The sequence below is a fragment of the Arthrobacter rhamnosi genome, from assembly GCF_054510975.1.
The window spans coordinates 1-57,198 of sequence record NZ_JBTNDN010000004.1; the positions used below are offsets into that span (position 1 = coordinate 1).

Annotated in this window: 54 protein-coding genes (1 of these 54 only partly in view); 13 read left to right on the plus strand and 41 right to left on the minus strand. The window is 69.9% G+C overall.

The annotated features are described in order from the left end of the window. Positions 1-109: 109 nt before the first annotated feature. The 7 genes from ACX80J_RS10575 to truB all read right to left on the minus strand — a co-directional run bounded on the left by ACX80J_RS10575 (position 110) and on the right by truB (position 6,725). Entirely contained in the window at positions 110-2,374 is a 2,265-nt protein-coding gene (locus ACX80J_RS10575; RefSeq protein WP_459347742.1) for a polyribonucleotide nucleotidyltransferase, read from the minus strand. A 353-nt stretch (positions 2,375-2,727) separates the two neighbouring features. Continuing rightward, positions 2,728-2,997, minus strand: a complete 270-nt coding sequence (gene rpsO, locus ACX80J_RS10580; protein WP_301230023.1) for a 30S ribosomal protein S15 — start codon at positions 2,995-2,997, stop codon at positions 2,728-2,730. A gap of 103 nt (positions 2,998-3,100) precedes the next feature. Then, positions 3,101-4,096, minus strand: coding sequence for a bifunctional riboflavin kinase/FAD synthetase (locus tag ACX80J_RS10585; protein WP_459347743.1), 996 nt, complete (start codon positions 4,094-4,096; stop codon positions 3,101-3,103). Between the two features lie 146 nt (positions 4,097-4,242). Then, positions 4,243-4,905: a DUF4345 domain-containing protein gene (locus ACX80J_RS10590; RefSeq protein ID WP_459347744.1), complete on the minus strand. Its 663-nt coding sequence runs from the start codon at positions 4,903-4,905 to the stop codon at positions 4,243-4,245. 70 nt (positions 4,906-4,975) lie between these two features. Continuing rightward, a complete protein-coding gene (locus tag ACX80J_RS10595) occupies positions 4,976-5,455 on the minus strand; it encodes a hypothetical protein (RefSeq protein WP_459345821.1) in 480 nt (159 codons plus the stop codon). Then, on the minus strand, positions 5,452-5,820 hold the full coding sequence (locus ACX80J_RS10600) for a hypothetical protein (protein ID WP_459345820.1): 369 nt from the start codon (positions 5,818-5,820) through the stop codon (positions 5,452-5,454). The genes ACX80J_RS10595 and ACX80J_RS10600 overlap by 4 nt, the downstream gene beginning before the upstream one ends. Before the next feature lie 2 nt (positions 5,821-5,822). Then, complete coding sequence (truB, locus tag ACX80J_RS10605; protein ID WP_459347745.1) at positions 5,823-6,725, minus strand: tRNA pseudouridine(55) synthase TruB; 903 nt, start codon at positions 6,723-6,725, stop codon at positions 5,823-5,825. Positions 6,726-6,793: 68 nt separating this feature from the next. Here truB and ACX80J_RS10610 point away from each other — a divergent pair, with 68 nt between their 5' ends. Then, positions 6,794-7,969 carry a pyridoxal phosphate-dependent aminotransferase gene (locus ACX80J_RS10610; protein WP_459347746.1) on the plus strand — a complete coding sequence of 392 codons (1,176 nt, stop codon included), beginning with the start codon at positions 6,794-6,796 and terminating at the stop codon, positions 7,967-7,969. A gap of 85 nt (positions 7,970-8,054) precedes the next feature. Here ACX80J_RS10610 and rbfA read toward each other — a convergent pair whose 3' ends face one another. The 5 genes from rbfA to ACX80J_RS10635 form a co-directional block, all read right to left on the minus strand. Then, positions 8,055-8,492, minus strand: a complete 438-nt coding sequence (gene rbfA / locus ACX80J_RS10615) for a 30S ribosome-binding factor RbfA (RefSeq protein ID WP_087072133.1) — start codon at positions 8,490-8,492, stop codon at positions 8,055-8,057. Between the two features lie 111 nt (positions 8,493-8,603). Beyond that, positions 8,604-11,570, minus strand: a complete 2,967-nt coding sequence (gene infB, locus ACX80J_RS10620) for a translation initiation factor IF-2 (RefSeq protein ID WP_459347747.1) — start codon at positions 11,568-11,570, stop codon at positions 8,604-8,606. 124 nt (positions 11,571-11,694) lie between these two features. Then, complete coding sequence (locus ACX80J_RS10625; RefSeq protein ID WP_459345816.1) at positions 11,695-12,132, minus strand: YlxR family protein; 438 nt, start codon at positions 12,130-12,132, stop codon at positions 11,695-11,697. Positions 12,133-12,168: 36 nt separating this feature from the next. Continuing rightward, the gene (gene nusA / locus ACX80J_RS10630; RefSeq protein ID WP_459345815.1) at positions 12,169-13,158 is read right to left on the minus strand and encodes a transcription termination factor NusA; all 990 of its coding nucleotides are present in this window, start codon (positions 13,156-13,158) and stop codon (positions 12,169-12,171) included. A 10-nt stretch (positions 13,159-13,168) separates the two neighbouring features. After that, a complete protein-coding gene (locus ACX80J_RS10635; protein WP_459345814.1) occupies positions 13,169-13,798 on the minus strand; it encodes a ribosome maturation factor RimP in 630 nt (209 codons plus the stop codon). 87 nt (positions 13,799-13,885) lie between these two features. Between ACX80J_RS10635 and ACX80J_RS10640 the strand changes: the two genes are divergently transcribed. Both ACX80J_RS10640 and ACX80J_RS10645 read left to right on the plus strand, forming a co-directional pair. Beyond that, positions 13,886-15,307, plus strand: a complete 1,422-nt coding sequence (locus tag ACX80J_RS10640; RefSeq protein WP_459345813.1) for a DUF4439 domain-containing protein — start codon at positions 13,886-13,888, stop codon at positions 15,305-15,307. Beyond that, positions 15,300-16,322, plus strand: coding sequence for an aminoglycoside phosphotransferase family protein (locus ACX80J_RS10645; RefSeq protein WP_459345812.1), 1,023 nt, complete (start codon positions 15,300-15,302; stop codon positions 16,320-16,322). Before ACX80J_RS10640 ends, ACX80J_RS10645 begins: the two co-directional genes overlap by 8 nt. 18 nt (positions 16,323-16,340) lie before the next feature. Here the strand turns inward: ACX80J_RS10645 and ACX80J_RS10650 are convergent, their stop codons facing one another. The 9 genes from ACX80J_RS10650 to dxr form a co-directional block, all read right to left on the minus strand. Beyond that, positions 16,341-17,156, minus strand: coding sequence for a sulfite exporter TauE/SafE family protein (locus ACX80J_RS10650; protein WP_459347748.1), 816 nt, complete (start codon positions 17,154-17,156; stop codon positions 16,341-16,343). Positions 17,157-17,162: 6 nt separating this feature from the next. Beyond that, positions 17,163-18,962, minus strand: coding sequence for a proline--tRNA ligase (locus tag ACX80J_RS10655; RefSeq protein WP_459347749.1), 1,800 nt, complete (start codon positions 18,960-18,962; stop codon positions 17,163-17,165). 125 nt (positions 18,963-19,087) lie between these two features. Next, the gene (locus ACX80J_RS10660) at positions 19,088-19,990 is read right to left on the minus strand and encodes a GNAT family N-acetyltransferase (RefSeq protein ID WP_459345809.1); all 903 of its coding nucleotides are present in this window, start codon (positions 19,988-19,990) and stop codon (positions 19,088-19,090) included. Further along, positions 19,944-21,110, minus strand: a complete 1,167-nt coding sequence (gene ispG, locus ACX80J_RS10665) for a flavodoxin-dependent (E)-4-hydroxy-3-methylbut-2-enyl-diphosphate synthase (protein ID WP_087072205.1) — start codon at positions 21,108-21,110, stop codon at positions 19,944-19,946. Before ispG ends, ACX80J_RS10660 begins: the two co-directional genes overlap by 47 nt. 99 nt (positions 21,111-21,209) lie before the next feature. After that, complete coding sequence (locus ACX80J_RS10670) at positions 21,210-21,500, minus strand: YciI family protein (protein ID WP_459345808.1); 291 nt, start codon at positions 21,498-21,500, stop codon at positions 21,210-21,212. A gap of 9 nt (positions 21,501-21,509) precedes the next feature. Next, entirely contained in the window at positions 21,510-21,959 is a 450-nt protein-coding gene (locus ACX80J_RS10675; protein WP_459345807.1) for a hypothetical protein, read from the minus strand. 345 nt (positions 21,960-22,304) lie between these two features. Beyond that, positions 22,305-22,925: a MarR family transcriptional regulator gene (locus ACX80J_RS10680; protein WP_459345806.1), complete on the minus strand. Its 621-nt coding sequence runs from the start codon at positions 22,923-22,925 to the stop codon at positions 22,305-22,307. Positions 22,926-22,964: 39 nt separating this feature from the next. Then, a complete protein-coding gene (locus ACX80J_RS10685; RefSeq protein WP_459347750.1) occupies positions 22,965-24,308 on the minus strand; it encodes a M50 family metallopeptidase in 1,344 nt (447 codons plus the stop codon). Beyond that, a complete protein-coding gene (gene dxr, locus ACX80J_RS10690; protein ID WP_459347751.1) occupies positions 24,305-25,591 on the minus strand; it encodes a 1-deoxy-D-xylulose-5-phosphate reductoisomerase in 1,287 nt (428 codons plus the stop codon). The genes ACX80J_RS10685 and dxr overlap by 4 nt, the downstream gene beginning before the upstream one ends. 160 nt (positions 25,592-25,751) lie before the next feature. Here dxr and ACX80J_RS10695 point away from each other — a divergent pair, with 160 nt between their 5' ends. Beyond that, a complete protein-coding gene (locus ACX80J_RS10695; protein ID WP_459347752.1) occupies positions 25,752-27,353 on the plus strand; it encodes an HNH endonuclease signature motif containing protein in 1,602 nt (533 codons plus the stop codon). 218 nt (positions 27,354-27,571) lie between these two features. Here the strand turns inward: ACX80J_RS10695 and ACX80J_RS10700 are convergent, their stop codons facing one another. The 7 genes from ACX80J_RS10700 to ACX80J_RS10730 are packed head-to-tail and all read right to left on the minus strand — an operon-like array spanning position 27,572 to position 35,269. Further along, positions 27,572-28,396 (minus strand): HpcH/HpaI aldolase/citrate lyase family protein, encoded by an 825-nt coding sequence (locus ACX80J_RS10700; RefSeq protein ID WP_459347753.1) that lies wholly within the window; start codon positions 28,394-28,396, stop codon positions 27,572-27,574. Beyond that, on the minus strand, positions 28,393-28,902 hold the full coding sequence (locus ACX80J_RS10705; RefSeq protein ID WP_459347754.1) for a MaoC family dehydratase: 510 nt from the start codon (positions 28,900-28,902) through the stop codon (positions 28,393-28,395). Before ACX80J_RS10705 ends, ACX80J_RS10700 begins: the two co-directional genes overlap by 4 nt. Then, positions 28,899-29,558, minus strand: coding sequence for a CoA transferase subunit B (locus ACX80J_RS10710; protein ID WP_459347910.1), 660 nt, complete (start codon positions 29,556-29,558; stop codon positions 28,899-28,901). The genes ACX80J_RS10705 and ACX80J_RS10710 overlap by 4 nt, the downstream gene beginning before the upstream one ends. A gap of 2 nt (positions 29,559-29,560) precedes the next feature. Further along, positions 29,561-30,334, minus strand: a complete 774-nt coding sequence (locus ACX80J_RS10715; RefSeq protein WP_459345800.1) for a CoA transferase subunit A — start codon at positions 30,332-30,334, stop codon at positions 29,561-29,563. A gap of 27 nt (positions 30,335-30,361) precedes the next feature. Next, on the minus strand, positions 30,362-31,558 hold the full coding sequence (locus ACX80J_RS10720; protein ID WP_459347755.1) for an acyl-CoA dehydrogenase family protein: 1,197 nt from the start codon (positions 31,556-31,558) through the stop codon (positions 30,362-30,364). Then, positions 31,555-33,642 (minus strand): acetyl/propionyl/methylcrotonyl-CoA carboxylase subunit alpha, encoded by a 2,088-nt coding sequence (locus tag ACX80J_RS10725; RefSeq protein ID WP_459347756.1) that lies wholly within the window; start codon positions 33,640-33,642, stop codon positions 31,555-31,557. The genes ACX80J_RS10720 and ACX80J_RS10725 overlap by 4 nt, the downstream gene beginning before the upstream one ends. Before the next feature lie 4 nt (positions 33,643-33,646). Further along, the gene (locus ACX80J_RS10730) at positions 33,647-35,269 is read right to left on the minus strand and encodes a carboxyl transferase domain-containing protein (protein ID WP_459347757.1); all 1,623 of its coding nucleotides are present in this window, start codon (positions 35,267-35,269) and stop codon (positions 33,647-33,649) included. Between the two features lie 120 nt (positions 35,270-35,389). On the opposite strand from ACX80J_RS10730, the gene ACX80J_RS10735 reads away from it, so the two are divergent. After that, positions 35,390-36,001: a TetR/AcrR family transcriptional regulator gene (locus ACX80J_RS10735; protein WP_459347758.1), complete on the plus strand. Its 612-nt coding sequence runs from the start codon at positions 35,390-35,392 to the stop codon at positions 35,999-36,001. Between the two features lie 124 nt (positions 36,002-36,125). Continuing rightward, positions 36,126-36,593, plus strand: a complete 468-nt coding sequence (locus tag ACX80J_RS10740; RefSeq protein WP_459345795.1) for a GNAT family N-acetyltransferase — start codon at positions 36,126-36,128, stop codon at positions 36,591-36,593. 100 nt (positions 36,594-36,693) lie between these two features. Here ACX80J_RS10740 and ACX80J_RS10745 read toward each other — a convergent pair whose 3' ends face one another. From ACX80J_RS10745 to pdhA, 3 genes are read right to left on the minus strand one after another with little or no spacing between them, the layout of a single operon-like run. Further along, complete coding sequence (locus ACX80J_RS10745; RefSeq protein WP_459347759.1) at positions 36,694-38,553, minus strand: dihydrolipoamide acetyltransferase family protein; 1,860 nt, start codon at positions 38,551-38,553, stop codon at positions 36,694-36,696. Next, positions 38,550-39,572 (minus strand): alpha-ketoacid dehydrogenase subunit beta, encoded by a 1,023-nt coding sequence (locus tag ACX80J_RS10750; protein ID WP_459347760.1) that lies wholly within the window; start codon positions 39,570-39,572, stop codon positions 38,550-38,552. Before ACX80J_RS10750 ends, ACX80J_RS10745 begins: the two co-directional genes overlap by 4 nt. Then, entirely contained in the window at positions 39,572-40,762 is a 1,191-nt protein-coding gene (gene pdhA / locus ACX80J_RS10755) for a pyruvate dehydrogenase (acetyl-transferring) E1 component subunit alpha (RefSeq protein ID WP_459347761.1), read from the minus strand. Before pdhA ends, ACX80J_RS10750 begins: the two co-directional genes overlap by 1 nt. 182 nt (positions 40,763-40,944) lie before the next feature. On the opposite strand from pdhA, the gene ACX80J_RS10760 reads away from it, so the two are divergent. Then, positions 40,945-41,421, plus strand: coding sequence for an Lrp/AsnC family transcriptional regulator (locus ACX80J_RS10760; protein ID WP_459345791.1), 477 nt, complete (start codon positions 40,945-40,947; stop codon positions 41,419-41,421). A 25-nt stretch (positions 41,422-41,446) separates the two neighbouring features. Here ACX80J_RS10760 and ACX80J_RS10765 read toward each other — a convergent pair whose 3' ends face one another. Continuing rightward, positions 41,447-43,477, minus strand: a complete 2,031-nt coding sequence (locus ACX80J_RS10765; protein ID WP_459347762.1) for a glycoside hydrolase family 3 protein — start codon at positions 43,475-43,477, stop codon at positions 41,447-41,449. A 111-nt stretch (positions 43,478-43,588) separates the two neighbouring features. Here ACX80J_RS10765 and ACX80J_RS10770 point away from each other — a divergent pair, with 111 nt between their 5' ends. Further along, complete coding sequence (locus ACX80J_RS10770) at positions 43,589-44,164, plus strand: TetR family transcriptional regulator (protein ID WP_459347763.1); 576 nt, start codon at positions 43,589-43,591, stop codon at positions 44,162-44,164. Between the two features lie 75 nt (positions 44,165-44,239). Here the strand turns inward: ACX80J_RS10770 and ACX80J_RS10775 are convergent, their stop codons facing one another. Next, positions 44,240-45,868: a solute symporter family protein gene (locus tag ACX80J_RS10775; protein WP_459347911.1), complete on the minus strand. Its 1,629-nt coding sequence runs from the start codon at positions 45,866-45,868 to the stop codon at positions 44,240-44,242. Positions 45,869-45,873: 5 nt separating this feature from the next. Continuing rightward, positions 45,874-46,257 carry a DUF485 domain-containing protein gene (locus ACX80J_RS10780; protein ID WP_459345787.1) on the minus strand — a complete coding sequence of 128 codons (384 nt, stop codon included), beginning with the start codon at positions 46,255-46,257 and terminating at the stop codon, positions 45,874-45,876. A gap of 309 nt (positions 46,258-46,566) precedes the next feature. On the opposite strand from ACX80J_RS10780, the gene ACX80J_RS10785 reads away from it, so the two are divergent. The 4 genes from ACX80J_RS10785 to ACX80J_RS10800 are packed head-to-tail and all read left to right on the plus strand — an operon-like array spanning position 46,567 to position 50,421. Continuing rightward, positions 46,567-47,754: a sensor histidine kinase gene (locus ACX80J_RS10785; protein WP_459347764.1), complete on the plus strand. Its 1,188-nt coding sequence runs from the start codon at positions 46,567-46,569 to the stop codon at positions 47,752-47,754. Between the two features lie 19 nt (positions 47,755-47,773). Continuing rightward, complete coding sequence (locus tag ACX80J_RS10790) at positions 47,774-48,493, plus strand: LytR/AlgR family response regulator transcription factor (protein ID WP_459347765.1); 720 nt, start codon at positions 47,774-47,776, stop codon at positions 48,491-48,493. 52 nt (positions 48,494-48,545) lie between these two features. Then, entirely contained in the window at positions 48,546-48,929 is a 384-nt protein-coding gene (locus ACX80J_RS10795) for a DUF485 domain-containing protein (protein ID WP_459345784.1), read from the plus strand. A gap of 25 nt (positions 48,930-48,954) precedes the next feature. Next, complete coding sequence (locus ACX80J_RS10800; RefSeq protein ID WP_459347912.1) at positions 48,955-50,421, plus strand: sodium/solute symporter; 1,467 nt, start codon at positions 48,955-48,957, stop codon at positions 50,419-50,421. A 40-nt stretch (positions 50,422-50,461) separates the two neighbouring features. Here ACX80J_RS10800 and ACX80J_RS10805 read toward each other — a convergent pair whose 3' ends face one another. From ACX80J_RS10805 to rpsB, 6 genes are all read right to left on the minus strand, one after another. Continuing rightward, positions 50,462-51,037: a DivIVA domain-containing protein gene (locus ACX80J_RS10805; protein ID WP_459347766.1), complete on the minus strand. Its 576-nt coding sequence runs from the start codon at positions 51,035-51,037 to the stop codon at positions 50,462-50,464. A gap of 78 nt (positions 51,038-51,115) precedes the next feature. Further along, positions 51,116-52,237, minus strand: a complete 1,122-nt coding sequence (locus tag ACX80J_RS10810) for a phosphatidate cytidylyltransferase (protein WP_459345782.1) — start codon at positions 52,235-52,237, stop codon at positions 51,116-51,118. Continuing rightward, positions 52,237-52,794 (minus strand): ribosome recycling factor, encoded by a 558-nt coding sequence (gene frr, locus ACX80J_RS10815; RefSeq protein ID WP_301229937.1) that lies wholly within the window; start codon positions 52,792-52,794, stop codon positions 52,237-52,239. The genes ACX80J_RS10810 and frr overlap by 1 nt, the downstream gene beginning before the upstream one ends. A 144-nt stretch (positions 52,795-52,938) precedes the next feature. After that, positions 52,939-53,679: a UMP kinase gene (gene pyrH, locus ACX80J_RS10820; protein WP_459345781.1), complete on the minus strand. Its 741-nt coding sequence runs from the start codon at positions 53,677-53,679 to the stop codon at positions 52,939-52,941. A gap of 175 nt (positions 53,680-53,854) precedes the next feature. Next, positions 53,855-54,691 (minus strand): translation elongation factor Ts, encoded by an 837-nt coding sequence (gene tsf / locus ACX80J_RS10825; RefSeq protein WP_459347767.1) that lies wholly within the window; start codon positions 54,689-54,691, stop codon positions 53,855-53,857. 135 nt (positions 54,692-54,826) lie between these two features. Next, positions 54,827-55,744, minus strand: a complete 918-nt coding sequence (rpsB, locus tag ACX80J_RS10830; protein WP_459347768.1) for a 30S ribosomal protein S2 — start codon at positions 55,742-55,744, stop codon at positions 54,827-54,829. 414 nt (positions 55,745-56,158) lie between these two features. Here rpsB and ACX80J_RS10835 point away from each other — a divergent pair, with 414 nt between their 5' ends. Then, the gene (locus ACX80J_RS10835) at positions 56,159-56,905 is read left to right on the plus strand and encodes a M23 family metallopeptidase (protein ID WP_459347769.1); all 747 of its coding nucleotides are present in this window, start codon (positions 56,159-56,161) and stop codon (positions 56,903-56,905) included. On the opposite strand, the gene ACX80J_RS10840 is transcribed toward ACX80J_RS10835, so the two are convergent. Then, positions 56,902-57,198 carry the final stretch of an acyl-CoA dehydrogenase family protein gene (locus tag ACX80J_RS10840; RefSeq protein ID WP_459347770.1) on the minus strand. It continues 894 nt past the right edge of the window, so 297 of the gene's 1,191 nt are visible here — the last part of the coding sequence; its start codon lies beyond the right edge, outside the window; its stop codon occupies positions 56,902-56,904. The genes ACX80J_RS10835 and ACX80J_RS10840 overlap by 4 nt on opposite strands.

A 57,198-nucleotide genomic window follows, 5' to 3' on the forward strand; every position in this document is an offset into this window, starting at 1 on the left:
CTTTTTTTTTTTTTTTGGGGGGGAGGAAAACGACCCGCCCCCCTTCCCCCCTACCTCCCCTTCTCCCCCCCCCCCTTGTCCCGCGGTCGCTCGGGACGAGCGGGACGGACTAGGCGTCCTCGCCCACGGCGACCTCGGGCAGCTCGATGCCGGCGTCCTCGGACGACCCGGAGGCGTCCTCGGCGACGACGGGCGAGAGCGAGAGCTTTCCGCGGTCGTCGATCTTCGTGATCTCGACCTGTACCTTCTGGCCCACGGAGACGATCTCGTCGACGTTGTCGACACGCTTGCCACCGGCGAGCTTGCGCAGCTCGGAGATGTGCAGCAGGCCGTCCTTGCCCGGGGTCAGCGAGACGAAGGCGCCGAAGGTGGTGGTCTTGACGACCGTGCCCAGGTAGCGCTCACCGATCTCGGGGACCTGCGGGTTGGCGATGGCGTTGACCGCCGCGCGCGCAGCCTCGGCCGACTCGCCGTTCGTGGCGCCGATCAGCACGGTGCCGTCGTCCTCGATCGAGATGTCGGCTCCGGTGTCCTCCTGGATCTGGTTGATCATCTTGCCCTTGGGGCCGATGACCTCGCCGATCTTGTCCACGGGGATCTTGACCGAGATGATCCGCGGTGCGAACTCGGAGAGCTCGTCCGGGGTGTCGATCGCGGCCTGCAGGACGCCGAGGATGTGCAGGCGTGCTTCGCGGGCCTGCTTCAGCGCGGCAGCGAGCACCGAGGCGGGGATGCCGTCGAGCTTGGTGTCGAGCTGGATCGCCGTGACGAACTCCGACGTACCGGCGACCTTGAAGTCCATGTCACCGAATGCGTCCTCGGCGCCGAGGATGTCGGTCAGCGCCGCGTAGCGCGTCTGGCCGTCGACGACGTCGGACACGAGGCCCATGGCGATACCGGCGACGGGCGCGCGGAGGGGCACACCGGCGTTGAGCAGGGACAGCGTGGAGGCGCAGACCGAGCCCATCGACGTCGAACCGTTGGAGCTGAGGGCCTCGGACACCTGGCGGATCGCGTAGGGGAACTCCTCGCGGCTCGGCAGGACGGGCACGAGTGCACGCTCCGCCAGTGCTCCGTGGCCGATCTCGCGGCGCTTCGGCGAACCGACACGGCCGGTCTCACCGGTGGAGTACGGCGGGAAGTTGTAGTTGTGCATGTAGCGCTTGCGCGTGACGGGCGACAGCGAATCGATCTGCTGCTCCATCTTGAGCATGTTGAGCGTGGTGACACCCATGATCTGGGTCTCGCCGCGCTCGAAGATCGCCGAACCATGCACGCGCGGCAGGACCTCGACCTCGGCGGTGAGCTTGCGGATGTCGCTCAGGCCACGGCCGTCGATGCGGACCTGGTCCTTGAGGATGCGCTGGCGGACGACGGCCTTGGTGAGCGAGCGGAACGCTGCGGACAGCTCGTTCTCGCGTCCCTCGAACTGCCCGCCGAGAGCGTCCATCAGCTCGGACTTGAGGGCGTCGGTGGCACTTCCGCGCTCCTGCTTGTCCGCGATCTGGAAGACCTGGGACAGCTTCTCCGCGCCGGCCGACTCGATGGCGGCGTAGACGTCGTCCTGGTAGTCGAGGAAGACGGGGAACTCGACGGTCGGCTTGGCGGCGCGCCCGGCGAGGTCTGCCTGCGCCTCGCACAGGGCACGGATGAACGGCTTGGCGGCCTCGAGGCCGTCGGCCACGACCTCCTCCGTGGGAGCGGTCGCGCCGTTCTCCTTGATCAGGTTCCACGAGTTGTCGGTGGCCTCGGCCTCGACCATCATGATCGCGACGTCGTCACCGGCGATGCGCCCGGCAACCACCATGTCGAAGACGGAGTTCTCGAGCTCCGAGTGCTTCGGGAAGGCGATCCACTGGTCGTTGCCGCTGCCGTCCGAGACGAGGGCCACGCGGACGCCGCCGATCGGTCCCGAGAAGGGCAGGCCGGACAGCTGCGTGGACATGGACGCGGCGTTGATGGCCACGACGTCGTAGCGGACGTCGGGGTTGATCGCGAGGACGGTCACGACGACCTGGACCTCGTTGCGCAGGCCCTTGACGAACGCTGGGCGGAGGGGGCGGTCCATCAGGCGGCAGGCCAGGATGGCCTCCGTGGAGGGACGGCCCTCGCGGCGGAAGAACGAGCCCGGGATGCGGCCCGCGGCGTACATGCGCTCTTCGACGTCGACCGTCAGCGGGAAGAAGTCGAAGCCTTCGCGGGGAGACTTGCCGGCCGTGGTGGCCGAGAGCAGTGCGGTGTCCTCGTCGATGTAGACCATGGCGGAGCCGGCGGCCTGCTGGGCGAGGCGTCCGGTCTCGAACCGGACGGTGCGTGTTCCGAAGCGACCGTTGTCGATCACTGCTTCGGCGAACTGGATTTCGGGACCCTCCAAGAGAGTCACCTCCGTTTCTCGGTATCGGAGGCAATCGGCACCCGACGTGGCCCCGCCCCTCATGGGCGGGCCACAGCACCCGGTCTTCGATCGAGATCCACGGAACGCAGGTGCGCTCCGGAGACCACTACCGAGGACCGCGAATGCGCGGTGCCGGTTGACTCCTGTTGTGCGGTGGTCCTGCTGGTGCAGGTCGTGCTGATACTGCTGGCTGCGGACACGGGGTCCGCCCGCCTGGTGCTCCGGTGTCCGGAACCGGGCCGCGGCGGAGGGGCCCGTACTTCTACCTAGCAGAGAAGGCGGCTCCCTCTCCAGGGGAGAAGATGCCGCCTTCCGATGCTACTTGATGCTACTTATCGACGCAGACCCAGGCGCTCGATGAGCGAACGGTAACGCGCGATGTCGGTGTCCCGCAGGTAGTCCAGCAGGCGACGGCGGCGACCGACGAGAAGAAGCAGGCCACGACGCGTGTGGTGATCGTGCTTGTGCATCTTCAGGTGCTCGGTCAGGTCGAGGATACGACGGGAAAGCATCGCGATCTGGACCTCGGGTGAACCGGTGTCACCTTCGGCCAGGGCGTATTCCTTGATGATTTCCTGCTTGATGGCGGCGTCAAGGGCCACGAGTAACTCCTAGAGTTGTACCGTGAACAAGTGCTGAGCATCGTTTGCACGACGTCACAGAAAAATCCAGCCACCACGGACTGCAGCCGGACCTGTGCCCAGTTTAGCGTCTGGGCCGTTGTTCTGTCGAAAGCAGCCCACGGGCCCTGTCGACATCGAGTTTCATCTGCTCGATCAGGGCCTCGGGCCCGGTGTAGGCGACCTGGCCCCGTAGCCGCTCGACGAATTCGACGATGATCGCCTGCCCGTAGAGGTCGAAGTCCTGGACGCGCTCGGGCGGACGGTTGATCACATGGGCCTCGACCTGCCGGTCCACACCGTCGAAGGTGGGATTGGACCCGACGGAGATGGCCGCCGGCCACCGGGTGCCCGCCTCGTCGACGAGCCAGCCGGCGTAGATGCCGTCGGCCGGGATGAAGCCCTGGGAGGAGGCCGCCAGGTTCGCCGTGGGGTACCCGAGTTCCCGCCCGCGGGCTGCCCCGTGGACCACCTCTCCGCGCATGCGGTGGGGGCGGCCCAGGATCCTCGCCGCGGTTCCGACCTCTCCGGCTTCGAGTGCTTCCCGCACCCAGGTCGAGGAGCAGCGCCTGTCGCCGTCGTCGTCCGTGGCGTCCACGGGGTAGCTCGCACCGAAGTCCTCGATGGCGATGACCTCGAAGCCGAGCGTCCGGCCGAGGTCGCGCATGGTGTCGAGGTCACCGCTGTTGCCCCTGCCGAACCGGACATCATGGCCGATCACCACGGCCCGGGCCTTCAGGGCCTTCACGAAGACGCGTTCGACGAACTCCTCCGGCGAGTGCGCGGCGAGGTCGAGGGTGTACCGCATCATGAGCAGGGCGTCGATGCCCGTCTCGGCGATGGTCTCCACGCGGTCGTCAAGCCCCATGATCAGCTCCGGCGCAGACTCCGGCCGGTGGACCTGCGCCGGGTGCGGGTCGAAGGACACGACGACGGCGGCCGCGGCACGCTCCCGCGCCGCTTCGACGACCTGCTGCAGGACGCGCTGGTGGCCGCGGTGCACGCCGTCGAAGTTGCCGAGCGTCAGGACGGAGGGCCCGAAATCCTTGGGCACACTGTCCAGATCTCTCCAGTAGAACACGCATCTCCTTCGCGATTCGGCCGATTCCCGCGGCCTCGGGTGTCCGGCGGGACGCCGCTCCCCATTATGGCCGACGCGATCACCGCGGACGGCATCGGGCCTCCGTGCCCGCCTTGGAGCGGAGGCCCGCTGCGCGAGGGGGTCCGCTAGCCGCGCTGTGCGAATTCCCGGCGCAGGTCGCTCGTCTTGGCGATGTACTTGTGCCAGACGAGCAGGGCCGGCGGGAAGGCCAGCTCGACGACCATGAGGACGATCATGACGTAGTTGGGGGTTCCGGAGAACGCCCAGGACAGGACCCGCCCGATGCCGCCCGCGAACACCATGAGGCAGACGAGCCAGAGCATGTTCGCCCACTGGAACTTGACCGCGATCGTGATGAAAGCCGCGCCGACACCGACCATCATGGCCGAGAAGAACCGGAACTGGCTCTCCAGCGTGGGGTTGGCGGGGCTGGCTTCCGTCTCGGGCAGTCCCGCCGTGCCGAGGATCAGGTAGTAGGCACCGAACCCGGCGATGACGACCCCCACCAGGACGACGACGGTGCGGAACACGTTCCAGTCCCCGCCGGAGGAGGACTTGCCGGGCTTCCTGCCCTTGCCGCCCGCGGGAGCGGCCTTGCCGCGCTGGATCGGTTCTCCCGGCGCGACCCGGTCGCGGTCTCCGGAGGGAATACCGGATGGGCTGCCGGAGGGGATCGACCCTGCGCCGCCGGCGCTGCGGGCGTCGGACGAGCTGGGGGCATCGGACGACGAGGACCGCCCGGCTCCCGATCCGGTGGATTCGTCGTGCTCGGGGCTGTTGCTGGTCATGTCGCTCCCTGGAGGCAGGCTGGATCGGTGCTGTAGCGCCATACTCTCACGGGCCGCAGGCACCAGGGACCTATTTCCGGCGGCGCTGACCCGGCCTGTTCCTGCGCAGCCAGACCAGCCCCAGGATCGGGAGGACCAGGGGGACGAATCCGTAGCCACGACCGAAGGCGGACCAAACGGTCTCGCTCGGGAAGGCCTGCGGATCCAGGACGCTGAGGAGGCCCACCGAGACCACACCGACGAGCTCGGTGGTGACGGCGACGACGGAGACGGCGTACGCGCGCGTCCCGCCCCGTGCGAGGGAGACCGTCGCCACGATGTAGACCACCGCGGCCACTGCCGAGAGGAGGTACGCGAGCGGGGCCTCGGAGAACTTCGTCGCGATCTGGAAGCCGGCGCGCGCGGTCGCGGCCAGCGCGAAGACTCCGTAGACGGCGATCAGCAGGCGGCCGGGGCCCCGCGCGCGGCTCGTGCCCCCCGCACCCGCGGCATCCGCGTCCGCTGCACCGACGCGCCCCGCGGGCGATCCCTCGTTCCGTCGACCGTTCACAGGCCGGCCACCCCATCCCAGATCTGCTCCATGCGGAAGAGCATGACGAAGACCGTCAGCCCGGCCGCGGCCAGTACGAAATTGCTCCAGCGCGTCCTCTCGAGGATGGACCACCAGAAGGTGCCGACGGGCACCAGGAGCGCTGTCAGGAGGTACCCCCAGAACTCCCAGGCCTCCCCCAGCACGGGCTCCCCCGTGAGCTGGCGGATTCCGGCAGCCACCGTGTACGCCAGGAGGAAGAGCTCGACGGCCGCGACGGAGAGAATGGTGATGTCGTTCGGCGGCTGGCGCACGAGGGCCGCGCCGATGCAGAGCACGGCGGAGACCGCGCAGACGAGCGCCCCGACGAGGAAGAAGGGATCCACCGCTACTCCTTCCCGCCGGGCGCGAACACCAGCACGGTGCGGGCGGCTCCCCCGCGGTTCTCGAGCAGCGCCACGAGGGTCCCGTCCGGGGCGAAGGCGGCGACCGGGACGTCGGGCTCGTCGTTGGGCCCGATTTTCCGGCCGTGGGAGACGTCCGCTGCCTCCGCCTCGGACAGTTCCCGCACGGGGAACAGCGACCGTCCGGCATCGTCCAGCGGGAGTACGTCCAGCTCCACAGCGAGCTGCTCGAGGGTGCGGGCCTGCTCGATGGAGTAGGGCCCCACCTGGGTCCGGCGGAGCGCGGTCAGGTGGCCTCCCACGCCGAGGGCTTCCCCGAGGTCGCGGGCGAGGGCCCGGATGTAGGTGCCCGAACTGCATTCGACGGTCACATCCACGTCCTGCAGCCGCCCGTTGCTGACCCGGCGGATCCCGTGGACGTCGAACCGGTGCACGGTGACGGGACGTGCGGGGAGGTCCACCTCCCCGCCGGCGCGGACCCGGGCGTAGGACCTCTCGCCCTTGACCTTGATGGCGCTGACGCTGCTCGGCACCTGCTGGATCTCACCCGTCAGCCGGGCGACCGCCGTCCGGATGTCCTCCTCGGTCACGGCCGCGGCGATGCTCCCGCCCGTGACCTCGCCTTCGGCGTCGTCCGTGAGGGTCGACTGTCCGAGCCGAATGGTGGCGGTGTAGGTCTTCGACGTGCCCACGATGAAGGTCAGCAGGCGCGTGGCGCGGTTGATGCCGATCACCAGGACGCCGGTGGCCATGGGGTCGAGGGTTCCGGCGTGGCCCACCTTGCGGGTTCCCGCGAGGCGGCGCATGCGCCCCACGACGTCATGACTGGTCCAGCCCTGAGGCTTGTCCACGATAATCAGCCCTGAGTGGACCTGCCCGGAATTCACGCCTCCCAGTATAGGGTCGCTGCTGCGCGCTCTCTGGCGCCCGCCCGCCTCGCGATACGATCCTGCGTATGCCTTCCGCTCCAGCCCACGTGGTGAATGTCCCGGTCAACCAGATCCGCGAGATCACGCAGGCGGCATGGGCCACTCCCGATTCCATCGTCCTCAGCATCGGCGAGCCCGCGTTCCCCGTCGCACGGCACGTGCTCGAGGCGGCCATGGCGGCCCTCGACCGGGACGACACGAACTACACGCCCAATGCGGGCATCGCCCCGCTCAGGGCCGCGTTCGCCGAGCGGTTCGCGTCCATGTCCGGGGTCGACGACGACCCCTCCCGCGTCTTCGTCGTCGCAGGTGCCCAGCAGGGACTGCACCTGGCGCTCAGCACGCTCATCGCGGCCGGGGACGAGGTGCTCATCCCCGACCCGGGGTATCCGACGTTCACCATGACCGTGGGGCTGCTCGGCGGCGTCCCCGTGCCCTACCCCCTGGTGCCGCACCACGGCTTCCAGCCCCTCATCGAGGACCTGCGGCGGCTCGTGACCACACGCACGAAGGTGCTCATGCTCAACTCGCCGTCGAATCCCCTCGGCTCGGTCTTCGACTCCGACCTCACGCGGGAGCTCGTCCGGTTCGCCCATGAGAACGACCTGTGGATCATCTCGGACGAGTGCTACGAGGCCTTCACCTACGACGTGCCCCATGTCAGCCCCGCACGCTTCGACGCCGGTGGGCCCGAAGCCGTCCCGGAGGCCGTCGAGGCCCGCGTCCTCACCTCCCTCACGCTGTCCAAGACGTACGGACTGACAGGTCTCCGCATCGGCGCGCTCGTCACGCCGCCCGGGATGGAACCGCTCCTCAGCAACGTCATGGAGGCCACCGTGTCCTGCGTCTCGGGTCCCTCGCAGTACGCCGGCGTCGCCGCTCTGACCGGTCCGCAGGACTACGTCCGGACCGCCCTCGACCACTACCGCGCCAACCGGGATGCGGCCACCGCCGTGCTGGACGAGCGCGGGATCAGCTACCTCGACGCCCGCGGCGCCTTCTACCTGTGGGCCGACCTCTCCCACGCCACGGACGGGGACGTCCGGGCTTGGACCAGGGCGTTCCTCGCGGAGCGGGGCGTCGCGCTCGCGCCGGGCACGGCCTTCGGGTCGATGGGCGAGGGCTGGGTGCGGATCGCCCTCTGCGGCAGGAGGGACGAGCTCGTCGAGGGGCTGTCCCGGCTCCCCGCTCCCCGCGCCTGAGTGGTCCCCCGGAAACGACAGAAGGCAGCCGACCCGCAGGTCGGCTGCCTTTCTGGTGTATGGCCCGGAACGGGAGCCGGGAGGGCTAGCGCCCGGCCTCGTCCTCGTCGGAGGTGCGGTAGGGATCGGCGTCCCCCGCGAAGTCCGCGCCCTGGGCGATCGCTGCCACCTCGGCGTCGCGCTCGCGGGCCTTCTGCAGCAGCTCCTCGAGGTGGCTGGCGTTGACCGGCACCTCGTCGGGGACGAATTCGAGCGTCGGCGTCAGGCGGGCCGTGATGTTCCTGCCCACCTCGGCGCGCAGGACGCCGCGGGCGGACTCGAGTGCCATCCGCGTGGCCTGCTGCTCCTCCGGATCCCCCAGCACCGTGTAGTACAGCGTCGCGTGCTGCAGGTCGTTGGTGACGCGGGCGTCGGTGATGGTCACGGCTTCCAGCCGGGGGTCCTTCACACGGCGCCGCAGCGCCTCCGCGACGATGACTTTGATGCGCTGCGCGAGCCGCGCGGCGCGGGCCGGATCTGCCATTGCTGATACTCCTAGGGAAGCGGATGAGGGTGGGGAACCCGCCGTGCGGGCTCCGGCTGTATGACAGCACAGGCGCCCGGGAGAACCAGGGCGCCTGTGCTGACCTACCTCCTAGACGCGGGGCTTCTCCCGCATCTCGAAGGTCTCGATGGTGTCGCCTTCCTTGACGTCGTTGAACGAGCCCAGGCCGATACCACACTCGAAGTCCGTGCGGACTTCGGTGGCGTCGTCCTTGAACCGCTTGAGCGAGTCCACGGAGAGGTTGTCCCCGATGACCTTGCCGTCACGGAGGACGCGCGCCCTCGTGTTGCGTCGGATGATGCCCGAGCGGACGATCGAACCGGCGATGTTGCCGAACTTCGAGGAGCGGAACACCTCGCGGACCTCTGCGGTTCCGAGCTGCACCTCCTCGTACTCCGGCTTGAGCATGCCCTTGAGGGCGAGCTCGATGTCGTCGATGGCGGCGTAGATGACCGAGTAGAAGCGCATGTCCACGCCTTCACGCTCGGCAAGGTCCGCGACGCGTTCCGCGGGCTTGACGTTGAAGCCGATGATGATCGCGTTGTCGACGGTCGCCAGGTTGACGTCGTTCTGGGTGATCGCACCGACGCCGCGGTGGATGACGCGCAGCTGCACGCCCTCTCCGACGTCGATCTTGAGCAGCGAGTCCTCCAGGGCCTCGACGGCACCCGACACGTCACCCTTGAGGATGAGGTTGAGGGTGTCGACCTTGCCCTCGGCGACGGCCTGGTCGAAGTCCTCGAGGCTGATGCGCTTGCGGCGCTTGGCGAGGGCCGCGTTGCGGTCCGCGGCTTCGCGCTTCTCGGCGATCTGGCGGGCGGTGCGCTCGTCGTCGGTGACGAAGAACGTGTCACCTGCACGGGGCACGTTGGACAGACCCAGGACCTGGACCGGTCGCGACGGCTCCGCCTTCGTGACGATGTCGCCGTTCTCGTCGAACATGGCACGCACACGGCCGTGCGCCGTGCCGGCGACGATCGTGTCACCCACGTTCAGCGTTCCGGACTGGACGAGCACCGTCGCGACGGCACCGCGTCCGCGGTCGAGGTTGGCTTCGATCGCGATACCGCGGGCGTCCTTGTTCGGGTTGGCCCGCATGTCGAGGGCCGCGTCCGCGGTGAGCAGGACGGCCTCGAGGAGGTCGTCGATGCCGACGCCCTGGAGGGCGGAGACGTGCACGAACATCGTGTCGCCGCCGTACTCCTCGGGCACCAGGCCGTACTCGGTGAGCTGGCCCTTGACCTTGTCCGGGTTCGCGCCTTCCTTGTCCATCTTGTTGACCGCCACGACGATCGGCACGTTGGCCGCCTGGGCGTGGTTCAGCGCCTCAACGGTCTGGGGCATGACGCCGTCGTCGGCCGCGACGACCAGCACCGCGATGTCCGTGACCTTCGCACCACGGGCACGCATGGCGGTGAACGCCTCGTGGCCCGGGGTGTCGATGAAGGTGATGGCACGCGTGCTGTCCTCGTGGACGTGCTGGATCTGGTACGCACCGATGTGCTGGGTGATACCGCCGTGCTCGCCCTCGACGACCTTGGTGTTGCGGATCGCATCGAGCAGTCGCGTCTTACCGTGGTCGACGTGGCCCATGACCGTGACGACCGGCGGACGCACCTCGAGCTCCTCGTCGCCCTCGGCTGCCAGCTCGGCGTCGAAGTCGATGTCGAAGCTGCTGAGGAGCTCGCGCTCCTCGTCCTCGGGTGAGACGACCTGGATCTTGTAGCCGAGTTCCGTGCCGAGCACCTCGAAGGTGTCCTCGTCCAGCGACTGCGTCGCCGTGGCCATCTCACCGAGGTGGAACAGCACGGTGACCAGTGCGGCGGGGTTCGCCTCGATCTTGTCGGCGAAGTCCGTGATGGACGAGCCGCGGCGCAGGCGCACGATGGTGTTGCCGTCTCCGCGGGGTACGCTCACGCCACCCAGCGAAGGAGCCGACATCTGCTCCAGTTCCTGCCGCTTCGCCCGCTTCGACTTGCGCTGCTTGCCACGGCCGGCTCCACCCTTGCCGAAGGCACCGGCAGTGCCGCCGCGTCCGCGACCGCCCTTGCCGAAGCCGCCGCCGGCGGGTGCACCGCTGGGGCTGGCAGGTGCTCCACCGGGACCGCGGCGCGGACCGGCTCCTGCACCGGGGGCACCACGGCCGGGGGCAGCGGGACGTTCGGTGCGGTTGGGCATCATGCCCGGGGTGGGACGTGAGCCGGGGGCTCCGGCCGGACGGGGAGCACCGGGACGCGGTGCGCCCGGGCGGGGTCCGCCGGCGCCTGCTGCGGGACGGGGTCCACCCGCACCGGCTGCGGGACGGGGCCCACCCGGACCCGCGGCGGGACGCTGCTGGGCGTCGTCACGGCGACCGGGCCGGGGCATGCCCTGCGAGGGTGCGAACGGGTTGTTGCCCGGACGCGGCGGACGCTCCGACGTGCGGTCCGCACCACGGTCGGTCTCGCCACGGCGGGAACCCATGCCCTGCGAGGGCGCGAACGGGTTGTTGCCCGGACGCGGCGCTGCACCGGGACGGGCACCCGAAGGACGGGTGGTACCCGCGGCAGGAGCAGCGGGCGGCGTGGCGGGACGCGGAGCCGGACGGGCGCCCGGCGTCGAGCCCTGCGTGCCCTGCTGCTCAGGTGCGGGGGTGCTCTGTGCAGCCGGGGCAGGAGTGTCCTGCGCTGCGGGAGCGGGTGCCTCCGCCGGAGCGGGGGTTTCCGCGGGAGCGGAACCGTTCGAGAACGGTGATGCCTGGGGGGCAGCCGGAGCGGCCGGGGCGGCAGGGGTGGAGGGTGCTGCGGGAGCGGCGGGGGCGGGTGCCTCCGGCGCGGCCTGGGCAGCGCCCGGCTTCGGGCCCGACGGCGCGGGGGCCGCGGGGCGTGAGGGGGCGGGGGCCGCGGCGGGCTTGGTGCCGCCGGCGGGGAATGCGCCGCGAAGTTTCTTCACGACGGGGGCCTCGATGGTGGATGAGGCTGACCGGACGAACTCGCCCAGTTCCTGCAGTTTCGCAACTGCGTCTTTCGAGGTTATACCGAGCTCTTTCGCAAGCTCATGTACGCGGACCTTGGCCACATTTCTCCTGTCTCGGTCCGCACCGAGTCAGGCACGAACCGTCTATTTCCTACTGCTGATCCCAGCCGCTAGGGCGCCTGGTAGATCGAATGCAGAGCGCAACGGATTGATCATCGTTGCGCACTCATCGCTGGGTTCTCATCGGGTTTCCATGAGGGTACTGACCCGCTTTCCGGGAGGACGGTGGTGAATCGGAGCGTTCATCTCGACGCTCCAGGTGTGCCTGGAAGTCCGCTGCCAACTGCGCAGTGTCCACCGGCCGGCGGAAGGCCCTGTGAAAGGCTCTCCGCTTGACGGCCGTTTCCATGCATGCCGGGTCGGGGTGCAGCCAAGCACCCCGTCCGGATAGCCGGCGCCGCTCATCGATGACGGCGACATCCTGCCCGTCGATCGGTCGTGCAACAACCCGCATCACGTGTGACTGGCGGTCCCGCCGGCGGCATCCCACGCAGGTGCGTATCGGATGAGTGTCCACCGGCTGGTGCCCGGACTCTTCTCGGTGAGCGGTGTTTTCTCGGTGAGCAGAGTCTTCCGGGCGCGACCCGACATCAGTTCTGTCCATTCTACCCCTTCCGGCCCCGCCGGAAGACCGGCCGGCCTAGGCCTTCGCGGCCGAGGCCGGCTTCGCCGCGTCGGACACGATGTCGATCCGCCAGCCCGTGAGCTTCGCGGCGAGGCGGGCGTTCTGGCCTTCCTTGCCGATCGCGAGGGACAGCTGGTAGTCCGGCACGACGACGCGCGCGGACCTCGTGGCCTCGTCCGTGATCGTCACCGAGGTGACGCGCGACGGCGACAGCGAGCTCGCGATGAACGCCGCAGCGTCGTCGTTGTAGTCGACGATGTCGATCTTCTCGTCGTTCAGCTCGTTCATGACGGCACGGACACGCGTGCCCATCTCCCCGATGCAGGCGCCCTTGGCGTTCACGCCCGGGACGTTGGCCTTCACGGCGATCTTGGTGCGGTGCCCCGCCTCACGGGCCAGGGCCACGATCTCGACCGTCTTGTCCGCGATCTCCGGGACCTCGAGTTCGAAGAGCTTCCGGACGAGGCCCGGGTGCGAGCGGGACAGGGTGATGGAGGGGCCCTTCATGCCGCGGTGCACGTCGACGACGAACGCCCGCAGCCGGGTGCCGTGCAGGTACTTCTCCCCCGGCACCTGCTCCGGCGGCGGCAGCACGGCCTCCACCGATCCCAGGTTGACCTGGATCATGTGCGGGTTGGTGCCCTGCTGGATCATGCCGGCGACGAGTTCGCCTTCCTTGCCCCGGAATTCACCGAGGATGTTGTCGTCCTCGGCGTCGCGCAGCCGCTGGAGGATGACCTGGCGCGCGGTGCTCGCGGCGATGCGGCCGAATCCGCTGGGCGTGTCGTCGAATTCGCCGACGGTCTCGCCGTCGTCGTCCTTCTCCGTCGCCCAGATGGTGACGTGGCCGTTGCGCCGGTCGAGCTCGGCGCGGGCGGTCTCGTGGGCGCCGGGGGTGCGGTGGTACGCGATGAGCAGTGCCTGCTCGATCGTGGGCACCAGCTTGTCCAGCGGGATCTCGCGCTCGTGCTCGAGGAGCCTCAGCGCGCTCATATCAATGTCCATGTAGGTCTCCTTACGCGGGGTGCACGGCGCCGGAGATGTCCGGATCGGCCCCATCGCTGTTCTCGTGGTGTTCGTCCTCAAGATGCGCGAATTCGACCTGGACGGTCCCCTTGCGGATCTTGGAAAACTCGAGGGCGAGCGGATCGCCCTGCTTCGGCTTCATGCCCTTCTTGACGGGCAGGTTCGGGATCAGCCGGATTCCCGTGGCGGTGACGTCCTGCAGGCGGCCGACGACGACGTCGCCGGTCACAGGCTTGACCTCGACCAGACGCCCCACGCTGCGGCGCCAGTGCCGCGGTTCGGTGAGGGGACGGGACACCCCGGGTGAGGAGATCTCGAGGTTGTACGGGCGGTCGTCATCCTCGGGGTCACTGTCCATCGCCGCCGAGAGGTCCGTCGAGATCGCGGAGATCACATCGAGCCCCACGCTTCCCGATGCGTCCTCCGGGAGGTCCACGACGACGTGAACCGTGCGGTGGGAGCCGGCGACCTTGATGTCGACGTCCTCGAGGTAGAGGTTGTGCTGTTCCACCACGGGCTGCAGCCTGGTCCGCAGGCGCTGGGCTTCGGCCTGCAGCTCGGCCTCCAAGGCCGACTTGCGGGTCGGAGCATGTTTTTCGTTCCCGGACCGGACCGCCATGGCTGCCTCCCACTCGATGATGTTGTCCTCCTAGAGTACCGACATTCCGGGGTGCCGGGTGTAGGACCGGGTGAAACGCAGCCCTCCGTGGCATCATCGGGAACTGTGATGATGCGGGCGGGAACGGGCGGACAGCGGGTGCGCGGAAGCCACGTCGCCGGACGCGCCGTGCGCTGGTCCGCGGGGCTCGTCGGCCTGTTCGCCGTCGTCCTGCTCGCGGCAGGAATCGTCGTCGGGATCGGGCTGCGGTCCGCCGAACCGTCCGCCCCCGTCTACTCGGCCGGCGAACAGGCCCAGCTCGACGCCGAGGGACGGTACCGCGCACTGGCCGCCTCCGCGCGGGCCACGGCGGCCCTCCAGCCGGGCCTCGAGCCCGCCCTCGGGGAGAGGCTAACAGCGGTCGCCGCCGACCTGGAGGCGCAGGCGGACGCCGTCTCCCTGCCACGCTCCCCCGCACCCGAGGGGACGGGTGCCGCCGGCACCGCGCCGGCCGGTTCCACGCCCGCCGGCACTGCGTCGGCCGGTTCCACGCCGGCCGGCACCGCGTCAGCCGGTTCCACGCCTGCCGGCCCGGTCCCGGCGCCGGGAGCCTCCTCGAGCGCCGAGGCACCGATGGACGGACCGGGCCTCCTGTCGATGCTCCGGGACAGCGCCCTGCGGAGCCTGCGGGACGCCGTCGACGCCGAACCCGGCCCCGCACGCGTGCTCGCCTCCGCGGGAGCCAACCAGTGGCGGCAGGCGGTGCTCATCGGGCAGACGCTCGGGACCGAGCCCGGACTCCCTACTGCCGACGCCCTGTCCGCCGCGGACCTCACAGCCGACGAAGCAGAGCCGATCGTTCCCGCAGACCCCACCTCGCCCGCCGACCCCACCTCATCCGCCGGACCCGCCCCGTCGGCCGGCGCTCGCGACCCCGCCGGCGAACCGACACCCGCCGACGCACCCACGCCCGCCTCGTCCGCCGACCCCGCCGGGCCGGACGACTGCGCCGGGACCCCCCTCGGCACCGAGGCCGACCGGCAGGCCCTGCTGAACGCGAAAAGGGCCGAGGACGAGGCCCGCTACGGCTACGAGGTCGCCGCTGCGCTGGTGCCCGACCCCGCAGCAGCGCTCGCGCGGTCGGCTGTCCACCAGGCGGCAGCCGACGACGCCGCCCGGCGCCTCGCGGAGCTCTGCGTCCCCGTGGCCCCTGCTCCTGCGGGCTTCGCGATCACCCCGGCCTTCCGCGCCGATCCGGCGGCAGCCCTCCGGGAGCTCGAACAGGACCACGCCGAGCTGTATGCCGGCCTCGTGTCCGCTGTCGGACCGGACGTCCGCGCGTGGGCCGTCGCCTCCTACAACGCGGCCGTCCAGCGCAGCCTCGAGGCGGGAACGCCGCTCGACGCCTTCCCCGGTCTGACGGCGGAGTCCCCGGCGGGATCCGCGGGGAATTCCGCCGACGCATCGACGCCGGGGGCGGAACCGGCTCCCGAGGACTCCCCGGCACCGGCAGGGCCGAGCGGTGGCTAGGATCCAGGACCGCACCCCGGGCGGTCTTCCGGACCTGCCACCCCGGCTCCTGCAGAGCGCGCGGAGCATCGACGGCGGTGCCCGATGGACCCGTGAGTGGCGGGAGTTGCTGGCCGCGAGGCTCGACGCCTGGAACCTGGTCCTCGATCTGCGGCACGGACAGCCCGTCTGGGCGGGCCGGTGCGCCGTCGTCGTACCTGTCGTCCGGCGGGACGACGATGCCGCGGAGGCCGTCCTCAAGCTCACGATCCCGCACGACGAGGCCGTGGCGGAGCCCGATGCGCTGGAGCTCTGGGACGGGACGGGTGCGGTGCGCCTGCTCGCGGCGTCACGCCCCGACTTCGCACTGCTGCTCGACCGGCTCGACGGCGACCACTCCCTGCTGGACGTCCCGCTCGACGAGACGCCCGAACCGTGGGGCCGTGTGCTGCGCCGGCTGTCGATACCGGCCGGGGACAGCGCCCCCTGGGCCGCCTTCCCGCACCTCGCGTCCGACGCCGAGCAGTGGACGGACACCCTTCCCGCACGGTGGCACGAACTCGGCGAACCCTTCCCGCGGTGGCTCATGGAGTCCGCGCTGGAGGTGTGCCAGTCGCGCGGCATCGTGGGGCGACGGTCGCAGCGCGACGTCCTCGTGCATTCGGACCTGCACTACGGGAACCTCCTGCCGTCCGCGCGGGGCCAGCTGCGGGAGTTCACCGCGATCGACCCGAAGCCGGTGCTCGGCGACGCCGAGTACGCCGTGGCGCCGATGCTGTGGAACCGCCTGTCCGAGCTCGACGCCGCGGACCCGGCGGGTCACCTTCGCGCCCACTGCACGGCCCTTGCGGCGGCCGCCGGCCTCGATGCCGGCCTCGGCCGGGGCTGGACCGTGGTCCGCGAGGTGCGCAACGCGCTGTCCTACCTCGCCCATGGCCGGACGGGCGACGCGCAGCGGTCCCTGTGGGTGGCGAGTTCGGTGCTCGGGCGGACACTGGACGGGCTGCCGCCGGTCGGCGACCTGCCGGTCCTCTAGCGCAGCCGGCGCCGGCTGCTACCCGGCCCCGGCGAGGAACGGCCGCAGGTTCTCCACCCAGACGTCGTAACCGAGTTTGAGGATCAGGGCCCCCACCACGGCGAGGAACACGATCCGGATGAACCTGCTGCCCTGGCTGATCGCCATGCGGGACCCGGTGTAGCCACCGGCCATGTTGGCGACACCGAGCAGGAGCCCCAGCCCCCACAGGATGGAGCCGTTCGGGAGGAAGAACATCAGGGCACCGAAGTTGGTCGCCATGTTCACGATCTTCGCCTTCGCGCTGGCACCGAGGAAGTTGTAGCCGAGCAGGGTGACCATCGCGATGATGAGGAAGGAGCCCGTCCCCGGCCCGATCAGCCCGTCGTAGAACCCGATGACGAGCCCGATCGCACCGGCCGTCCCGTAGTGCCGCGCTCCCTGGTGGCGCAGCTTCGTGAGAGTGCCGACCGACGGCTTCACCGCGGTGAACACAGCGACGGCGATCAGCGCCACCACGATGACCGGCTTGAAGACCGACGACGGCAGGGACGCCGCGAGAACCGCCCCGCCGAAGCTGCCGACGAGAGCGATCCCCGCCATCGGCAGCGCCGTCTTCAGGTCCGGGTGGGCCCGCCGGTAGTAGGTGACGGCGCTCGTCGTCGTCCCGAAGATGGACCCGAGCTTGTTGGTGGCCAGGGCCTCGACGGGCGCGATGCCGGGGACCAACAGCAGCGCCGGCAGCTGCAGCAGCCCGCCTCCGCCGACGACGGCATCCACCCACCCGGCGGCGAACCCCGCGACGAGCACCAGCAGGATCGTCGCGAGGTGCAGTTCCTCGAGTCCCGAGCCCACCGCGGGTTAGGAGTCGGCGAGTCCGCGCAGCAGCGCGGCGGCCTCGGCGACCGGGACGTTCTGCGCCTCGCCCGTCCTGCGGTCCTTGACCTCGAGCACTCCGTCCGCCAGCCCACGCCCGACGACGACGATGGTGGGCACCCCGATGAGCTCCGCGTCGCCGAACTTCACGCCCGGGGACACCTTGGGCCGGTCGTCGTACAGGACGGCGAGGCCTGCCGCCTCGAGCTCTGCGGCGAGCTTCTCCGCGGCCTCGAACACCTCGGCACCCTTGCCGGTCGCGACGATGTGGACGTCGGCGGGAGCGACGTTGCGGGGCCAGACGATACCGCGCTCGTCGTGGTTGGACTCGGCGAGGGCCGCGATGGCGCGCGTGACGCCCACGCCGTACGAGCCCATGGTGACCGTGGCGAGCTTGCCGTTCCGGTCGAGGACCTTCAGGCCGAGCGCGTCCGCGTACTTGCGGCCGAGCTGGAAGATGTGGCCCATCTCGATGCCACGGGCAGCGATCAGCGGTCCCGACCCGTCGGGTGCCTCGTCGCCCTCGCGCACCTCGACGGCCTCGACGACGCCGTCCCAGGCGAAGTCGCGGCCCGCGATGAGCCCGAAGACGTGCTTGCCGTGCTCGTTGGCGCCCGTGATCCACGACGTGCCGGGAACCACGCGGGGGTCCACGAGATACTTCAGGCCGGTGGACGCCTCGGCGCCGATGACGGCGGAGTCCAGGGCGAGGCCCGGGCCGATGTACCCCTTGACGAGGCCCGGGTGCTTCTTCAGGTCCTCCTCGTTGGCGGCCTCGACGGCGACCTCGCCGCCCGTCTCGAGGTGGCCGGCGATGTTCGCCTCGATCCGCTTGAGGTCCACGGAGCGGTCACCCGGCACGCCGACGACGACGATCTCGCGCTCGCCGGTCGGCAGCACGGCGGCCAGCACCACGTTCTTGAGGGTGTCGGCGGCGGTCCAGGCACGGTCGTCGCGGGGCACCGCGGCATTGGCGTGGTCCACGAGGGTGCCGATGGTGGGGGTATCGGGGGTGTCGCGTACCTCCGCGGCGGGTGCGTCGGCGAAGTCGATCGGGTCGGGGACCACCGTGGTAACGGCTTCGACGTTGGCGGTGTAGCCGCCGGCGGACCGGACGAAGGTGTCCTCGCCGATGGGCGTCGGGTGCAGGAACTCCTCGCTCTTCGACCCGCCCATGGCCCCGGCGGTCGCCGTCACAGGCACCACCTCGAGGCCGAGGCGCTCGAAGATGCGGAGGTAGGCGGCGCGGTGCAGCTGGTAGCTCGCCTCCAGGCCCTCGTCGTCGATGTCGAACGAGTAGGAGTCCTTCATGATGAACTCGCGTCCGCGGAGCAGGCCCGCCCGGGGGCGCGCCTCGTCCCGGTACTTCGTCTGGATCTGGAACAGGCTCACGGGAAGGTCCTTGTACGAGGTGTACAGGTCCTTCACGAGCAGGGTGAACATCTCCTCGTGCGTCGGCGCAAGGAGGTAGTCCGCGCCCTTGCGGTCCTTCAGGCGGAAGATGCCGTCGCCGTACTCGGTCCAGCGGTTGGTCGCCTCGTAGGGCTCCTTGGGCAGCAGCGCCGGGAAATGGACCTCCTGCGCGCCGATGGCTTCCATCTCCTCGCGGACGATGGCCTCGACCCGCGCGAGGACCTTGAGCCCCAACGGCAGCCAGCTGTAGATACCGGGCGCCGCGCGCCGGATGTAGCCCGCGCGCACCAGGAGACGGTGGCTCGCGACTTCGGCGTCGGCTGGATCTTCACGCAGGGTGCGCAGGAAAAGGGTCGAGAGTCGTAAGACCACGCGGGTGTCCGTTCATATCGGTACTGCCATTCACCTTCCCGCCGTCCGGCGGGAAACAACAGGTACCAATCTAGCGGGTCCCGTCCGCTGGACCGCCGCGGGCCGCCGCGCCCGCAACCCCCTCCTCAGAAGAGGATGGTCGCGAACGTGTCCACCTGCTCGAAGCCCACGCGCCGATAGGCCGCGAGGGCCCGGGTGTTGTAGGAGTTCACGTAGAGGCTCACGGTCGGGGCCAGCGAGCGGGCGGCGACGACGACGGCGGCCATGTAGGCGGCGCTCAGGCCCCTGCCCCGGTGGTCGGGGTTCATCCAGACACCCTGCACCTGCACGGCCTGGGATGACACCGTGCCCAGTTCGGCCTTGAAGACCACCTCGCCGTCGTCGTCGAACGCGGCGAGCGAGTGCTTCCGGCTGATCAGGGACGCGACGCGCCGCCGGTAGTGGTCGGACCCGCCGATGAACGGCGAGTAGCCCACTTCCTCCTCGAACATCGCAGCGCAGGCGGGCAGGAGGCGGTCGAGTTCGTCGGGTCGCGTGAACCGGAGGTCGGGCGCGGGGGCGAGCAGCGGGTCCGTGTCGATGGCCATGAGCGGCTGCGTGGGGCGCACGTCGAAGGGCTCGGCGCTGTAGTCCTCGAGCGTCGACCACAGGTCCAGGACGCCCTCGGAGAGCCCGAAGATCGACGAGAAGGTCCGGCCCGACCGGCCGAGGTGATCACCGAAGATGGCTCCGGTCTCGTCCGTCACACCGATCGGCACGAGGTTCACGCCGGCCCAGCAGGCAGCGCGCAGCTCGTTGTGCCGGAACATGCCGATGATCTCCCCACCGGAGAACGACGGCGCAGCCGTGCCCATGGATTCGAGGTGGGAGGCTACGAACACGTTGGCCACCGGGTCCGCGGCGACGATCGCCCAGAGATCCCTGGTGTCCTCCTTACCGAGGACCCGGAAGGACCAGGGCCCTTCGGGGTCGGGCTGGGGCCTAGCTAACGGTAACCATGGGGCCACCCTGGCCAGCAGTTTCGCCATCAGCCTCACCCATTTCCTCTGCGAGCCGCATCGCTTCCTCGATGAGTGTCTCAACGATCTGGTCCTCGGGGACAGTCTTGATGACCTGGCCCCGGACGAAGATCTGCCCCTTGCCGTTGCCGGATGCGACACCCAGGTCGGCTTCGCGGGCCTCGCCAGGCCCGTTGACGACGCAGCCCATGACGGCCACGCGCAGCGGGACCTCCATGCCCTCGAGGCCGGCGGTGACCTCCTCGGCGAGCGTGTAGACGTCCACCTGGGCCCTGCCGCAGGACGGGCAGGACACGATCTCGAGCTTACGGGGGCGCAGGTTGAGCGACTGCAGGATCTGGTTGCCCACCTTGATCTCCTCGACCGGCGGGGCCGAGAGCGAGACGCGGATGGTGTCGCCGATGCCCTTGGACAGGAGCGCCCCGAAGGCGGTGGCGGACTTGATCGTGCCCTGGAAGGCCGGTCCGGCCTCCGTCACGCCGAGGTGCAGGGGCCAGTCGCCGCGCTCGGCGAGCAGCTCGTAGGCGCGGACCATGATCACGGGGTCGTTGTGCTTCACGGAGATCTTGAAGTCGTGGAAGTCGTGCTCCTCGAAGAGGGACGCCTCCCAGACGGCGGACTCGACGAGGGCCTCGGGCGTGGCCTTCCCGTACTTCTCCATGAGGCGCGGGTCCAGGGAGCCGGCATTGACGCCGATGCGGATGGAGGTCCCCGCGGCCTTGGCGGCTGCAGCGATCTCCTTGACCTGGTCGTCGAACTTCCGGATGTTGCCGGGGTTGACGCGCACGGCCGCGCAGCCGGCGTCGATCGCGGCGAAGACGTACTTCGGCTGGAAGTGGATGTCGGCGATCACGGGGATCTGGGACTTCTTCGCGATGATCGGGAGCGCGGCGGCGTCGTCCGCGGACGGGCAGGCCACACGGACGATGTCGCAGCCGGTGGCGGTCAGTTCCGCGATCTGCTGCAGCGTGGCGTTGATGTCCGTGGTGGGGGTGGTGGTCATCGACTGGATGCTGATCGGGGAATCCGATCCGACGCCCACCGATCCGACCTTGATCTGGCGGGTCTTGCGCCGGGGGGCGAGGACGGGCGGCGGTGCTGCTGGCATTCCTAGGTTGACCGAGGTCAAAACATCCTCCATGCTGGCGGCCTTGACCGCACGTCTGACGAGATTCTTGATTTCATTATCCACCCGCCCCGGCGACCGACGGCTCCGTGGCGATCCAGGTCACACGAGGTCGCGGAACGCTCCGAGGACGGGATTCCACCCGATGGTCTTGACAGCCGCGATGGCTCCGACGACGGCGAACGGGTCCTGGCTCACGAGCTGGTTGAGATCCGCCTCGGTGTCGGCGGAGAAGACCAGGAGGGCACCCGTGCCATCCGTGAAGGGGCCGGAGGCCAGGACGCGGCCCTGCTCCACGAGCCCCTGCAGCCACGCCCTGTGGGCCGGCCGGTGCTCGTCGCGGAGGTCGTTGTGGTCGGGGCTGTATACGTACTCGACGGCGAAGATACTCATGGCTTCACCCTACGGGACCGGTAGCAGGTAGACCTTGATGATCGTCGCCACGCCTGCCGCCCAGAGCATCGAGGCCAGCGTGCCGATGATGAACCGCTCGGAAGCCGCGGGGGTCTCCTTGAGTTCGGCGTAGCGCCCCAACGCCTTGACGGCGACGACGTACGCGATGGCGACCGGCTGCCCGCCGAGGATGGCGACGGTCACCGCGAGCCGCTCGAGCACGCCGATGACCAGCCCTCCGCGGAGCACGCCCGGCGGCAGGGCGTCGACCGGCGCCTGGGGCGGATCGGCGGGTGGAGCGGGGAGGTCGAACTGGGGCTGGTCCGCCGGCTCGGGCGGTTCCTCGCGGCGCCGTTCCGCGGTGTCCACCGACCGGGCCAGGCGTAGCACGAGCATGGTCACGGGTGAACCGACGCCGCCCGCCACGAGCAGCGCCACAGCGATCCATAGTGCGTCCACCGAGCCTCCTTCGTCCTTCCTCCATGTCTACCCCACCTTCATATCTACCCCACGGCACCCCCAACGGTGCTGCTCCCCCGCCACTGCGTCCGGCGACCACGAGGAGGCCTCTCGGGTGCTCTTGTGGGTCGTCTCGACCGGCGCCGAGCGACTGGGGGATCAGCGCGGGACGACGACGGCTGGACGAAAGCTCCAGGAGCAGGTGACGTAACGGCAGGCGAGCCGTCGAACGGACAGAAACGACCATGAAAAGGCCTCGCGGGTGGTCTTTTGTGCCGTCTCGACGGACGCCGGGACCACGACCGGCGCGTGACGACCGCGTGTCCTCCCGCCAGCGCGACGCAGCTAGGCGACCGGCTCGGCGGTCGCGCCGTCGACCCAGGCCAGGAGGCGGGCGGCTGCGGGCCGGACGGCATGCTCCTCGTGCCAGGCGGCGCGGGCCGCGGCCTTGCTCACGGCCTGCGGGCTGATGCCGAGGGTCTGAGCGACGGCCGTCTGCGTGCCGCGCTCGCCGGGCTTGAGGAGGTCGAGGATGCGCCACTCGGCCTCCGAGCGGCCCATGACGTGGCGGCCGAGCAGCGCGAGCACTCCCTCAGCCTCCCCTGCGCCGTCATTCCGACCATCCGGTCCCTCGACGGCGAGGGGCGCGCGGTCCCCCGTCTTCTTGGCGCGGTCGACGGCCTTCCGGGCAGCGACGAAGGCCGACCCACGACCTTCCCGCGGGGAGGCCGGAAAGGGCTGCTCCACGTCTCCGATGCCGATCCCGACGTACCAGCCACCCGCACGTAGGCAGAGCATCGCGGCATCGACGACGTCGGCCGCGAAGGCGACCACGCCCTGCGCCTCGTCGCCGACCGACCGCTCCCAGGGCAGCACCGTGGGGATGGGGCGCAGGAGGCCGAGTAGTTCCGGGACGCGGTCCGTTGAGGAGCGGCTACCCGCCTGGTCGATGGTGAGGACGAACACTCATCAACCGTATGGGGTTGAATTCTGAAATACAACCGATCAGCCGAAGAGGTCGACCGGCTTCACGATGTCAGCGTAGATCAGCAGGACACCCATCCCCATGAGCAGGACAGCCACGGCGTAGGTGAGCGGCAGGAGCCTGGCCATGTCGAAGGGCCCCGGATCCGGCCGCTTCAGCAGGCGGGCGATCCCGCGACGGAGGCCCTCCCAGAGCGCTCCCGCCACGTGCCCGCCGTCGAGCGGGAGCAGCGGGACCAGGTTGAACACGAACAGGGCGAGGTTCACGCCGGCGACGAGTCCGACGAGCGTCGCCGCGCGGGAGACCAGGGGGATCTCCTCCATCGCGGAGATCTCCCCCGCGATCCTGCCGACGCCCACCACGCTGATCGGACCCTCCGGGTCACGGGGAGCGTCCGAGAACGCTGCCTGGCCCACCTCGACGACGCGTTGCGGGAGGTTGAGGACCACTCCCGCGACGCGGGCCAGAGAGTCGCCGACGGCCGGGAGGACCGCACTCGCCGGCTGCGGCACCAGTTCCTGCGTCGACCCGATGCCGATGAAACCGACCTCCTGGGTCACGGCGTTGCCCTCGTCGTCGACCTCGACGGCGCCGTCGGCCGTCGTGACCGGCCGCTCCGTCAGCAGGGGGGTGATCCGGGAATCGACGGTCTCGCCGTCGCGCACAACGGTGATGCCGACCTCGCGTCCCGCTGCCTCACGGATCCACCCGGAGAACTCGTTCCAGTCGGTGACCTCCCTGCCGTCGAAGGCGACGACGCGGTCCCCCGGCTCGAGGCCCGCCTCGAAGGCGGGGGCGGCGGGATCATCCGGGCCGCAGTCGGTCTGGCCTGTGGCCGCCTGCTGGCTTGCCGGCACCACGCACCGGTAGACCTCGGCCACCGTCGTGGTCGCCTGGGCGGTGCCGAACCCCATGATGAGCACGGCGAACAGGACCGTCCCGATCAGGAGGTTCATCAGTGGCCCGCCGAGCATGATGACGATCCGCTTCCAGATGGGCAGCTTGTAGAAGACACGGTTCTCGTCGCCGGGCTGCAGCTGTTCGGCGGCGGCCTGGCGGGCATCGTCGGTCAGCTGCTGGAAGACGCCGGTGCTGGACTGCCGTACCGCGCCGGCCTCGGACGTCGCGGGCGGGAACATGCCCACCATCGAGACGTAGCCGCCGGCCGGGATCGCCTTCAGCCCGTACTCGGTCTCCCCCCGGCGCCGGGACCAGACCGTTGGGCCGAAGCCGATCATGTACTGCGTGACACGGACCCGGAAGAGCTTCGCGGGCACCAGGTGACCCACCTCGTGCAGGGCGATCGACGCCGCGATCCCGATCACGACGAAGAGCACGCCGGCGAGAAACAAGAGAACAGTCACAGCTTTTCCTTCTGGCCTTCCGAACGGGCTGCCGTGTCCGGCAGCGGCGACCCCAGCGGAGTTTCCTCGAGGCCACAACGGACCCGGGCCCTCGCCCGTGCCCAGCGCTCCGCGTCGAGCACCGCAGCCAGGGTCAGCGCCCCACCGGCACCCCCGCTGTCAACGGCACGCTGGTCGTCGACGACGGCGGCCACCGTGTCCACGATGTCAGGAAAACCTATGGCTCCCCTGTGAAAAGCATCCACGGCCTCCTCGTTCGCGGCGTTGTAGATGGCCATGCGCGTGCCGCCCTCGACTGCCGCACGCTTGGCGAGCGCGATCGCCGGGAAGGCCTCCTCGTCCAGCGGCTCGAAGGTCCACTCGGCGGGCCGGCTCCAGTCGCAGGCACGCGCCGACCCCGGAACCCGGAACGGCCAGCCGATCCCGAGGGCGATCGGGAGACGCATGTCGGGCGGGGAGGCCTGGGCCAGCGTGGAACCGTCGATGAACTGCACCATCGAGTGGATGACGGACTGCGGGTGGACGACGACGTCGATCCGCTCCAGCGGGATGTCGAAGAGGAGGTGCGCCTCGATCACCTCGAGGGCCTTGTTGACCATGGAGGCGGAGTTCGTGCTGATCACCCGGCCCATGTCCCACGTGGGATGGGCGAGGGCCTGCGCCGGCGTGACGTCCTGCAGCTGCGCGCGCGTCCGGCCACGGAACGGGCCACCGGACGCCGTGAGGACCAGGCGGTCCACCTCGTCGGCCGTGCCGCCGCGGAGCGCCTGGGCGATCGCGGAGTGCTCCGAGTCGACGGGGACGAGTTGCCCGGGGGCGGCCGCCGCACGCACGAGCGCTCCCCCGGCGATCAGCGACTCCTTGTTGGCCAGTGCGAGCAGGTGTCCGGCGGCGAGCGCGGCCAGGGTCGGCTCCAGGCCGATGGACCCAGTGATGCCGTTCAGGACGACGTCGGCGTCGGGCCAGGCCGCCACCTTCGTCGCGGCGCCCTCACCGGCGAAGAGCTCCGGTGCGTAGCCGGTGACGCCGGCCGCATCGGCGGCCTGCCCGATCGCACGGTCCAGGTCCGTTTCGGATGCGGATGCGACCCCGACGGCGGGAGCCCGGACCGCCACGGCCTGGCGGGCGAGAAGCTCCAGGTTCCGCCCGCCGGCGCTGAGGCCGGCAACACTGAAGCGGTCGGGAGCCGCGGCGATCACGTCGAGTGCCTGGGTCCCGATGGAGCCCGTGGAACCGAGGATGGAGACGCGCCGATGCTGCCGGGAGGGGTTGCTGAAATCCATGGCCCCAGTATCCCGCAGGTTGTCGGCGTCCATCCTTCCGGCTCCGTCCTCGGGGTCCGCTGAGCGCACATCGAGTGACGCCCTGTGCGCCTCGCGAGCAGTTCCTTCTGGCAGCGGGACGACCGGCTATTTCGTCAGTGCGAGGTGATTAACTGTGTCCATGACCCCGGGATCGGCGCTGCTGGACCTAGAGGACGCCTACGACGAGGCGACCTGGGGCTGGCCCGCGGATCCGTTCGAGGAGGTCCTCGGCCGCGGTGGCGAATTCAACGATGCCGGGATCGACGAGCACGCCCGTGCGGCCGTCGAAGGTGCTTCGCCGTACGGCCTACTGGGCCGGCTACAGGACATCGGATCGGGACCTACGGACTCGCCGAGCCTGGCCGTCACGCTCGATCTCCTGCGGGCCACGGACCGGTTGGCCTCCTGGGCCGCTGCGCAGCGGGCCCGCCTGGTCGCCCGGGTCCATATCTTCAGCAATCCGGACCATCACTCCTGGTCCGGTCCGGCCTCGTCCCTCGCCTTCACCGAGACGGTTGCCGAGACTGCGGCGCTGCTGAAGCTGTCTGAAGGGTCAGCGGCCCGGCTCGTCTCGGAGTCACTGGCGCTGACCGGCCCGTTGACGGCCACCCTGGCGGCTCTGGAGAACGGCGAAATCTGCTCCGGGCAGGCATCGGTCATCGTCGAGCAGTCCCGCACCCTTCCGGACGAGGCCGTGGCCGCGTTCGAGAGCGAGATCCTGAAGGTCGCGGGGAATCTGAACCGGCCGAGACTCACCGCACGGTGCCGACGGCTGCGGGAGAAGCTCCATCCCGAGACGCTGACCGCCCGCCGGGTGCGAGCGGCGGCCGATCGCTGCGTGGTGTTCGAGCCGGACCGCGACGGGATGGCGTGGTTGAGCGCCTACCTGCCGGCAGAGCAGGCACTGGCTGCCCACACCACGGTGGACGCGGCTGCCCGCGGGCTGCGGAGCGCCGATGATCCGCGGACCCTGCCACAGCTGCGGGCCGACGTCCTGGCCGACATGCTGCTCGGCACCGCCGGACCTACCGGGGTGGCACCGGGCTCGGGCGGGAGTTGCCGGTGTGGAAGCGCAGAGGGCGTCCGCGCCGAGACCGACCCCGCTGAGAGCGGCCGTACCGAGGGCGACCGCACCGAAAGGGCTTATTCCGGGCACGGTGTGCGCTCCTCCACGGCGAAGATCGTGGTCACCGTCCCGGTGTTCTCGCTGATGGGGCTCTCCGATGAGCCGGGCGAACTCGAGGGCTACGGACCCATCCCGGCCGAGGCCGCCCGCCGACTGGCCGGGAACGCCACGTCCTGGCTCCGTCTGCTCACCCACCCGTACACGGGTGCCATCCTGGGCCTCGACCGCACGCGGTACCGACCGAGCGAGGACCTACGGACCTGGATCCAGCTCCGGGAGAAGACATGCAGCTTCTATGGCTGCTCCCGTCCGGCCAGCCGCTGCGACCTTGATCATCTGATGCCCTGGGCCGATGACGGCTCCACCAGTGCGGACAACCTCTATCCCGCCTGCAGGCGGCACCACATGCTCAAGCACCGGACCGACTGGACGCCGAGTCCCGATCCCGATGGCGGACTGACCTGGCGGTCGCCGGGAGGTCGGACCTATACGACGCCGCCCGAACCACCGCCTGCTGACTCGCATTCATCGACGACCGCCCGGATCATGAACCATCTCGGGACGGCGATGCGCACTGAACGGACGCTCCACGTCGAGTCTCCGCCGCCCTTCTGACGAGCGAAGCCTCAAGGGACCACGCTCTCTGGGAGTCGATCGAGCCAGTCTCGATGCTGGCGGGCTCCCTCGGGCCGGTCGGACAGCGCGCAGATCGGCGTGCAGGGCGCCCGTCCGGGCGTGCAAAACGTTCGGACGTCCGGTCGTGCTGTGAACGCGTGCTTCCAACGGCGCTGTCTTCGATGCCCCGGCTCCCCTACCTCCGGCGAAGCCACACGCTATCGGCCCGACGCCCTGCCCAGGACGCTACGGGCGTGGCGCAGGATCGGCTCGTCCACCATGCGCCCCTCGAAGGCGAACACGCCCCGCTCCCCCTCCGCGGCGGCGAGCAGCGCGCGGGCGCGCTCCACCTCGGCGTCGTCGGGGGCGAAAGCGGCACGGATCGCGGCGACCTGCCCGGGGTGGATGCAGGCCTTCGCCGCGAACCCGGAGGCGGCAGCATCCTCGGCCTCGGCGGAGAGTCCCTCGGTGTCGGCGATGTCGACGTAGACGGCGTCGATGCAGCCGACGCCCACCGCCCCGGCCGCTAGGAGTACCTGCGAGCGCGCCTGGAGTGCGACCGCCCGGTAGGTGCCGCCCGACGTCCTGCTGGAGGTGCCGCCCAGCGAGGCGACGAGGTCCTCGGCGCCCCACATCAGCGCCGTGACGCCGTCGGCGCGGGCGATCGCCGTGGCCTCCACGACTCCGCGGGCCGTCTCGACAAGGGCGATGACCTCGACGTCCCCTAGGGCCTTCCGCACCGCGGCGACATGCTCGGGCGACTCCGTCTTGGCGAGCATGACGGTGCGGTAGCCGGTCCGGCGGACGGCTTCGCAGTCAAGGGTGAAGTCCGCCGTACCCACCGCGTTGAGCCGCACCACGGTGCGCTCGGGGGCGAGCGGAACCTCGGCGAGCGCCGCCCGCGCGGCCTCCTTGGCCCCGGGCGCGACCGCGTCTTCCAGGTCGAGGATGACGGTGTCGGCGCGGTCGGCGGCCTTGCCGTAGCGCTCCGGGCGGTCCGCGGGGCAGAAGAGCAGCGCGGGGCCGAGGGTGACAGCACTCACGAGTGTCCCTCCCGGGTCGCCGTCGAGGACCACATCAGCACGGAGCGGGTCGCCGTCGCCACGACGTCGCCGTGCTGGTTGCGCCCGGTGTGGGCCATCGACACGATGCCCTGCCCGGGGCGCGAGGACGACGGGCGGATGCCGGTGATCTCGGTCTCGGTGTACAGGGTGTCCCCGTGGAAGAGCGGCCGGGGGAAGGCGACGTCGGTGAGCCCCAGCTGGGCCACGAGGGTGCCCTGCGTGAGCTGCGTGACGGACTGGCCGACGAGCGTCGCCAGGGTCAGCATCGAGTTCACGAGACGTTGCCCGAAGGGCTGCCCTGCGGACCAGGCGGCGTCAAGGTGCAGGGCCTGGGTGTTCATGGTCAGCGTGGTGAACAGGACGTTGTCCGCCTCCGTCAGGGTGCGCCCGGGCCGGTGGGCATACACCGTGCCGACGTCGAGCTCGTCGAAGTACAGGCCGCGCTGCTCGATGACGCGCCCGGTCGGCACGGCGTCACCGCTCATGCGGCGGCTTCCCCGAGGTCGATCCGCAGGGGCGCTCCGGTCGCGGCGATCACGTCCTCGACGGTGACACCGGGTGCGGTCTCGCGCAGCACCAGGGTGCCGCCGTCGTCGGGTTCGACGTCGATCACGGCGAGGTCGGTGACGATCCGGTCCACGCACCCCTTGCCCGTGAGCGGCAGGGAGCAGGAATCGACGATCTTCGGCTGGCCGGAGCGGTCGACGTGTTCCATCATCACGATGACGCGTTTCGCACCGAAGACGAGGTCCATGGCCCCGCCCATGCCCTTGACCATCTTGCCGGGGACCATCCAGTTGGCGAGGTCCCCGTTCCGCGCGACCTCCATGGCTCCGAGGACGGCGACATCGACGTGGCCGCCGCGGATCATCCCGAAGGATGCCGCGGAATCGAAGAACGCGGCCCCGGGGTTGGCGGTGACGGTCTCCTTCCCCGCGTTGATGAGGTCCGGGTCCACCGCGTCCTCCGCGGGATAGGGGCCGACGCCGAGGATCCCGTTCTCGGAGTGCAGCACCACCTCTACGCCCGCCGGGATGTAGTTGGGGATGAGGGTGGGCATGCCGATGCCGAGGTTGACGTACTGTCCGTTCTCCAGCTCCTGCGCAACCCGGGCGGCGAGCTCGTTGCGGGTTCGTGCCATGGTCATGCTCCTTCGGGGGCGGGGGCGGTGAGCGACACGGTGCGCTTCTCGACGCGCTTCTCGGCGTCGGGCACCAGGACCACGCGCTGGACGAAGATCCCGGGTGTGTGGATGGAGCCGGGATCGAGCTCGCCGGGTTCGACGAGCTCCTCGACCTCCGCGATAGTGATCCTGCCGGCGGAGGCGCACAGCGGGTTGAAGTTCATCGCGGTGGCATGGAAGACGAGGTTGCCGTGGCGGTCGCCCTTCCAGGCATGCACCAGTGCATAGTCCGGGCGGAGGGACTCCTCGAGCACGTAGTCCACGCCGTCGAAGGACCGCACCTCCTTGGGCTTGGACGCGACGGCGACGTTGCCGGCGTCGTCGTACCGCTGGGGCAGACCGCCCTCGCTGACCTGGGTGCCCACACCCGCCGTGGTGTAGAACGCGGGGATGCCCGCACCGCCCGCACGGAGCTTCTCGGCGAGGGTTCCCTGGGGGGTGAGCTCGACCTCGAGCTCACCCGCGAGGTACTGGCGCGCGAACTCCTTGTTCTCCCCGACGTAGGAACTGATGGTCCTACGGATCCGGTGCTCGGACAGCAGGATGCCGAGGCCCCAGTCGTCGACACCGCAATTGTTGCTCACGGTCTCGAGCTCCGCCGTCCCCTGCGCGTGCAGGGCCTCGATCAGGGCTCCCGGGATGCCGCACAGGCCGAATCCTCCGACGGCCAGTGAGGCGCCGTCGGGGATGTCCGCCACGGCCTCTGCCGCACTGCCAACCACCTTGTTGATCACTGCTTCTCCTTACGTGTCGCGGGGCCGCTACTGCGCCCCGGGGGTGCCGGCCGAGAGGCCGAGTTCCCTCGCGATCAGCATGAGCTGGACCTCCGTGGTCCCCTCGCCGATCTCGAGGATCTTCGAGTCACGGTAGTGCCTGGACACCACGAACTCGTTGATGAAACCGTAGCCGCCGAAGATCTGTGTCGCATCGCGGGCGTTGTCCATGGCCGCCTCACCGGCCACGAGCTTCGCGATCGAGGCCTGCGTCTTGAACGGCTTGCCGGCGAGCATGCGCGATGCGGCGTCGTAGTACGCCAGGCGGGCGGTGTGCGCGCGGACCTGCATGCGGGCGATCTTGAACTGGATGGACTGGTAGGCGCCGATGGTGCTGCCGAAGGCCATCCGCTCCCCGGCGTAGCGGATCGACTCCTCCACACAGCCCTGCGCCGCACCGGTCGCGAGCGCCGCGATGGCGATCCGCCCCTCGTCGAGGATCTGCAGGAAGTTGGCGTAGCCCCGGCCGCGCTGGCCGAGCAGGTTCGCCTCCGGTACGCGGACGTCCCGGAGCGTGAGCGGGTGCGTGTCCGAGGCGTTCCAGCCCACCTTGTTGTAGGCCTTCTCGGCCGTGAAGCCCGGCGTGTCCGAGGGGACGAGCAGAGTGGAAATCTCCTTCTTCACGGAGCCGTCCGGGCGCTGTGAGGTCCCGGTCACGGCGGTGACGGTGACCAGCGAGGTGATGTCGGTGCCCGAGTTCGTGATGAACTCCTTGGTCCCGTTGATCACCCACTCGCGGCCGTCGGCGCCGTCCTCGAGCCTCGCCATCGTCTTCGTGCCGGAGGCGTCGGAGCCCGCCTCGGACTCGGTGAGGCCGAACCCGCCGAGGGCCGTCCCCGCCGCGAGGGAGGGCAGCCACTGCTGCTTCTGCTCCTCCGTGCCGAACCGGTAGACCGGCATGGCCCCTAGCGACACCCCGGCTTCGAGGGTGATGGCCACGGACTGGTCCACACGGGCCAGCTGCTCGAGGGCCAGGCACAGCGCGAAGTAGTCGCCGCCCATGCCCCCGTACTCCTCGGGGAACGGCAGGCCGAACAGGCCCATGTCCCCCATCTGCTTGACGACCTCGTAGGGGAAGCTGTGCTCGGCGTCGTGCTTCGCGGAGACCGGCGCCACGACCTCGTCCGCGAATTCGCGGACGGTGTCGACGAGGTCCTGGTATTCATCGCTCAGTTCGAAGTTCATGCTGCGTTCCCTTCCTCTGGGATCGGTACGGGACCGCCCTCCGGGGCGGCCTCGATGGTTGCGACGACTTGCTGTGCGCGGACGAGGTCCCCGGGCTTCAGGGACAGGCGGACGACGCCGGACAGTGCGGCGGTGAGCTGGTGCTCCATCTTCATGGCCTCGACCGCGACGAGGACGTCACCCGCCTGCACGGCGGCCCCGTCCTGGACGGCTACGGACACCACGGTGCCCGGCATGGGGCTCCGCACCTGGGGGTCGGCCGATCCTTCCTCGCGGGTGATCCGGGACAGGGCTGCGTCGAGCAGTTCCCGGCGCCCGGGCCGGCGGAGGCGTGCCGACCAGCCGGCCTCGCCCAGCCACACGGTGTCCCCGTGGACGGCGTGCTGCCGGCGCGACCGCAGGCCGTCCACCGTCGCTCCGCCGTGGGCGTCGACCCGGACCGCCAGGGCTGCATCCGGACCGGCGTCGCCGGACACGGTCCATCCGCTGCCGGCACGCAGGAGCCGGACGGTCGCCGTCGCGCCGCCGTCGAGTTCGAGCGTCACCGTGCGGGGACGGGCCGCCCCGAGCCGGAACCCGTCGCCGCGACGCCATGGCGACCCAGCGGACCCGCGGGGCCCTGGGAGTCCTGCTAGTTCGGCCTCGACGAGCAGCACGCCGGCGAGCGCGATCTCCTCCGCGGTGACGTGCCGGAAGGGCAGGCCCGGGAGCCGGCGCTCGATCAGGGTGGTGTCGAGGCGTGCCGCCCGCACGTCGTCGTCGTTCACGAGCAGGCGGAGGTACTCGATGTTGGTGTCCACGCCCAGCACCACCGTGCCGGCGAGCGCCGCGTCCAGGCGGTCGAGTGCCTGCCCGCGGTCCGCGCCCCAAGCGATGACCTTGGCGAGCATCGGATCGTACGACGACGAGACGGACCCGCCGGCCAGGAGCGAGCTGTCCACGCGGATGCCCTCCCCCGCCGGCTCGGTGAGTGCCAGGATGCTGCCGGTGGACGGCAGGAATCCTGCCTCGGGGTTCTCGGCGTACACGCGCGCCTCGACCGCGTGACCGGTGAGGACGACGTCCTCCTGCGCCAGCGGCAGTTCCTCGCCGGCAGCGATGCGGATCTGCCACTCGACGAGGTCGACGCCGGTCACGAGTTCCGTCACGGGGTGCTCGACCTGCAGGCGGGTGTTCATCTCCATGAAGAAGAACTCGTCGGGGGCGGCATCGGACACGAGGAACTCCACCGTCCCGGCTCCCGTGTAGTCGACGCTGCGCGCCGCACTGCAGGCCGCCTCGCCGATCCTGCGGCGCGTGGCCTCGTCCAGCAGGGCCGAGGGAGCCTCCTCGATCACCTTCTGGTGCCGGCGCTGCAGGGAGCACTCGCGCTCGCCGAGGTGGAGGACGGTGCCGTGCGAGTCCGCGAGCACCTGCACCTCGATGTGCCGGGGGCGTTCGATGAGGCGCTCGAGGAACAGCGTGTCGTCGCCGAAGGCGCGCTCGGCGACACGCCGGGCCGTGGCGAGCGCCTCCGGCAGGTCCTCGGGCCGGTGCACGGCGTGCATGCCCTTGCCCCCTCCGCCGGCCGAGGGCTTGATGAGCAGGGGGAAGCCGACGTCGCGGGCGGCGCGGAGGAGGTCGTCGTCGGACAGCCCGGGTTCGGCGACGCCGGGCACCACGGGGACGCCGAACCCGGCGACGTGGTTCTTGGACCGGATCTTGTCCCCCATGACGTCCAGCGCGTGGACGGAGGGCCCGATGAACACGATGCCCTGCTCCCGCAGTGCGTCCGCGAACGCGGCGTTCTCGCTGAGGAACCCGTAGCCGGGGTGGACCGCCCCCGCTCCGGTACGGCGGCACGCGTCGAGCACGGCGGGAATGGACAGGTAGCTCTCCGACGGCGATGCCCCACCGATGCGCACGGCGAGGTCCGCTTCGAGGACGTGCCGGGCCCCGGCGTCGGCGTCGCTGTAAACGGCGACCGAGCGGAGGCCGAGCGCACGGACCGTGCGGAGGACGCGGCTCGCGATCTCGCCCCGGTTCGCGACGAGGACGGTGTCGAAGGGCCAGGAGCCCCTTCGGGAGGAAGTGGTGGGTGTCATGGGGTCACATCCGGAAGAGGCCGAAGGAGGTGTCGGGCAGGGGCGCGTTGGCACACACGTCGAGCGCGAGGCCGAGGACGGTGCGCGTGTCCGCCGGATCGATCACGCCGTCGTCCCACAGGCGCGCCGTCGAGTAGTAGGGGTTTCCCTGCGCCTCGTACTGGTCGCGGATGGGGTTCCGGAACGCCTCCTCCTCCTCGGGCGACCAGTCCTCACCGCGGGCTTCGAGCTGGTCGCGCCGGACGGTCGCGAGGACCGACGAGGCCTGGTTCCCGCCCATGACCGAGATGCGGCCGGCGGGCCACATCCAGAGGAAGCGCGGGGAGAAGGCACGTCCGCACATGGAGTAGTTGCCGGCACCGAACGACCCGCCGACGACGACGGTCAGCTTCGGGACCCGGCACGTGGCGACGGCGGTGACCATCTTGGCCCCGTTCTTCGCGATGCCGCCCGCCTCGTAGTCCTTCCCGACCATGAACCCGGACAGGTTCTGCAGGAAGACCAGGGGAACCCCCCGCTGGTCGCAGAGCTCGATGAAGTGGGCTCCCTTGAGGGCGGACTCGCTGAACAGGACGCCGTTGTTGGCGACGATCCCGACGCGGTGGCCGGAGATCGTCGCGAAGCCCGTGACGAGCGTGGTGCCGTACTCCCGCTTGAACTCGTGGAAGAGCGAGCCGTCGACGATCCGGGCGATGATCTCCCGCGCGTCGTAGGAGGCGTTGACGTCCGTCGGCACCGCTCCGTACAGCTCGTCCTGCGGAACCGCCGGCTCGAGGACCGGCAGTTCGGGGACCGAGGTCCCGTGCGGGTCGGACCGGACGGGCGGCGGAAGCGTCGCGATGATGTCCCGCACGATCTCGAGGGCGTGCTGGTCGTTCTCGGCGAGGTGGTCGGTGACGCCGGACACGCGGGCGTGCACGTCGCCGCCGCCGAGTTCCTCGGCCGTGACCACTTCGCCGATCGCGGCCTTCACGAGCGGGGGCCCGCCGAGGAAGATGGTGCCCTGGTTGCGGACGATCACGGTCTCGTCGCTCATGGCCGGCACGTAGGCGCCACCTGCGGTGCAGCTGCCCAGGACGGCGGCGATCTGCGGGATCTTGCGGGCCGACATGGTGGCCTGGTTGTAGAAGATGCGGCCGAAGTGGTTGCGATCCGGGAACACCTCGTCCTGGCGCGGCAGGAAGGCACCGCCGGAATCGACGAGGTAGACGCACGGCAGGTTGTTCTCGAGGGCGATCTCCTGGGCCCGGAGGTGCTTCTTGACCGTCATCGGGTAGTACGTCCCGCCCTTGACGGTGGCGTCATTGGAGATCACGAGCACGTGGCGCCCGTGGACCAGGCCGATACCGGCGATCACGCCGGCGCCGGGGCACTCGTCGTCGTACATGCCGTTCGCCGCCAGCGGTGCGATCTCCAGGAAGGGGCTGCCGTCGTCGAGGAGCTGGTCGATGCGCTCGCGCGGCAGGAGCTTGCCGCGCGCGACGTGGCGCTCCCGGGAGCGTTCCGGTCCGCCCAGCGCTGCGGTGGCGAGCCGGCGCCGCAGGTCCCCGACGAGTTCCGCCTGGGCCGCGGAATTCGCCGCGAACGCCGCTGAGAGCGGATCGACCTTCGAAGCCAGAGTCTCCATCGACTACTTCCTCGCATGCTGTTCAGTTAGCAAACGCTAACCCGATTCAGGTTAGTGGTCATTAACCTGCCTGTCCATCAGAATGATGGGACAACTCCCCCGCGGACGACAAGGACCTGCATGGAGGCACTGCCCACCGAAGACCGCGTGACGGGCCGGAGCATCGCGAAGGCCACCCGGCGTGCGGCGCTCCTCGACGCCGCGGCGCACCTGTTCGCCGACCGCGGCTACAACGGGGTGTCCATCGAGGATCTCGGCTCCGCCGCGGGAGTGAGCGGGCCGGCGGTCTACCGGCACTTCCCCGGCAAGCCGTCGGTACTCTCCGCCCTGCTCACCGGCGTCAGCGAAGACCTGCTGGAGGGTGGGCGGGCAGTCGCCGACGGCGGGTCCTCCCCGGAGGAGGCGCTCCGGGGGCTGATCCGTTTCCAGGTGGCGTTCGCCCTGACCAACGCCGACGTCATCCGCGTGCAGGACCGGGACCTCGGCTCACTGCCGCACGACGACGAACGCACGGTTCGCTCCCTGCAGCGGAGCTACGTGCAGGTATGGGTGGACCAACTCGCCGACTACCTCCCGGACACCGACCGGTCGCTGCTGCGGCGCAAGGTCCACGCCGTGTTCGGGCTGATCAATTCCACCCCCCATACCGCGCACGGGACGAGTTCCGGGCGCGAGCTCGGGGCGTTGCGGGACCTGCTGCAGGACATGGCGTGGGCCGCCCTGACCGTGTGACGCCGGAATCATGACGCCGGAATCGCGCCCCCGCCACCCATGCGCAGTCGCCTAGTACGCTGAAACCACGAGAAGTATCGGCCGCGCTGCCCGCCCGGCCACTCCACCGACTGAAAGTACCGCTGTGATCACGCTACGTCCCGTTGAAGCCTCCGACATCGACGCCTTCTTCTCGCACCAGCTGGATCCCAGCGCCAATCACATGGCGGCCTTCGGCGCCAAGAACCCCTCGGACAGGGGCGTCTTCGACCACCACTGGCAGGACATCCTGAACGACAGCAAGATCACGGTGCGCACCATCCTCTCGGACGGCGAGGTGGTGGGCAGCATCCTCGCCTACCACCACGACGCGACCCCGGAGATCAGCTACTGGATCGACCGCTCCCGCTGGGGACAGGGCATCACCACCGCCGCCGTCGGCCAATTCCTCAACGAGGTGACCCAGCGGCCCATCCGCGCCCGGGCCGTGGCCGACAATGCGAGTTCCATTCGGATCCTCGAGCGCTGGGGCTTCCAGCACGTGGGCGAGACCCAGGGCTTCGCCCCTGCCCGCGGCGCCGTGGTGCGGGAACTCATCCTCGAACTGCCGTGACCTCCCGCCGAGGGCTCCGTGGCGGTTCCCCCGGCGGCGCGGAGCCCTCGCTGGACCGTCCGCCCAGCTGGACCACCTGCCCAGCTGGACCACCGTAGGGCTAGACCATCGTCAGGACCATTGCCGGATTCCGGAGGATCGCGCCGACGTCGGCCAGGAACCGGGATCCCTGCTCGCCGTCGACGAGCCGGTGGTCGAAGGACAGGCTCAGTGTCAGGACCGACCGCAGCGCGACGGTGCCCTGGAACTCCCACGGCATGCTGCGGACCGCACCCACGGCGAGGATGGCCGCTTCGCCCGGGTTCAGGATCGGCGTGCCGGCGTCGATGCCGAACACTCCGATGTTGGTGATCGACACCGTTCCGCCCGCGAGGTCGGCCGGCGGAGTCCTGCCCGCCCGGGCCGTCTCCGTCAGCGTCGCGATCGCCCGGGCGAGGTCCACCAGCGTCAGAGCCTGAGCGGCCTTGATGTTCGGCACGAGCAGGCCCCGCGGTGTGGCGGCGGCGATTCCGAGGTTCACATCCCCGTACTGCACGATCTCCTGGGCAGCCTCGTCCCACGACGAGTTGAGTGTAGGGTTGCGGGCGATCGCGATGCACACCGCTTTCGCCACGATGGTCAGCGGCGTCACCTTCGTGCCCTCGAAGGCCCGGGCGGCCTTCAGCTCCGCCAGCAGGTCCATGGTGGGGGTGACGTCGATGGTGAGGAACTCCGTCACGTGCGGCGCTGTGAACGCGCTCGCCACCATGGCGTCCGCGGTGTGCTTCCGCATCCCGCGGATCGGTGTCCGGGTCTCCCCCGCCGAGGCATGCGGGGACGCAGTGCCGGCCGGCGCCGCCCATGGCATTCGCGGTGCGGCGCTAGGTGCTGCTGGTGCCGCCGGCGCTGCGCTCGGGGGTACGGGCGCTGCCTGTGCGGCGCCTGGTGACGCCGGCGCTGCCGGCACTGCGCTCGGTGGTACGGGGCTTCCCGCGGTGCCCGCGAGCGCGGCAAGGACGTCGTCCCGCGTGATCAGGGCTCCGGGGCCGGTGCCGGTCAGGGCGTCGAGGGTGATTCCGAGGTCCCGGGCGAGCTTCCGTACCGGCGGCGTGGACCGCGGCCGCTCCACGCGTCGTGCGATTCCCGGAACCGCAGGTGCGATGGGCGACGCAGGCGGTGCAGTCCGCCCAGCCGATGCAGTGGCCGCAGCCGGCGCGGGCGGTGCAGGCGGTGTCACCGGGCCTGCGGGCAGCACTGCCGCACTCGCAGGTGCCATCGGCGACGCGGTCGGCGCCGCAGGTACGGGTACCGAAGATGCGGGGGCTGCGGGCCCCGCGGACTGGAACGTACGGCTCCGGCGCTGCGGACGCCCTCCCTTCTCGACGGCGGCACCGTACCCCACGAGGTTGGGCTGACGCTTCGCGGGCGCTTCGCCGCTCTCCGGCGGGTACGCGATCGCGGAACCGGTCGGTGAACCCATCGCGGAGCCGGTCGCTGAGCCGGTCACGGAACCGGTCGCGGAACCGGTCGCTGAACCGGTCGCTGAAGCCGGCGGGTACGGAGAGGAGGAACCCGACGGGTGGGCCTGAGGCATCGGGGCGTCATCGTCACCCGTCACCTCGAAGGAGACGATCGGCGCTCCGACGTCGACGACGGTTCCCGCGGCCTCGTGCAGGCGCACCACGACGCCGGCGTACGGTGACGGCAGTTCGACGACGGCCTTGGCCGTCTCGACGTCGGCGATGATCTGGTTCAGTTCGACGGTGTCGCCCTCCGCGACGTGCCACTGGAGGATCTCCGACTCGGTCAGGCCCTCACCCAGATCCGGGAGCCGGAACTCCCTGATCCGACTCCCCGTTCCCGAAGCCGCCGGGCCCGGTGCCGTTCCCGGTGCTGTTCCTGGTGCCGCCGTTCCTGGTGCCGCCGAGCCAGGCGCCGTCCCTGGCGCCATCCCCGGTGCCATTTCTGGTGCCGCCGTCACCGTGCCGGTCCTTCCATGTCCAGACCGCTCAGGGAGTTCGGCCGGCGCAGCACGCGGTCCACGCCGTCGAGGATGCGGTCGAGGTCCGGCAGGTGGTGGAACTCGAGCTTGGAGTAGGGATAGGGGATGTCGAAGCCCGTGATCCGGACGGGAGCGTGCTCCAGGTAGTCGAAGCACCGCTCCGTGATGCTGGCGGCGATCTCCGCGCCGAGACCGCCCGACCGGGCGGCCTCGTGCGTGACGACCAGCCGGCCTGTCTTCCGTACCGAGGCCTCCACCGTGGAGAAGTCGATCGGTGCGAGCGAGCGCAGGTCGATGACCTCGATCGAGATGCCGTCGTCGGACGCCGCGATGGCGGCATCGCGTGCCGTCGGCACGAGGGGCCCGTAGGTGACCAGCGTGACGTCCCGTCCCTCGGTGACCACACGGGCGGCACCCATGTCCGACGCCGACAGGTCTTCGGCCTCGTCGACCTCGCCCTTGACGTGGTAGCGGCGCTTGGGCTCGAAGTACAGCACCGGGTCGTCACTGGCGATGGCCTGCTGGATCATCGAATAGGCGTCCTGCGGGTTGGACGGACTCACCACGCGCAGGCCCGACGTGTGCGTGAAGTAGGCCTCGGGCGACTCCGAGTGGTGCTCCGGGGAACCGATGCCGCCGCCGAAGGGCACGCGGATGGTGATCGGCATCCTCACCGCGCCCCGCGTCCGGTAGTGCAGCTTGGCCACCTGGCTCACGATCTGGTCGAACGCCGGATAGATGAAACCGTCGAACTGGATCTCGACGACCGGGCGGTAGCCCCGGTACGCCATGCCGACGGCCGTGCCCATGATGCCCGCCTCGGCGAGCGGAGTGTCCATCACGCGGTGTGCCCCGAAGTCCTTCTGCAGTCCATCGGTGATGCGGAAGACGCCGCCGAGCCTGCCGATGTCCTCGCCCAGGAGGACCACCTTGGGATCGTCGTCCATGGCGCGTCGCAGGCCCGCGTTGATCGCGCGGCCGAAGGTCATGGTGGACATCAGCGGTGTCCTTCCTGTGCGGGCTGGTCGAAGGAGGCGAGGTAGCGCTCGTAGTGTTCCTGCTGGCGGTCGAGCTCGGGGTGGGGCGTGCTGTAGACGTGGCGGAAGACGTCGGACGGCGCCGGCTCGGGCATCGAGACGCAGCCCTCGCGCAGTTCCGCGGCGATGGCGTCGGCCCTGGCCTTCACCGCATCCGTGTAGTCGGCCCCGAGGAGGCCGAGGGAGTCGAGCAGGGTGGCGAGCCGTGCCAGCGGATCGCGGGCCACCCAATCCTCGAGTTCGTTCGGGTCGCGGTAGCGCGTCGGGTCGTCCGCCGTCGTGTGCGGGCCCATGCGGTAGGTCACGGCTTCGATGAAGGTGGGGCCGCCGCCGGAGCGCGCCCGGGCGAGGGCCTCGCGGGTGACGGCGAGGCACGCGAGGACGTCGTTCCCGTCGACCCGCACGGACGGGATGCCGAAGCCCGGCGCCCGGCGCGCGATCGGCACGTGCGCCTGCAGGCCCACCGGCTCGGAGATGGCCCAGTGGTTGTTCTGGCAGAAGAAGACGACAGGCGCCTGGTAGCTCGCGGCGAAGACCATTGCCTCGTTGACGTCGCCCTGGCTCGTGGCTCCGTCCCCGAAGTAGGTCACTGCGACGGAGTCCGCACCGTCGTTGATGATGCCCATCGCGTAGCCCGTGGCGTGGAGGGTCTGGGCGCCGATGATCACCTGGGGCGTCGCCATGTTGATCGTGTAGGGGTCCCACCCCGAGGAGGCGTTGCCGCGCCAGACACGAAGGATGTCTGCGAGGTCCACTCCCCGGCAGTAGGCGACGCCGTTCTCGCGGTAGCTGGAGAAGACGAAATCGTCCGAGCGCAGGGCGCGGCCGGAGCCGATCTGGGCGGCTTCCTGCCCGAGGAGCGGCGGCCAGAGTGCCAGCTCGCCCTGGCGCTGCAGCGCGGTGGCTTCGGCATCGATGCGCCGCACCACCACCATGTCCTCGTAGAGCTTCTGGAGGGCGGCGCCGTCGACGTCGGCCACGAGACGGTCGTAGTGTGCGTGCGGGTGGCGGACCCCGGAGGGGTCGATGAGCTGGACGGGCTCGTCCGCGCCGGGGCGGGCGGGGCCGGGGAAGACCAGCCCGCTCGCCGGTCCTGCGTCGTCGTCTCCGCCGGTGGATCCCGATCCTGTCCGGGCGCCGTCCTGGGTCATCGCACGCAACCTTCACACTCGCAGGCACCCCTCCGCGGGTTACCCGTAGGGAGGGGCTCCGGGCGCCGTTGCCCGGAGTGATTGTGACCCTACTCACGCCGAACAGGTGGCACAACCGTTTTGTCCTCGGCTGAGCACTATGCACTATTCGGCCCCTTCAGGCCGTGTTAGCGTTGCGCACTATGCAACCCCTCGACCTCACCGACACGCGGCTGCTGCAGGCCCTGGCCAAGGACCCCCGACGCACCGTGGTCGCCCTTGCGCAGAAGCTGGGGCTGTCACGGAACACGGTGCAGGCGAGGATGGCCCAGCTCGAGAAGAAGGCGGTCTTCCTCTCCTTCGAGCGGCGCATCAATACCGTGTCGCTCGGTTACCCGCTGACCGCCTTCATCCACGTCCACGTGCAGCAGCAGAAGCTGGCATCCATCACGCGCAGCATCGCCGCCGTCCCCGAGGTCATCGAGGCGTTCGGACTGACGGGGCAGGCCGACATCCTGGTCCGTGTGGTCGCCGTCGACGCCGAGGACCTCTTCCGGATCAACGGCAAGATCCTTGCGTGCGACGGGGTGGAGCGCTGCGACACCTCACTCGCCATGGGCGAGCTCATTCCCTTCCGCGTCGAGCCGCTGCTCGCACGCGGCCCGCGCACGGCGTCCTGACCTCCCGGCCAGGACGCCGCACCGGTCAGCGGCCGCTGCGCGTGTAGGACAGGCCGAACCCGGCCGGGAACAGCGGGTGGGCGGTGTCGTTCGGTACGTCCGGCAGCTGGGCTTCGACCTCGGCCATGGAGGACGGCAGTTCGAACGGCAGGCGCCCGCCCGGCTCCCCCTTGCCCCGCAGCACGTCCAGCAGCACGCCGTCCGACACGCCGTAGTCCGCGAGGAGCGCGTCCGCGTGCTCGACGACGTTGCCGAGGATCAGCGGCCGTGCGAGGTTCGGGACGGCGACTGTCGGGATGCCTGCATCCGACGCCGCGAGCAGCGCCTGGTAGCCCGGCTCGTCACCGCTGAAGTCGAGGTCCGTCAGGTCGGCTCCGCCGCGCGGGTCGGCGAGCCGGACGACGGCGAGGTCCGCCTCCGCAGGCGTGGCCACGGGGGTGAAGCCCGCGTCGCGGGCGGCGTCGGCGTCGATCCCGGAGAGGAAGACCTTCCGGACGTCCCTGCGGGACACCGGCAGGACGCCGTCGTTGCTCAGCAGCGTCAGCGACGCGGCCTGCGCAGCGTCGCCCGCCTTCGCCGACTTGGTGCTGCCGACGATCCGCTCCGCAGCGCTGACGTCGACGTAGGGGTTCTCGAAGAGTCCCAGTTCGAACTTCTGCTGCAGGACGCGCCGTGCCGCCTCGTCCACGCGCTCCTCGCCGAGCAGCCCCTGGCCTACCGCCTCGAGGATGTACTGCGGCTTGTCGCTGCCGCCGATGATGTCGACGCCCGCGTTCACCGCGCTCGCGTAGCGCTCGGCCAGCGTCAGGTCCTCGACGCCCCACGGCATGCCCGCTCCGTGTGCTCCGACGAAGGACAGCGGCGGACGGAGTGCCAGGCACGACGCCGGGCAGTCGTTGGCGATGCCCCAGTCCGACGTGATGACGCCGTCGAACCCGTACTCCCCGCGCAGCACGTCCTGCAGGAGGTACTCGTTGTGGTTCGCGCCCACCTGCTCCACGGCCGTCCCGTTGCGCTCCAGGTCCTGCAGGATCGAGTAGGTCGGCATGATGCCCGAGGCCCCGGCGGCGAAGGCGCCCTCGTAGGGGGTCAGGTGCTCCTCGAAGTTGTTGCCGGGGAACGCCGCGTACCGGCCGTAGTAGTAGTGGCTGTCGTAGCCGTTGACCTGGGCGCCGTAGCCCACCCAGTGCTTGACGACCGTGGCGACGCTGTCCGGGGTGAGTCCGTCCGATCCGCCCTGCATCCCCTCGACGTAGGCCTGGACGTGTTCGCGCACCTCCTCGCCCGTGGCGCCGAACGTGCCGTTGATACGGGTCCACCGGGGCTCGGTGGCAAGGTCTGCCTGCGGGGACAGCGCCTCGTGGATGCCGACCGCGCGGTACTCCCTGCGGATGATGTCGGCCATCGCTTTGGTCGTCTCCGGATCGTCCACCGCTCCCATGCCGATCGGGTCGGGGAACGGGGTGAAGTCACCGTTCGAGACGGTCTGCCCCTCCGTCACGGTGAAGCCGTTGCGCGGATCGGTGCTGATCTTCAGGGGGATGCCGAACGGCTGCTGCTCGGCGAGCGCCTGGAGGTCGTTGTGCTCGCTCGCGAGGGTTCCCGCCCCGACCCCGAGCCGGGAGATGAACGTGGTGATGTGGCGTTCCTCGAGGAGCCGGGAGAACACGGCGCGGTCGTAGGTGCCCCTGCCCGTCAGGGAGGCGTGCATGAGCTGCCCGGCCTTCTCCTCGAGGGAGAGCCGCGCGACGAGGTCCGTCGCGCGTTCCTCCGGGCTGAGGCGCCAGTCCTCGTAAGGGGTCAGCGTGCCGTTCCCGTCGAGGTCGCGGAAGGACCGCCCATCCACCCTGATGATCTCCGCGGACCGGCTGTCCAGTGCCGGCTGGCGGACCTTCTGCTGGGGAGCTGCGCTCGCCGCCGACCCTGATGCGAGGATCGTCGCCAGCAGTGCACCGGCGGTGACGGCGGCGACGGGTCCCCGACCTCGTCGCCTGCCTGCTGCACTCGTGCGCGGGGCCGCACCGCGGCTCGTTCCCGCGTCCGGATTCTTGCCCATGATTACTCCTTCGTAATGGGTACAGGTTGTCCTGGTGTGTGCCAGATTACACAAAACCGAGCAACACTGGGTTTTGTGCCGCGGCTGCGGGCCACCCTTTACACTCGACCCATGAGCGGAAAGGCGCCGGGCACCTATGCCAAGGGCATCGAACGGCGTCGCGACCTGCTGAGGATCGCCGCGGACGTCTTCGCCGCCGAGGGATTCGAGGGCACCACCCTCAAGCTCGTCGCGGAGCGGGCAGGCATCAAGGAAGCAACACTGTTCCACTACTTCAGCGGCAAGCAGGACCTGCTGACCGCGGTGCTCGCCGACCGCGACGAGCAGAACACCGCGTGGACCGGCGGGGCGGCGATAGCCCTCGCCGACCTTCCGGGCATCGCCGAGCGCAACGAGCAGCATCCCGGTCTGACCGCGCTGTTCGCCGTGGCATCCGCCACCGCGACCCGGCCGGGACACGCCGCCAGGGACTACTTCCGGAACCGCTACGCGTGGCTCGTCGAGAGGACCGCCGGGAACATCGCCGATGCGCAGGGCCGCGGTGAGATCCGCGCGGACATCTCCCCCGAGGACGCTGCGCGTATCATCATCGGCGTGTTCGACGGCATCCAGCTCCAGTGGCTGTACGACCCGGACGTGAGCATGCCGGCCGCGCTGGCGGGTGTCCTCCGGCTCCTGGAACCGTAGTCCCCCACGACGAACCAGTTAAGACGAACGAGGCCGCCCCGGGTGGGGCGGCCTCGTTCGTCCTGCGGGTGTGCGTCAGTGGTCGGTGGCCTTCTCGGCGCCGACGCCGGTGAGCGACCGTACTTCCATCTCGGCCTGCTTCATCGGGTCCTCCTTCGTCTTGGAGAGCGTGGTGCCCAGCCAGCCGAGGAAGAACGCGAGCGGGATGGAGACGATGCCCGGGTTGCTCAGGGGGAACAGCGAGAAGTCCGCCCCCTGGATCATCGACTTCTCGCCGCCGGAGACGACGGGCGAGAGGGCGATGAGGAGGATCGCGGAGCCGAGGCCGCCGTACATGCTCCAGACCGCTCCCTGGGTGTTGAACTTCCGCCAGAACAGCGAGTAGAGGATGGTGGGCAGGTTGGCGCTGGCCGCGACGGCGAATGCGAGCGCCACCAGGAATGCCACGTTCTGCCCCTGGGCGCCGATACCGCCGGCGATGGACACCAGGCCGATCACGATCACCGTGCGGCGGGCCACCTTGACCTCGCCGTCGGGGTCCACCTTGCCGCGGCGGATGACGCTGGCGTAGATGTCATGGGCGAACGAGGCGGCCGCCGTGATGGTCAGGCCCGCGACGACCGCCAGGATCGTGGCGAACGCGACGGCGGAGATGAGTCCGAGCAGGATGGATCCGCCGAGCTCGTAGGCCAGCAGCGGCGCCGCGGAGTTCACGCCGCCGGGTGCTGCCTTGATCCGGTCCGCGCCGATCAGTGCGCTGGCGCCGTAGCCCAACACGAGGGTGAAGAGGTAGAAGGCGCCGATGAGCCAGATGGCCCAGACCACCGAGCGTCGGGCCTCCTTGGCCGTGGGCACGGTGTAGAAGCGCATGAGCACGTGCGGCAGGGCAGCCGTCCCGAGCACGAGCGCGAGCGCCAGGGACAGGAAGTCGAGCCTGGTGATGGCGCTGACGCCGTACTGCAGGCCCGGGCTCGTGATGGCCGCGTTGCCTGAGGTCTCGACGGCGGCACCGAGCAGGGTGGAGAGGTTGAAGCCGTGGATCGCCAGGACCCAGACCGTCATGACGAACGCGCCCGCGATCAGCAGGCAGGCCTTGATGATCTGCACCCAGGTGGTGCCCTTCATGCCGCCGATCAGCACGTACATGATCATGAGGACGCCGACGACCGTGATGACGATGGACTGTCCGAGTTTGTCGTTGATGCCGAGCAGGAGCGAGACGAGTCCGCCCGCACCGGCCATCTGGGCGAGCAGGTAGAAGAAGCAGACCGCCAGGGTGGTGATCGCAGCTGCGATGCGGACGGGCCGCTGCTTGAGCCGGAAGGACAGGACGTCCGCCATGGTGAACTTGCCCGTGTTGCGGAGGAGTTCCGCGACGAGGAGCAGCGCCACGAGCCAGGCCACGAGGAAACCGATCGAGTACAGGAATCCGTCATAGCCGTTGATGGCGATGGCCCCGACGATGCCGAGGAAGGAGGCGGCCGAGAGGTAGTCGCCCGCGATCGCGGTACCGTTCTGCGGGCCGGTGAACGAGCGCCCGGCCGCGTAGTAGTCCGCCGCCGTCTTGTTGTTGCGGCTGGCCCGCAGCACGATCACGAGGGTGATCGCGACGAACAGGCCGAAGATCGAGATGTTGAGGATCGGGGAACCGACGGTCGTTGCCTCGGCGGTCTGGAGTGGCAGGCGGAGGCCCGCCCCGGTCATGGGGATCATTTGTTTCCGCCTGCTGGGTCGATGAACACTTCGGGTGCCGCTTCCTCGAGCTCATGCCGGATGCTGGCGGCGATGGGGTCGAGACGCCTGTTGGCGTAGCTGACGTACCACATGGTGATGGCGAAGGTGCTGACGAACTGCAGCAGCCCGAGGATGATGCCGATGTTGATGTTGCCGAAGACCGGCGTCGCCATGAAGTCGTGCGCGTAGTCGGCCAGCAGCACGTAGGCGAAGTACCAGAGCAGGAAGAACACTGCCATGGGGAAGACGAAGCTGCGATGGCGCTTGCGCAGGTCCTTGAACTGCTCGGTCTGCTGGACTTCGGTGAAGTCGACGGCAGCACCGGAGCCGGAAACCGGCTCGACTGGGTGCGAACCCATTGTTCCTCCTTCTATCGGACGTCACGCCGGCCGCCGCGCGGCCTCGTCGCCGCGCACAAGAGCACGTCGGTGTGACTCCCATCACTGTGCGGCACGACGACGACCGTCACCAGCAGCGCACCGCACCCCGTCGGTGAGTGCACAGCACGATGCGCCGAACGGTCGGCGGACGCGGCGAGCGCCGCCCCCGGGGTTCGTGCCGGGACCGCCGCCTCCTACTCCTGCCCCGCTCCCGTCCCGCTCCCCTCCTGATCCCGGCGGTGTCGCGGGCTCCCGTCGGGTGGAAAGCCCGGAGGCTAGGCTGGAACCATGTTCAGCGCCGCCGTCGACACCGCGCTGGTGTGCGCCGTCGCCATCATCACTCTGGCCGTCGTGGCCTCGCTCGGGTTCCGCCTCTCACGCTCCTACCGGGATCTCGGCTCCGACGCCGACCGCGCCACCTACGACACGCTCCACACGGCCGCCCTCGCCTCCGAGCACCTGCGCGAGGGCCTCACGCCGGCCGGGGCTCCGAAGGCGGCACGCCACCTGCGCGGACTCCTGCGCTGCGACATCCTCCTCATCAGCGACGACGCGGGCGTGCTGGCCTGGGACGGCGGGCGCACGGCCGCACCCGACGTGATGCCGCTGGTCCGGCAGGTCCTCGAGAGCGGCCGCACCCAGATCTTCCGCCGCCAGCGCCTCGACGCCGCGGGCCTGACCGGCCTCGGCGAACTCGTGCTGTCCCCGGTCCGCGGGGACAAGCGCGTGGTGGGCACTGTCGGCGCCTTCGCGGGAGACGTCAACGCCGGACTTGTCCGCGCCACCAACGAGCTCGCGGGCTGGGTGTCCACGCAGGTGGAGCTCGCCGAACTGGACTCGTCCCGGCGGCTGCTGGCGGAGGCGGAAGTACGTGCCCTCCGTGCGCAGATCAGCCCGCACTTCATCTACAACTCGCTCAACGCCATCGCGTCCTTCATCAATACGGACCCGCAGCGGGCCCGTGAGCTCGTGGTCGAGTTCGCCGACTTCACGCGCTACTCCTTCCGCCGCCACGGCGACTTCACCACGGTGGCCGAGGAGCTGCGCAGCATCGACCGCTACCTCCTGCTCGAGCGCGCGCGCTTCGGGGATCGGCTGAAGGTCCGCCTCGAGATCGGCCCGGAGGTCCTCAGCACCGTGATCCCCTTCCTCAGCCTCCAGCCCCTGGTGGAGAACGCGGTGCGCCACGGCCTCGACTCGAAGGACGGCGTCGGGAACATTACCATCACGGCCCACGACGTCGGGCCCTTCGCCGAGGTGACCATCGAGGACGACGGCGTCGGCATCGATCCGGAGCACCTCCGGTCCGTCCTCGCGGGCCACACCGAGGGGGTCCACGTGGGGCTGCGCAACGTCGACTCGCGCCTGCGCCAGGTGTACGGCGACGACCACGGCCTGATCATCGACACGGCGCCCGGCGCGGGCACGCTGATCACCATGCGGGTGCCCAAGTCGCAGCCCGACCACCAGGCGTGAGCCGCGTAACCTAGGACACATGGTCAATGTTCTCATCGCCGACGATGAACTCCCCGCCGTCGAGGAACTGGCATTCCTGCTCGGCAAGGACGCGCGGATCGGCGCGATCCACCGCGCGTCGAGCGGCGCGGAGGCGCTGAGGACCCTCGAGCAGCACGATGTGGACGCCCTGTTCCTCGACATCCACATGCCGTCCCTGTCCGGGCTCGACATCGCCCGCGCGGTCTCGCGCTTTCCCCGTCCTCCCGCCGTCGTCTTCGTCACCGCCGACGAGGACCGGGCGCTCGAGGCGTTCGAGCTGCGCGCCGTCGACTACCTCCTGAAGCCCGTCCGGACCGAGCGGCTCACGGAGTCCGTCCGGCGGATCTGCGAGCTCATGGAAGGCTCGACGGCGGCCCCCGAGGTGATCACCGTCGACCAGGGCGGCGTGAGCCGGATGATCCGGCGCGACGACGTGCGCTACGTCCAGGCACAGGGCGACTACGCCCGCCTCCACACCTCCGAGGCGAGCTACCTGATCCGCATCCCCCTCAACGACCTCGAGCGCCAATGGGCCGAAGCCGGGTTCCTCCGGACGCACCGCTCCTACCTCGTGGCGATGGACCAGGTACGGAAGGTCCGCATCGGTGCCGGCCGCGCCAGCCTCTTCGTCGGCGACGCCGAGCTGCCGGTCAGCCGCCGGCACCTTCCCGACGTCCGGGAGAAGCTCGAGGCGACCCGGCTCCGTCCGAGCCACTGACGGCCGTGCATCCGCTGCCGGCCGCGGCCCTCCCCGGGGAGGAGTCCCTCTGATGCACGACAGTCCGGAGGTTCCCCGCCGCGTCCGGGTCACCGCCCCCAGGACGGCCGCCCGCGCCACCGGGGCTTCCTTCCCCGTGGCACGCGAGATGGCCGAGCAGTCCGAGGTGGGCCAGCTGTTCGTCGCGTCCCTGATCCGGTCGCAGCTGCGCCTCGCCCTCGTGGTGGCCGGCGGGTTCCTGGTCATCCTCATCGGCATCCCGGTGCTGCTCGCACTGTTCCCCGCGATCAACGGTGTGACGATCCTGACCGTACCCATCCCCTGGCTGCTGCTCGGCCTCGGGGTCTATCCCCTGGTCATCGGCTGCGCCGTCCTCTACGTCCGTAGCGCGTCGCGCAACGAGCGCCGCTTCCAGGACCTCGTGGACGATGACTGACGCCCTGGACAACGAGGCCCTGCAGCTGAGCCCCGCCGTCGGCTACACGGCCCTCGTCCTCGTCGCGCTCTGCACCGTGCTGATCGGCATCTACGGCCTGCGCATCTCGCGGACCACCGGCGACTTCTACGTCGCGTCGCGCACCGTCCGCCCCTGGTGGAACGCCTCCGCCATCGGCGGCGAGTACCTGTCCGCGGCCAGCTTCCTCGGCATCGCGGGCCTCATCATGATCTCCGGCGCGGACGCCCTCTGGTTCCCGATCGGCTACACCGCCGGATACCTCATGCTCCTGCTGTTCGTCGCCGCTCCCCTGCGCCGTTCCGGGGCGTACACCATCCCGGACTTCGCGCAGGCGCGGCTCGATTCGCTGCTGGTGCGCCGCGTGACGAGCATGCTCGTCGTCGTCGTCGGCTGGCTCTACATCGTCCCGCAACTGCACGGCGCGGCACTGACCGTCCGCATCACCACGGGCCTCCCCGCCTGGGTGGGCCCGCTCGCCGTCGTCGTCGTGGTGTGCCTCAGCGTGGTGACCGGTGGGATGCGCTCGATCACCTTCGTGCAGGCCTTCCAGTACTGGCTCAAGCTCATGGCCCTCGCGGTCCCGGCGGCGTTCATCCTCGTCCGTCTCGGCGCGGAGGGCCAACCCGTCACGGCAGGCGGGAGCGCCTTCAGCGCCGACCTCGATGCGACGGCGGGTGCGTCCCTCTACGGCACCATTTCACTGGTCATCGCGCTCCTGTTCGGGACCCTCGGGCTGCCCCACGTCCTCGTCCGCTTCTACACGAACCCCGACGGCGCGTCGGCGCGACGAACGACGCTGATCGTCCTCGGCCTGCTCTCCGTGTTCTACCTGTTCCCCACCGTGTACGGGATCCTGGGGAGGATCCACATGCCGGAGCTCGCGGCGGAGGGGGCGGCGGACGCCACGGTCCTCCTGCTGCCGGGCCGCATCTTCGACGGCGCCGCCGGCGACCTGCTGTCCGCCCTGGTGACCGCCGGTGCCTTCGCGGCGTTCCTCTCGACGACGAGCGGCCTCGTGGTGTCGCTCGCCGGCGTGGTGAGCCAGGAGTTCTTCCAGGGCAGCGTCGCCGGCTTCCGGCGGGCGGCGCTCCTCTCGGCGCTCATCCCGCTGGTTCTCGCCCTGCTGACGGACAGCCTGGCGTTGGCCGGCAGCGTCGGCTCCGTGTTCGCCTTCACGGCCTCCACCATCTGCCCGCTGCTGCTTCTCGGGATCTGGTGGCGCGGGCTGACGGATGCGGGAGCCGTCGCGGGGATGCTCGCCGGAGCGGTGCTGTGCGGGGGCGCGATCGCGGGATCGGCACTGCTGGGGCCGGGTGCCGGAGAGCGGTGGGTGGTGCTGGACCAGCCCGCGCTGTGGACCGTGCCGACGGCGTTCCTCACCATGGTGCTCGTCTCGCGGGCGACGGCGGGGCGGCGGCCGGCATCCGCCTCCCGCGTGCTCGCCCGCCTGCATACGCCGGAGCCGCACTGACCCTGCCGGTCGCCAGGACGTCGGGGGCGTCAGGCGGAGTTCAGTCGATGCCCGCCATGAGTTCCACCACGCGCTCCAGGAAGGAGTCCACCTGGTTCTCCTCGTAGCCGTCCGCGCCCCTGGCCTCCCGGAACACGGCCCGGCGGACGACGTCGACGCTCATCGGAGTGCTGTTCTCGAGGTACTGCAGGAGCTCGTCGCACAGGCGGTCGACGTCCTCGACGTTGTAGCTCGGGCTCTTCGTCCTCGTCGGACGGCGGAAGCGCTCCCCCGCGGGCCGGTGCAGGCGCCTCCGGAGCACTGCGGCGGTGCGTCCGATCGTCCGCAGCCACGCCTCCTCGCCCTCCGTGGCGATCACGTGGTCGCGTTCCCGCTGCGCGAAGACGTCCTCGAGCCGGTCCAGCGCGGCGTCGACGGCGGAGGGCTCGTAGCCGCCCCGGGCCGGGTCGAAGGACATGCCGCGCACATCCTTGCTCGTGATGGCACCGTCGGGATGTTCCGCGTCGTAGTGCGCGCGGGCCTTCGTCAGGAAACGGTCCACCTGGCGCGTGTTGTAGCCGAACTCCCGGCGTCCGACGCGTGCGAACGGGGAACTGCCCGGGCGGGCGACATCCATGGTCAGTCCTTCTGGCGAATTTTTCGTGAGACCGTGCGGGAGCCGTCCGGCTCCGGGGTTCCCGCCGCTGACCTGCGGCTACATCATCCCCGGTACAAATGTAACGGACAGCAGGTACGCCATCGGGGACGCGAAGACGATCGAGTCGAGGCGGTCCATGACCCCGCCGTGGCCGGGCAGGATGGTGCTCATGTCCTTGACGCCGAGCTCGCGCTTGATCATCGATTCCGCGAGGTCACCGGCGGTGGCGGAGGCCACGATGGCGACGGCGAGCACCAGTCCGATCCACAGCGGCTGCCCCAGCAGGAACACGGCGCACAGGCCGCCGACCACGAACGCCCCGCCGATCGACCCGCCGAAACCCTCCCAGGACTTCTTGGGGCTGATCTTCGGCGCCATGGCGTGCTTCCCGAAGAACGCCCCGATCAGGTAGCCGAAGGTGTCGTTCGCGACGACGAGCAGCAGCAGCGTCGCGATCACGAGGAAGCCGCCCTCCCCGCGCATCAGCAGCATCGCGAAGCTCAGCATGAACGGCACCCACAGCACCGTGAAGGCACCGGCCATGAGGCTCTTCCCGGCATCGGGCGCGGGATCGAGCGAACGCCAGAGGAAGAGGCCGACCACGGAGAACACCGCGGCGACGGCGAGGCCCTCGGCTCCGCCGAAATAGGCGGAGGACGGAAGGACCAGGGAGCCGGCGAGGGTGGGCACGAGAGGCACGTGGATGCGCCGGATCTCGAGCGCCCGGCAAATCTCCCAGACGCCGACGGCGCCGAACAGGGTGACGATCCCCACGAAGACGATCGGGAAGAACAACAGGCCCACGAGGACCGGGATCAGGAGCCCCGCGCCGACGCCGATCGCGGCCGGCAGGTTGCGGCCGGCACGCGAGGGCTTACCCGGCTCGCGGATGGGACGGCGACGCCGGAACAGCCCGTGGCCGGATGCGCGCCCGGCACGGCTCGCCCTGCGCGGTCCGGGGGTGGGTGCGGCACCGGACGTGGGGTCTCCCGCACCCGGCACTGCACCCGGCACTTCGCCCGGTGACGCTTCCGGTGACGCGGCGGACGAGGCACCACCGTGCACGGCGCCCGATGGCGGAACGTCGGCCGAGACGACGGCTGCGCGGGTGGTGTCTGTCCCGGCGTCGGGACCTGTTGGTCGCCCGAGGCCCGCGCCGGGAGGATCGAGGTCTGCCATCAGACCTCGAGCAGCTCGGCTTCCTTGCGCTTCAGCAGGTCGTCGATGAGGTCGACGCGGGACTTGGTCAGCGCGTCGAGTTCCTTCTCCGCGCGCGAGCCCTCGTCCTCGCCCGAGTCGCCGTCCTTGACCGCCTTGTCGATGCCGTCCTTCGCCTTGCGGCGGATGTTGCGGATGGAGATCTTGGCGTCCTCCGCCTTCGTCTTCACCAGCTTCACGTATTCCTTACGGCGCTCCTGCGTCAGCTCGGGCAGGACCACCCGGATCACGTTGCCGTCGTTGGACGGGTTGGCGCCGAGATCGGAATCACGCAGCGCCTTCTCGATGTCGTTGAGTGACGCCCGATCGAACGGCGTGATGAGCAGTGTGCGGGCTTCGGGGTTCTGGAACGACGCCAGCTGCTGCAGCGGGGTGGGAGCGCCGTAGTACATCACCACCACCTTGGAGAACAGCGAGGCGTTGGCGCGCCCGGTGCGGACCGTGGCGAAATCGTCCTTTGCAACCTCCACGGCCTTGTCCATCTTGTCGGTGGCTTCCAGCAAGGTCTCTTCGATCACAATGTCTCCTTCGGTCCGCAGTCGGCTGCCCGGCAACCGTTCCAGTGTTCAATCCTAGTTCAAGCCCCCAGGCGGGGACGCGTGATGTCCAGGCGCCGGAAGGGCGCCGTTGCCCCGCTCGCTCCGCGAGGGTACGCGGCCCGGCTAGACGGTGACGAGCGTCCCGAGCTTCTCGCCGCGGATGGCGCGCGTCACGTTGCCTTCGCCCTCCATGCCGAAGACGACCATCGCGAGCTTGTTGTCCTTGCACATCGTCATGGCGGTCTGGTCCATGACGCGGATGTCACGGCGCAGGGCCTCGTCATAGGACAGCGTGTCGAGCTTCTCCGCCGTCGGGTCCTTGTGGGGATCGGCCGTGTACACGCCGTCGACGCCGCTCTTCGCCATCAGGACCTCGTCCGCGTGGACCTCCAAGGCGCGCTGCGCTGCCACGGTGTCGGTGGAGAAGTAGGGAAGGCCCGCGCCGGCACCGAAGATGACCACGCGTCCCTTCTCGAGGTGGCGAATGGCGCGCCGCGGGATGTATGCCTCGGCGACCTGGCCCATCGTGATGGCGCTCTGCACGCGCGTCTCGACGCCGTCCTGCTCGAGGAAGTCCTGCAGGGCGAGGCAGTTCATGACGGTTCCGAGCATGCCCATGTAGTCGGCGCGAGAGCGGTCCATGCCGCTCTGCGAGAGTTCGGCGCCGCGGAAGAAGTTGCCTCCGCCGACCACGATCGCGACCTCCACGTCGCCCACGGTGGCCGCGATCTGCTTGGCCACGGACCGGACGGTCTCCGGGTCGACGCCGAGCTTGCCGCCGCCGAAGACCTCACCGGAAAGCTTGAGGAGGACCCGGCGCCGGCCTCCGGTACCACCCGTTCGAGCGGTGGAAGTGGTGTCCATGAAGTGCCTCCCGTGGCGTTGGGTTGTCGGCCGTCCTTGGTCGGACGGCGGGTGGTGCGAGGTGCGGGATGTTGCCGGACCCGTTACAGGATACGGGGCGCCTCCCGAGCGCAGGAAAGGGCGGCCACCCCGATGGCGGCCGCCCTTCGTTTCGTGCTGGGCCTCGGCCTGGAGCCTAGGCGCCGACGCGGAAGCGTGCGAAGGCCGTGGCCTTGGCGTTGGCGTCGGAAAGGACCGTCGCGACGGACTTCTTCGCGTCCTTGGCGAATGCCTGGTCCACCAGGACACCCTCCTTGAAGAAGCCGGTGAGGCGTCCCTCGACGATCTTCGCGAGTGCCTGCTCGGGCTTGCCCTCGGCGCGTGCGGTCTCGTCGGCGATGCGGCGCTCCGACTCGACCAGCTCGGCGGGGACGTCCTCGCGGGTCAGGTACGTGGGCGCGTAGGCGGCGATGTGGACCGCGACGTCGTGCGCGGCCTCGACAGCGGAGTCCCCCGAACCCTCGACGGCGAAGAGCACGCCGACCTGGGCGGGGAGGTCCTTGGACGTCTTGTGCAGGTAGGCGTCGACGATCTGGCCCTCGACCCGCGCGATACGGCGGACGTCGACCTTCTCGCCCAGCAGTGCCCCGGCTTCGATGACGTGCTCGGAGACGGGCTTGCCGTCGAGCTCGAAGGACAGGAGGCTCTCGACGTCGGCGGCCCCGGACTCGATGGCGGCGGCGAGCACCTTGTTGGAGAAGTCGATGAACGGGCCGGCCTTCGCGACGAAGTCGGTCTCGCAGTTGACCTCGACCATGACGCCGACGTTGCCGTCGACGCGGGCGGCGACGAGGCCCTCGGCGGTCGAGCGGCCCTCACGCTTCGTGGCACCCTTGAGGCCCTTGATGCGGATCAGTTCCAGGGCCTTGTCGGCGTCGCCGTTGGCTTCGTCGAGGGCCTTCTTGACGTCCATCATGCCGGCGCCCGTGCGCTCGCGCAGGGCCTTGATGTCAGCGGCAGTGAAATTTGCCATACGAACTCCTAAGTTGATGTGGATCTACGAAGAGCTACCGCGGGCCTGGGCCCGCGGAGCAGGCGTCACGCGGTGATCGCCTGCGGAACATGCGTAAGGGGCGTGGTTTCACCCACACCCCTTACGCAATAAGGACTACTTGGTGTCGCTGGAGGAGACTTCCTCGGCAGGAAGGCCTGCAGCTGCGGGAGCCTCGGCGGCGAGCGCCTCGGCTTCGGCGGGAGCCTGATCGGCGGCGGGCGACTCGGAGGTGGCCGGGGCTGCTGCCTCGGCTGCAGGAGCATCGGCGCCCTCGAGCAGTTCACGCTCCCACTCGGCCATCGGCTCTTCGGCCGCTGCGGCGTCGTTACCGTTCGCGCGGTTGTTGCGGGCGATGAGGCCTTCGGCCACGGCGTCCGCGATGACGCGGGTGAGGAGGTTGACGGCGCGGATGGCGTCGTCGTTGCCCGGGATCGGGAAGTCGACCTCGTCCGGATCGCAGTTGGTGTCGAGGATCGCGACGACGGGGATGTTGAGCTTCTTCGCCTCGTCGATGGCGAGGTGCTCCTTCTTGGTGTCGACAACCCAGACGACCGAGGGGGCCTTGGTCAGGTTGCGGATACCGCCGAGGTTGCTCTGCAGCTTGGTGAGCTCACGCTTGAGGAGCAGGAGCTCCTTCTTGGTGTGGCCCGAGCCGGCGACGTCGTCGAAGTCGATCTCTTCGAGTTCCTTCATGCGCTGGATGCGCTTGGAGACCGTCTGGAAGTTGGTGAGCATTCCACCGAGCCAGCGCTGGTTCACGTAGGGCTGGCCGACGCGGGTCGCCTGGTCGGCGATCGCTTCCTGGGCCTGCTTCTTCGTACCGACGAAGAGGACGGTTCCGCCGTGGGCGACGGTGGCCTTCACGAATTCGTGCGCGCGGTCGATGTAGCCCAGCGACTGCTGGAGATCGATGATGTAGATGCCGTTGCGCTCGGTGAAGATGAAGCGCTTCATCTTCGGGTTCCAACGGCGGGTCTGGTGACCGAAGTGGACGCCGCTGTCGAGCAGCTGGCGCATGGTTACGACTGGCATTTTCTGCCTTTCTTCAGCTTCGGCTCGGGCGCGATGCGCCGCCGGAAGCTTGTTGACGGTTATCTCGGTACCGGCCGGGGTGGCTGGTACGTCCTGGTGCCTGGTCGTCGTCGCAGACGTCCCCTCCCCTTCCGGACTTCGCCGGACCGCAGGGCGGGCACTTCGGCACCCTTGGTGGGCACTGAATCGCAGGCACGCGTAGTCAGCCTGGGGATCCCATCCCGCGACGAAGCCGTAGGCACGAGGAGGTGGGAGCAGCAGACTGCTCGTCCCAGTGTACTACAGCGCCGACGCCCGACCGGGCCCGGCGGCGGCTGTCCCCGCTCCCCCGCCGTCGCGATTCCCGGGGCGGTGGTTGTCCACATGGCTTGGGCCGCCGTCCCCGCCCGGATGTGCATTTGGCAGGGTTTCCCCATGACTGGTTCCCCGGCGCCCCGCCCCGCCCGCACCCCCGTCCGCCCTGCTCGCGCGGGTCTCCCCTCGGCCGCGGTTCTCTTTCGATTCCCCGGGGCCGCGGTTCGTGCTCGATTCCCCTCGGCCGCGGTTCTTTTTCGATTCCCCGCGGTCGCGGTCAGCGCGGTCCTGGTACTGGCCCTGGCCGGCACCCTGGTCGGCAGCCCCGCAGGTCCTGCCGGGGCCGCAGCAGACGTCGTCCCCGAATGGTCCTGGCCGCTGACCCCGGTTCCGGAGGTCCTGCGGCGCTTCGAGAAGCCGCCGCAGCCATGGAAACGAGGCCACCGCGGAGTGGACCTCTCCGCAGGTGCCGGCGGGCCGGTCGTCGTCGTCAGTCCTGCCGACGGGGTCGTCTCCTTCGCAGGAACCGTCGTGGACCGCGGCGTACTGTCGATCGCTCATGGCGGCGGACGGATCAGCAGCTTCGAGCCCGTCACGACGGACCTCGTAAAAGGCCGGCGGGTCGGCCAGGGTGACGTGGTGGCGATGCTCGCCGGGCCGGCAGCCGGCGGCCCTCCGAGGCACTGCGGGCAATCGTGTCTGCACTGGGGCGTCCGTGTGGACGGCGAGTACGTGGACCCGCTGTCCTTCGTGATGGACCGGCGCCCCTCGGTACTCCTTCCGCTGGGCGGCGGACGGTCGCGGCAGGACGCAGGAAGGGGCCGGACGGTGCCCGTTCAACCCCTTCCCCGCCGCGCCTCCCCCTAGACGAAGGCGGCGATGCCGGTGATGGACCTGCCCGCGACGAGCGTGTTGATCTCCTGAGTGCCCTCGTACGAGTACACCGCCTCCGCATCGGAGAAGATCTTCGCCATCTCGAAGTCGGTGACGATGCCGTTGCCGCCCAGGATATTGCGTCCTGCGGCGACGCTCTCGCGCATGCGGGCCGTGGTGAAGGCCTTGGCGAGGGCCGACTGCTCGTCCTTCGCCTTGCCCGCGTCCTCGAGCTGGGAGAGGCGCACCATCATGCCCATGGAGCTCATGGCGTTGCCGAGGATCTG

Bases quoted from the DNA above. Each gene is read 5' to 3' on its own strand.
- ACX80J_RS10590 (WP_459347744.1), bottom strand. From the start codon at position 4,905: ATGACCAGCAACAGCCCCGAGCACGACGAATCCACCGGATCGGGAGCC.
- ACX80J_RS10610 (WP_459347746.1), top strand. From the start codon at position 6,794: ATGCCTTCCGCTCCAGCCCACGTGGTGAATGTCCCGGTCAACCAGATC.
- rbfA (WP_087072133.1), bottom strand. From the start codon at position 8,492: ATGGCAGATCCGGCCCGCGCCGCGCGGCTCGCGCAGCGCATCAAAGTC.
- ACX80J_RS10625 (WP_459345816.1), bottom strand. From the start codon at position 12,132: ATGGACAGAACTGATGTCGGGTCGCGCCCGGAAGACTCTGCTCACCGA.
- nusA (WP_459345815.1), bottom strand. From the start codon at position 13,158: ATGGACATTGATATGAGCGCGCTGAGGCTCCTCGAGCACGAGCGCGAG.
- ACX80J_RS10635 (WP_459345814.1), bottom strand. From the start codon at position 13,798: ATGGCGGTCCGGTCCGGGAACGAAAAACATGCTCCGACCCGCAAGTCG.
- ACX80J_RS10660 (WP_459345809.1), bottom strand. From the start codon at position 19,990: ATGGCGAAACTGCTGGCCAGGGTGGCCCCATGGTTACCGTTAGCTAGG.
- ACX80J_RS10670 (WP_459345808.1), bottom strand. From the start codon at position 21,500: ATGAGTATCTTCGCCGTCGAGTACGTATACAGCCCCGACCACAACGAC.
- dxr (WP_459347751.1), bottom strand. From the start codon at position 25,591: ATGGATTTCAGCAACCCCTCCCGGCAGCATCGGCGCGTCTCCATCCTC.
- ACX80J_RS10695 (WP_459347752.1), top strand. From the start codon at position 25,752: ATGACCCCGGGATCGGCGCTGCTGGACCTAGAGGACGCCTACGACGAG.
- ACX80J_RS10705 (WP_459347754.1), bottom strand. From the start codon at position 28,902: ATGAGCGGTGACGCCGTGCCGACCGGGCGCGTCATCGAGCAGCGCGGC.
- ACX80J_RS10710 (WP_459347910.1), bottom strand. From the start codon at position 29,558: ATGGCACGAACCCGCAACGAGCTCGCCGCCCGGGTTGCGCAGGAGCTG.
- ACX80J_RS10720 (WP_459347755.1), bottom strand. From the start codon at position 31,558: ATGAACTTCGAACTGAGCGATGAATACCAGGACCTCGTCGACACCGTC.
- ACX80J_RS10725 (WP_459347756.1), bottom strand. From the start codon at position 33,642: ATGACACCCACCACTTCCTCCCGAAGGGGCTCCTGGCCCTTCGACACC.
- ACX80J_RS10730 (WP_459347757.1), bottom strand. From the start codon at position 35,269: ATGGAGACTCTGGCTTCGAAGGTCGATCCGCTCTCAGCGGCGTTCGCG.
- ACX80J_RS10735 (WP_459347758.1), top strand. From the start codon at position 35,390: ATGGAGGCACTGCCCACCGAAGACCGCGTGACGGGCCGGAGCATCGCG.
- ACX80J_RS10750 (WP_459347760.1), bottom strand. From the start codon at position 39,572: ATGTCCACCATGACCTTCGGCCGCGCGATCAACGCGGGCCTGCGACGC.
- pdhA (WP_459347761.1), bottom strand. From the start codon at position 40,762: ATGACCCAGGACGGCGCCCGGACAGGATCGGGATCCACCGGCGGAGAC.
- ACX80J_RS10760 (WP_459345791.1), top strand. From the start codon at position 40,945: ATGCAACCCCTCGACCTCACCGACACGCGGCTGCTGCAGGCCCTGGCC.
- ACX80J_RS10765 (WP_459347762.1), bottom strand. From the start codon at position 43,477: ATGGGCAAGAATCCGGACGCGGGAACGAGCCGCGGTGCGGCCCCGCGC.
- ACX80J_RS10770 (WP_459347763.1), top strand. From the start codon at position 43,589: ATGAGCGGAAAGGCGCCGGGCACCTATGCCAAGGGCATCGAACGGCGT.
- ACX80J_RS10775 (WP_459347911.1), bottom strand. From the start codon at position 45,868: ATGACCGGGGCGGGCCTCCGCCTGCCACTCCAGACCGCCGAGGCAACG.
- ACX80J_RS10780 (WP_459345787.1), bottom strand. From the start codon at position 46,257: ATGGGTTCGCACCCAGTCGAGCCGGTTTCCGGCTCCGGTGCTGCCGTC.
- ACX80J_RS10785 (WP_459347764.1), top strand. From the start codon at position 46,567: ATGTTCAGCGCCGCCGTCGACACCGCGCTGGTGTGCGCCGTCGCCATC.
- ACX80J_RS10790 (WP_459347765.1), top strand. From the start codon at position 47,774: ATGGTCAATGTTCTCATCGCCGACGATGAACTCCCCGCCGTCGAGGAA.
- ACX80J_RS10795 (WP_459345784.1), top strand. From the start codon at position 48,546: ATGCACGACAGTCCGGAGGTTCCCCGCCGCGTCCGGGTCACCGCCCCC.
- ACX80J_RS10805 (WP_459347766.1), bottom strand. From the start codon at position 51,037: ATGGATGTCGCCCGCCCGGGCAGTTCCCCGTTCGCACGCGTCGGACGC.
- ACX80J_RS10810 (WP_459345782.1), bottom strand. From the start codon at position 52,237: ATGGCAGACCTCGATCCTCCCGGCGCGGGCCTCGGGCGACCAACAGGT.
- pyrH (WP_459345781.1), bottom strand. From the start codon at position 53,679: ATGGACACCACTTCCACCGCTCGAACGGGTGGTACCGGAGGCCGGCGC.
- tsf (WP_459347767.1), bottom strand. From the start codon at position 54,691: ATGGCAAATTTCACTGCCGCTGACATCAAGGCCCTGCGCGAGCGCACG.
- rpsB (WP_459347768.1), bottom strand. From the start codon at position 55,744: ATGCCAGTCGTAACCATGCGCCAGCTGCTCGACAGCGGCGTCCACTTC.
- ACX80J_RS10835 (WP_459347769.1), top strand. From the start codon at position 56,159: ATGACTGGTTCCCCGGCGCCCCGCCCCGCCCGCACCCCCGTCCGCCCT.